We start from the raw sequence: 53,943 nt of genomic DNA, 5'->3' as shown, positions 1-53,943 counted from the left end.
TGTTCGCCGACTTCCAGGGTGATTTCGGTGTTTTGTTGGCTCATGGGATAGCTCTCAGGTTGAGGTTGAAGAAATTGGTTGTCCTGGTGCGCCGGTTATCGCTGGCACACCCTGACGATGTGTTGCTGCAGGCCGAGAACCATTTGCCGGCTTAGGGCGAGTTGGTCCCGGAGGGTGAAATAATCCGGTCGAGCGTCTGCTGCGAGTTCGGCGGCTCCTGCATCAGCCAGGCTGCCGGCGCCGGAATCGGCGGGCACTGCTGGGCAGGTGGCTTCAACGCGCAGCCGCTGACGGCCATCGTCAACACGCGGCGCAGGCCTTGGTTTTCAGTGCGTACATGATTCAGTTCCGTGGTGTTTTGCTGGTCGATCGCGTCCCGTTCGGCGAGCATTTCGCCGCTGATGCGGGCTGCTTCACGCAGGCCTTTCACTTCCGATTGCGCGCTGTCGCGCTCGCGCCGGGCATCGTTGCGCTGATCAGTCACCCGATCGAACGCCACCCACGCGAGCAGGCCGGCCAGCAGTACAAACAGCACCAGGCGCGACGGGGAAAAGGTCATTTCAGGCACAGCTCTATCTCGGCCAGCCGGCGGTTGTGTAGGCCTTTAACGAACTGCTTGCGGCCTTGGGCATCGGTGACGAAAGCCCACACCGGCGTCTTGCCGTCCGGTCCCCAGGCCAAGGCCTTGCAGCCTTCGGCAACGCGGCCGGCGTTGATCAGCCCCACCGCCCGACTGGCGCAGGTGCTGGGCACACCGACGTTGTGCCCGTGGCTGGTCAGGGCGTCGAAAGTGTTCTGGCCCACGTTCGGGTTGGTGAGGCAGTCGGCGAGCTGCAGCTGACTTTTACCGATCACCAGTTGCTCCACTTCGGCGCAACGAGCGTCCGACCAATAATCACCGACCACCACCGGAAACGGGCTGGTGTGCCGGGTGATGCCCTTGCACACGGTCGGCAGCCCACGGGCCAGCTTGTCCGCGTAGACAGTGTTCTGCCCCTGGCCTTCCCAAGTGCCCAGGAACGTCAGCAGCGAAGCGCTGGCCAGCGCGATCGCACCGGCTTGAATCCGGCCACGCAGGTTCATGGCACCAGTACCCGCAACAGCGTCGGGCCGAACATTTGCAGGATGGCCCACAGGGTGCTGGCGATCGCCAACGCCCAGGTAATTTTGCGGCCGATTTCTGACACGACCGACGTCAGTTTCTGCTGACCCTCGTTGAGTTCCGAAAGCTGGCCAGACATGTGTTCAAACTGCTGTTCCAGCTTGGTGATGCGGGTGGGCACCGACTCATGGCGCCTTTCCATCTGGCCCAGGCGATGTTGCGTCACCGCCATGTCACGCTCCAGCAAACTGAGACGTTCAGGGTCAATCACCGGGGCTAAGATCGTTGGCCGCAGACTGCTGGTCATCGGCGTTTTCCTTGCTCAGAAAGGGATTCGCAGGGTGTGCAGCGGACAATGCCGCCCAGCGCTCGACGTCGCTCAGGGATCGGTTCTTCGCAGTCCTGGCAGTGGATGCGGCTCGGCCCCGAGGGGCGCGTGCGCGCAAGCTGGGCTTTAATCGCGTGTTCACGCTCCAGCAGTTCCAGCGCCTGGGCCTGTTCGAACCAATCCCCCATCAGCGCAGCCCCTCGATCTCGGCAGCGTCGAGGTACGGCACACCATTGATGTGGATAAAGTCCGGACTGGTGACGTCGAACGGCACCTTGTGTTTGCTCTTCTCGCCGCCCTTCGGATCGATCCCCAGCAGGCTGGAAATCTTCACCTTGCAGCCGAAGGCCTCCACACGCAGTTCCTCTTCTTCGCCGGCCTTGGCGAAGAACACCGCGTCAAAAGGTTTCAGGGCGCGGAAGCTGCCAGCCGATCGCGCCGCGTCGATCAGTAGGTTGAAGTTGGTGGCGTCCAGCTCGAACTCGCCGGCCGCCGCCACATCGCCATCCACGAAGCCATCCGGCACGCCCCGGGTTTGGGCCACCGCCGAGTTGTCGGTGATGTCCAGGGTGCAGTTCTCGACGTGCAGCGACAGGTCGCCCAGGCTCACGTCGAAGTTCTTGCCGCCAATTTTTGCCATGGGGCGTTACTCCGTTTTGTCGGTGGAAAGATCGAGGGCGATGTTCGCCGTGAGGTCTTTCGGGCAGTTGAGGGGTTTGAGCTTGATGTAGGCCGCGACCTTGGTTTTGCTCAGCCAGCTCAGCACCAGGTCACCGTCTTTCGGCGGCTCGATGTCACCGGGGAATACCTCGCCGTTGAACGTGGTGGACTTGGCCATCGCACGCAGGGGCGCCATCAGTTGGTTGGTGTTGACCGCCATGCTGTTGGGGGTGCTGTTCAAGCGGCGATCGGCCACGCGGCGGATCAGTAGCGGACGAATCAGGCGCGCTGCCTTGTCGGTGATGCGCAGGTATTCAACGACCTGGAAATCACTCGCCGGGGTGTCGAGCATGTTGCCGTCGCCCCAGTACACACCCTGGTAATCCGGGTAGGTCTGCGACACGGAAAAGCGCGCCCGGTCCAACTCACTGCGCACCGCCGACGGCAGTGGGATTTTGTCGGCATCGACCGGCACCGGGCCAAGACCCAGCACGGCACCGGTGGCCACGCGCATTGGGCTGTCGGCAATGCTCACCGCTGCGTTGGCCAAGCGACCGGCCAACACGCCCAGGTCATTGCCGTGCAACTGCGGCACGACCAGGACACGTGGCGCCGCCAGATTGGCCACCAGCTCCTTCTGCTCAGTGACGTATTGCGCCCAGGTCTGTTGCGCGGTGATGCCCACAGCGGCCGCCACCACAAACACGCGGCGACCGTAGGTGTTGTTCAGTGCAATCGCGGCGTCATGCATGGTCGACAGCTCGCTGGCGGTGGTCACCGGCTTGGTGATCACCACGGCTTCCACCGAGAAACCTTGTTGTTGGGCTTTCTCCAGCGCCTCAGACCAGTTGGCCTCGGCGCCGATCGGCGCAGCCACGCACGCCCAGCGCTGGCCGCCGTTGAGGCGGGCAGCGGTGATTTGGGTTTTCAGGTCGCTGGCCAGCACGCCCAGGGCGGCGTCCAGATCGCTGTCGGTGTTCAGCGGGATGAACTGGCCGACGTTCTTGCCGGCCGGGCCGATGAAAAGGAAGTAGCGTTCAATCTCTGTTACGGCACCCTGGCCCAGATTGAGATTGTCGACGGTGACTTGACCGAGTGCCATGCAGTGCCTCGTTAGCGGGGTGAATGTAGGATTTGTTGCAACACCTGGTTAACCAGCAGGCTGGTGTCGCGGTCAGTGTTGACGCCGATGAACTGGCGTTTCGGGAGCGTGATTTCCCAGCTCTGCGCGCCAGTGGATTCGCTTCGCTCGTCGTCCAGGATGCGGATCAGCAGCCCCGCCTTGGCGTAGTTCACATGCTCTTGAATCCACGCCACTGACGGCCGGGTCAGCGTCTTTTTGCCCGCCTGGCGCACACGAAAGCCCAACCGGCGCAAGCGCTTGACTTGCTTGTCGGTGGCGGCCAGACCGGGTGGGGTCTTGTTCCAGCGGCGCATCTGCGCAGCGGTACGGCGCTCGCTGACGCCATGGTGTTGCTGCGCGGCGACCCAGCGGGTCAGCGCGTTTTTCCAGCCCAGCTCGGCCTCATCGGCGCTGACGCGGGTCACCACCATCAGCTTGGCCAGACCGGCTTCCATCTTCTTTTTGCCCTTGGCCGAACCCTTGCGGGCCTCGAACGGCGAGCCGTCCAGGTTCTGCTGATCGCGCACGCGCTTGCGGCTCATCGTCCGTACACGCTTGGTCACGTTGTTCAGCAAACGTCGGCGCAGTTGGGGCGGCAGGCTGAGCAGTGCCAGTTGCTCGCGCACGCCCAGGTAACCGCGTGCATCGAGTTCGAAGGTGCTACGGCCGGCCATCGGTGGCCACCTCGCCGCGTTCGGCGACCCACAGGTCAAACGGCACAAACGCCCAGGTCTTGCCAAAGGCCTGGATCTCACCGGCCGGGTCTTCGGCCAGGTACTGCGGCTCGACGAATTCCAACGTGATTTCCACGTCGAACAGGTCATTGTCCAGCGGCTCGACGGCGAACTGCGCCGCCGGCAGTTCGTGCCGATCGCGCTCCGGATCGTGGGTTTCCAGCCAGCTGCCGATCAGGGCCATCATCCGTGCCGGATGGTCGGCGAAGCGCTCCAGGACGATCGCGGCGCGATAGCGCATGTCGCCCAGGTGCATGCCGTCCACGTCGGGTTTCCACACCAGGTCGAGCGTCACTTGCTCGGTCCAGCTGTCGAGCTGCTCAGGCTCGACCAAACGGCGTTCGAGCAGGTAGGCGGTCAGGGCTTGGAGCTTGGTCATAAGAGCGCCACCGTGATACGGCCGCGACCTTGCAGTGAACGAACGGATTGCTGGCTGAATTCCAGAAACGTTTCGCCACGCTCGGGCAGTTCTTTGCCCGTGTTCTCTGCGCTTTCACGCCGCGTCACGGTGGCGAACTGGGTCAGCAGACTGGCCTTGGCGCGGCAGTACACGGCGCGCTTGTAGGTCGCAACCTTGAATGTCCGTTCCGGCAGCAGGCGCGAATCCGCGGACTCAACCGAACCGATGCCGGCGGCTTGCCAGCGGGCTTTGCACTTGGCCAGGTCGTCGTTGACCTCGACCATCGCGGTGGTCAAATCGGTGACCAGCATTTCGCCCAGGTACTCCGCCGGCAGGCGATAACCCTTCTGGAACTCGGCCACGGAGAGGTTCGGCCAGAAGCCGTCGTTCTCAATCGCCTGGTCCACAAAGGTGGTGGGTTTCCCGGAAAAGCTCATTGCTGGCCACTCAAATAGGGCGGGGAAACTGTTTCTCGTGGGGCGGGCCATAAATGGCCGACTCACGTCCACAGTTCCCCGCTGGGGGGGTAGTCGGGTTATTCGGTGCCGTTACCGGCGGGTTGTTTGTCCAGGGCTCGACGGGCACCGGCCAGGCGAGTGCCTACGCCGATTTCCGGATACAGCTCAGTCGCCCGTTCAAAGTGGGTGATGGCCTGCGCCCAGTCCTTCGCTTCCATCGCGATGATTCCGAGCAACTTGTGATAGCGAGCCGGGATTTTTTCGAACAACGCCCAGCGGCCATCGACCCACGTCAGCAGGTCGGACAGGTAAGGCTCTGGGCTTCGGCCGGCCTTGTGCTCGGCCTCGGCCCATTCGATCAACTCATCTGCGACGAAGGTCGGCACGTCACGTCGGAAACGCTCCGGCATGGCTTGCCCTTGCTCCATGGCGAAGTTGGCCAGTTCCAGCCCCTGTTCGAACTGGGCGGTGTCGAACAGCCAGACCAGGACCTGCATCAGGACCGGGTTGGCGTGGTTCAATCCGCTGTCGCGGTAGCGCTGCACGTAGTCCAGGTACTTGGGCAGCAGTTCGTCGCGCTTGAGCTGCTGACGCGCCTCGCGACTGTTGATCGCGCTGATGCGCTCCAGGTCGATCGCCAAGGCGTCTTCCATCAGCTTCAGGTGCTTTTGCGCATTCGCAGGGCTCGCCAATGCGGTCGACGAGCTGTAGGGCACCGCCACCGCTTCGCTGTCAGGGCCTTGGGCGAGAACGCGTCGCTTGTGGGCTAGGGCGATGCTCATCACACCAGCTCCAGGTTGCCGGCCTCGATCGCCGCGAACTTCTCCAGCTGCTCGATCACGTAGCCCTCGTTGCGGCCGTTGTAATCTTCGACGCGGGAGCGTTTCGGGTTTTCGAGCAAGTGACGGCGCCAGCTGGTGTCCTGGAAGTAAATCGACAGGTTGTCCCAACTGGTGACGACCACGCCGGTGGACGGAAAGTGAGGCACGATGAAGGACGGCAGACCGCCGTAGGTGGCGATCACCTGGGCGCCCTCGATGCGCTCTTTCTCGGTCGGGGTATCGCCCTGTTTGGCGTACAACTTGCCCTTGTCGTTGGCCAGCAGATCGCTGCCGACGATCGCAATCAGGTCGTTCGCGTCACGGAATACCGGATCGATCATCTGTTTGACGTCATGCACCAGAGCATCCAGGTTGGCGTAATCACCACCGGCACCCAAAGTGATCTTGCCGGCGGTCTTGCCTTCCGTCAGCACCTGAGCCGGAATCTGCTCACGGGCCAGTTGCAGCCAACCTTTGTTCACGTCCTCGAGCAGCGGGAATGCCTTGATGTCGGTTTGCGCCGCCGCATGGGTGCCGTGCCAGCCAACCATGATTCGGTCCAGGGCAATCTGCCGTTGCACGGCTGCCGAGTAGCGATCGGCAAAGTCGGGAAACTTCGACCAGCTGTCGACCGTGGCGAATGGCAGGCCCACGTCGGATTCGGTGTGGAACAGCTCATAGCCGAGGGCGGACAGATCCACCATGTCCTTGGCTTCACGATCGGTGGTTTTGGTGTTGGTGCGGCTGGCCACTGGGCCGCTGACGCCGATCATGACTTTCTGACCTTTCAGGTCGCTGACCGGCACGATGTTGATGCGAGTCAGAAAGTCCGAACGCTCGGTGATTTTGTCGTTCAGTTCCTGGGCAATCGTCGGTTCAACCGCGAACTGGCGCGTGGCGGTGTCAACGCCGTAGGCTTCGGCGATGTCCTGTTGCAGCGCGAAGTATTGCTGTTCGGCGCGGGGGCTAAGGGCTTGGCTCATATCACAGCACCCGCTTTTTGGTGGTGGTGACGGCGCCGGTGGTGTTTGGCACCCGGCGGGTAGCCGCGGTGTTCACCAGCGTGGAGAACTGCTTTTCCAGTCGAGCCATGCTCGCGGCCAAGGCCTGATTGGTGGCACCGCCCTTGCGGCGGAACTCGCGTTGTTCTTCAGCAGTAGCGACGATGTCTTCGACGGCGCTTTGCACGTTGTCGATTGGTTCTTGCTCGGGTTCTGGAGCTTCTTCAGCGGCAGGCTCGATTACGGCTTGAATGCCGGCGGCGACCAGCAGCAACTGCTCCAGCAGCGCTTTCAACGCCGTGGCTGTGGCTTCATCCATTGGGGGTTTGCTCTCGGTTGGGGTTTGCGAAGTGGATTGCTCGGTGGTGTCCTCAAGGCCGAAGCGCTTGAACAAACCAGAGAACATCGACAGCAGCTTTTGCAGCTCGCCTTGGGGTTCCGGTTCGTCCAGGGAGCCCAGCGGCACGGACGCGGCGTAATAGGCGGTACGGGAGGTTTTGCGGGAGAAATACAACTCTTGGGTGCCGACGCTCGCCGGCTGGTCGGTGACGGCCAGCCCGGTCATGTAGGCTTTGCCCTTGCCGCGAAAGTTGGGGGTGATTTCGATGCTGGTGAACAGCTTCTGGCCCTGGTCGTTCAGCCATAGCAACTGATCGTTGGGCTTGAGCTGGGCTTCCAGGGCAATCTGACCTGGCTCCAAATCTTCACCTTCTTCCACCACGCGGATCGCGTACACGGTGCCGTGGGAACCCTGCCAGCGTTCGTGTTCGCACCAGATCACTGCCGTGTAAAAAGACGGCTTGTAGGTCTCGGCGATATCGCGCAGTTCTTGGGGGGAAATCTCGCGGTTATCAGCGGTGGTGCCGCTGGTGGCGACACGTTTCCAGAAGGAAACAAGGGAACGGGGCATGGGCGGTAACTGCGCTCAATCGGTGGTTTGAGCCGCCACGATAGGGAGCCGACAGCGCCCAAACAAACGCTTTGCTTTTGCGTTCCTCCTATTTTCACGATCTAGGAGGATGGCGGAATTTAACCTCGCGTTTTGCGCGTTTTCGCCGCATAGACTGCGACCCATGCTCTATTCAATCGAAGTCAAAGAAGCCGCTAAACGCCTTTATCTGCGCCGCTGCAAGCCGCGAGAAATTCAGGCTCAACTCAAGCTGCCCAACATCCGTATCGTCTATTACTGGATCGCCAAGGGCGGCTGGGACGAGATGCTATCGGACGAGGAACCGCTGACGGCGGTCGGCCGGCGAATCACCCTGATCCTGGAGAAACAGACCACCCTGACCAAGGGCGAACTGGACGAACTCGACCGACTGACCACTGTCCGCGATCGGCTGTTGAAGCAATCGAACAAACCGCCGCCGGCGTCGACCGGTGATGCGCTGACAGAGCCCCAGGACACCCATCAGGGGCAACGCCGGGAGCGCGGCGACAAAGGCAGCAAGAAGCGCGAAAAGAAGGTGAAGAACGACGTTTCCGGCCTGACCGAAGTCGACTTCCTGGATAAGTTCATCAGCAAGATGTACGGCTATCAGAAGGAGCTGTTTGAGGCCAAACAGAACCCGCTGACGCGCCGGATCCGCAACATCCTGAAAAGCCGTCAGGTCGGCCTGACCTACTACTTCGCCGGCGAAGCGTTCATGGACGCGGTGCTGACTGGCGACAACCAGATGTTCCTGTCGGCCAGTCGATCGCAATCGGAGATTTTCCGCAGCTACATCATCCAGTTCGCCCAGCAGTGGTTCGGCCTGGAGCTGACGGGTAACCCGATCGTGTTGAGCAACGGCGCCGAGTTGCGCTTTCTCAGCACCAACAGCAGCACGGCCCAGGGACACCATGGCCATGTCTACATCGACGAGTATTTCTGGATCCGCGACTTCGAAAAACTCAGCACCGTGGCCAGTGCCATGGGCACTCACAAGAAATGGCGTAAGACGTATTTCTCGACGCCGAGCGCGGTCACCCACCAGGCGTACCCGTTCTGGACCGGTGAAACCTTTCGCAACAGTAAGCGTAAGGCCGCCAAAAATCCCTGGCCGAGCGAAAAGGAAATTGCGGCCGGTGCCCTGTGTCCGGATGGCCAATGGCGCAAGGTCATTACCATCGAAGACGCGATAGCCGGCGGCTGCGATCTGTTCGACCTGGAGCAGCTGCAACTTGAGTACGACTCGGACAAGTTCCAGCAGTTGTTCTACTGCAAGTTCATCGACAGCACACAGGGCGTGTTTTCCCTTGCGGACCTGGAGCGCTGCTACTCCGACTTGGCGCTGTGGACGGATTACGACCCCGACGACGATCGGCCTTATGGGAACAGCCCCGTTTGGATCGGCTACGACCCCAGCCGAACCCGGGACGATGCCACCTGTGTGGTGTTGGCCCCGCCGCTGGAGATAGGCGCCAAGTTCCGGATCCTGGAGAAGCACAGCTGGCGTGGGCATTCATTCACGTACCAGGCGGCCCAGATCAAAAAGCTCACCGAGCGCTTCAACGTGCAACACATCGGCATCGATACCACCGGCATCGGTTACGGCGTGTTTGACCTGGTGCGCGACTTCTACCCGCGCGCGACGTCGATCCACTACAGCCTTGAAACCAAAAACAGCCTGGTACTCAAAGCCCAGGACACGATCCAGGGCAGCCGCATCGAATGGGATGCCGGCTGGAACGACATAGCCCAGGCGTTCCTGACGATCAAGCGCGGCGCCACCAGCAGCGGACAGATCACCTACAGCGCGTCCCGCACCGACGCCACCGGCCATGCCGATGTGGCCTGGGCGATCATGCACGCGCTGGCCCACGAACCTCTCAACACCAACAAACAGCGGCGCAGCCGCTACACACTCAGCGGATCAGGCAGCCATGGCCCAGCAAAAAAACCAGCAGCAAGTCACTCAACCACACGGGCCCACACGAGCGTTTTCGTTCGGCGCACCCGAGCAGGTGCTGACCGAGAACATCGGCCAATACCTGGGCACCTTTGCCAGCCACGACGGCCGCATCTACACGCCGCCGGTGTCTCGCCAAGGCCTGGCCAAGCTGCTGCGCGCCAACGCACACCACGGCGCCATTCCCGGGTTCAAACGCAACTTGCTGCTGCGTGAGTTCATCCCCTCGGCGGGATGCAGTATCCGCAGCATGAGCCGCGCCGGTCTGGATTTCATGGTGTTCGGCGAGGCTTACTTCCAGCGCAACCGCAACGTATTCGGCGAAGTCCTGGAAATGGAACACCTGCCCGCGCTTAACATGCGAGTGAAGGTCGACGGCGGTTTCGTGATGCTGCTGCCGGACGGCAAAGAAGTGGAGTTCGACCAGGACGAAATCGAGCATGTTCTGAACTACGACGTGGAACAGAACATCTACGGCGTGCCCGATTACCTCGGCGGCCTCCAGGCGCTGCTGCTCAACGAAGCCGCGACCTTGTTCCGTCGGCGCTACTACAGCAACGGCGCGCACGCCGGCTACATCTTCTACACCAACGACCCCAACCTGACCGAAGAGGACGAGGACGAGTTGCGCGCCCAGATCAGTGCGAGCAAGGGTGTGGGTAACTTCAGGTCGATGTTCGTGAACATCCCGGGCGGAACCGAGAAAGCGATTCAGATCATTCCCGTGGGAGATTTCCAAGCCAAGGACGAGCTGGAAAAGGTGAAAAACATCACCCGTAACGATGTCATTGCCGCTTGGCGCATGAACCCCGCGCTGGCCGGGATCATCCCGGAAAACAGCGCAGGGTTTGGTGACATCGAAAAGATTGATCGGGTCTACACCAGCAATGAGATACGGCCCATTTGCCAGCTGTTCAATCAGCTCAACGATACGTTGCGGTCTGACCGGTGGATTGGATGGCGGGATTTGGAGGCCGATATATGAAAAAGCCCGGCTAGAGGGCCGGGCTTAGCTCATTCTTTTTCGCTTGAGTCGTCATCATTAACCGGTAGCGGCTTTGTTTTTTTCTGTCGTTGTCGGATCACGAAGACACTCGCGATTGCGACCATCGTTGACCCTACCAACCCCGCGGCTATGTTTACGTGCCCCAGAAAAACCATCACGGCTCCAAGCGCCAACACGCCAAATGCTAAGGCAGCGCCATAATGTTGGCCCCGAGTTTCCCGGCTTTTTATATGCTGGATCGTCGCCTGACGTAGTTGGGCCTCACTACGCTGTATCTCATGGCGGTGCGCTTGCTCACGCTCGGCCATTTGGAAAATTCGTTCTGCACCTCCCGGAACAGCTTTCTCATACTCGACTAGCTGACGAGGTGGAGGTAGCGGGCCTGAATGTCTCTCCTCATGAACTGCAATCGCAGTAACCAGAATTTTCTGTATTGCAGCCTTACCTTGAGGTGTCTGAAGCAGGTGCTGAATCGCGTCTGAAGGCCCCTCATCCTCTTCTAGAGTCTCAAGAGCTTGGCTAACCTCAGCTCTCAATTCGTACGACTCATGATCCCCACCTTCAGTCCCATTTTTTTCATCAGCCATGCTTAAGTGCTTCCTGATCCTTTTTACGCTTCATCCTCTGACCTATCTCTCGAATAACCTCGTCACAGGCTTCTGAAACGACATGCCCTACCTTTTTCCAGTCACTCGCTAAAGCATGGCTATCAGCGGACATGCAGATCCCATTTTTTGGCCATGAAGCGGTATACCCACGATACTTGGGCCGAATATGCGAGATCTCCTCATCGCTGAGCTTCAGCCACTCAGCGTATTCCTTACGAGCCTGATGTGTCGTCGGACGCACGTGCGCCACCTCATCAACAATAATGAGGTAATGGTCAATCTCATTCATGAGATCCGTGTCTGGAAAAATTTCCAGTACAGAGCCCAGCGAGTCAAGATCGAGGGGAATCAGAGAAGGTGATTTGCGTTTCTTCATTTCCGTGAGCGCCTTGAATGAGCGATCGCTAGCCTTTTAACGTGTTGGGAAGCCTCTTATACAGGATCTGAGCCTGACGCGTGAAGAGGATAGGTGTTTCTCAATATAGTCATTATTCCTATGCCATAGACACCATTTTGGCGAAAAGAATCACACAAGCTCTCTCCCCCGTCGCGCATCTCGCGGATGAAATATTTATGGATGCTGGAAATCCCAGCCCCACCAGCTCACTAAGGGAGCTAAGTGGGCGTTGTGATTGCTAATGCCCTCTCCCGCCCTACCGAAAATACGGGCCTGATAGACGGTGTCTATAAGGAAAAAAGGCAACCACTCGTGGCAAAATAGTTCCTTACAAGGAACCATCGGAACGAAAAGCTATGCGGGTGTATTGCAAAGAGTGTGGCAGTAAAGGACGGATCGCTTCGCGAGATGAGCTTTCGAAAGAATTTACCAAGCTTTACTGCCAATGTGGTGACGCAGCGTGCGGCCATACGTGGGTGGCTAATCTTACTTTCTCTCACACCTTGAGCCCTTCTGCCCAATCATGTGATCGCTTGGTGTTCGACCGACTTCGCCACCTCACTCGCGCTCAGCAACGTGAGCTGTTCGATCAATTGGGTACTCAGCTCGCCTTATAGTTTTTCAACTTAATCTCAAATTCGTTGAAGTGATTTATTACCTCGGCGCTAATTTCCAGAAAACCATTTCTAGCGCGCTCAGATAGCTGAAGCTCTGAGGCTGACGCACCGATCAAAAATATGAACTTGTTGCCGAGGCTATGCGCTTCGTCAATCAATTCTGTTTTTTTTGGTTCGGCCTCAATCATTTTTAAAACTTCCTGTTTGGCGGGTCTTGATGGGACGAAGTTTAGATAGTGGTTTTTTGAATCGTCAAGCGCTTTTTTTAGATCTTGTAAAACTCTCAAGAATCGTCATTTTATTTTTATGGGGGGGGTTCTGACACGCGTAGAAGTATGGTTGCGGCCAGCATTTGCAGGCCGGAGGCTATGCCCTTGCGATTACGATAGAAAAATAACGAAATGACGAATTAACGAAATAATGAATTCTTTAAGTATGTACGTAAGTACATAAGTGAAAATGGCCAAAGGTACGTAGGACGTTTAGGCGCCTAAAACGCAAAAGCGTTAATGCGCAAATGCGCAAATGCGTTAAGGGTGCTCGGTATAGTGATACTGTACGGTGCTGCCGCTAGGGAAGTGAATAGCCGTTGTTTCGATATAATGATTGCATTTCCTATGTATTGACGTGTGGGAGGCAGGTGTTTTGATAGCATTTTTACGAATGTTTATTTATCGGGAATGTCTTATTGATAGTTCGATATAACTATATTGCTCCATCAGGATCGTAATCCTGATGCGCTGATCATGTACGAAAAAGGGCGCCAATGAGGCGCCCTTGATGTTTCGGATGTAGGAATTTTAGCGGCTAAAATGCTTCAAGCTTCAGCCCACCAGTCCTTCAATTTTGATCACTCCGTACCGTCGGCGGCCGTCCGTGCTTTCGAACGCCGCGACGACTTGCCCTTCAGGTAACGGAATTTGTACCAAGCCATTGCCGGTATCGTGTTGCAGCAGCCGAGTCGCTTCCACTAGATGAAAGTCGCTCGGCAGCTCCAGTTGCTGGCGGGCTTGTTGCTCCTGGTGGTCTGAAACGGCGATGAACTGTCTATCAATAATCATGCTGTTTTTCCTTTGATGCATGGGCCTTTCGCGAGCAGGTCCGCGACTACAGCTACATCCTGTTCGGTTAGGTCGCCCATGGTTCGTGCGAAACCCGCAACATCTTCAAGGTGAACCCGGGCGTCAGGTGTTTTGTGGACCAGATAGCCGATCAGTGCCGCGCCCACGACAGCGTTGGCGAGTTGCCGGCGGGACGGGGTAAAGGCACGATGAGCGAGTTGCCGGGGCTCTGTGGTAGCCTTTGCCTCGCCGCTACTTGGGTGCTGTGCTTGCATGGTGTTGCTCCTTTTGTGGTGGTTGGTGTCGGGGAGGTGCGAACTCCTCGACACCGTCTCTCTCAGGCTTGCCGCAATCGGCTTGCCGTGAATACCGGGCGCTGTTCACAGCGCACCTCAAACAATCCCAGGTCATGCCCGTCTACATCGCGCATATGCACGACGGTGACGAACGTCGGGGTGTCTTCCGAGTGATCCCGCCAGTGTGCGGCTGCCGCCAACTCGGCCAGGTCTTCGGGTGTGCGTTGATCGATGTAGCTAGACGGTAGCGGCAGCTCGCCGGGCAGGCTGTTGGCGACGTAGCGAATAATCATGCTGCGCTCTCCTTAAGCCTGGCGAACCAGGTGCACCACAAAGTCCTCTGGAATCCTGGAATGAATGCCTTGAGCCTTCAGTTCCAGCGCGGCCCTGATCTGGAACTGCGTGCAGTCGTCCGCCAGGAACTGCTTGGCACCCGTCATTGCCCTTTCAGCAATCTGGTTGACGAAGAACGGCGTGGTGCAGTGTTCGCCGACGAGAATTGGCGCTTCGATCCCCCGCGCTTTCAGCTCCGCCTGAATGGCGCGTAGCCGCGTGGTTTTGCCGGTGGCTCGGTCGCCAGTGATGACTTGTACTTGCATGGTGTCGCTCCTTGGTTGCTGTTGAATCAGGCTCCGCGCCCGAAAAAATGTCGCGTGTGCCCGGGCGTACCCCGGAACATCCGGAACAATTAAAAGTTGATGGCCGCAAGCCCACGGTTTATGGGGCTTCCAGCGTGATTGGTGTTTGAACGCTTAAGCCGGAACATTGCGGAACAGCTTTTTCGCGAATTTCGCTGTAGGCCTTGATCTACAAGGGGTTGCGAGGTGTTCCGGCAAATGCTGATGGCGGAACACTTCTGGAACAGCAAATGGAAAGTTGTTCCGGCGTGTTCCAGCGTGTTCCGGTCTGAACTGATGAGGTGATGCTTGCTATCTATCTGTTTTTTATAGATATTTTTCTTATAGATATTCATGTTCCAGATGTTCCACCCGGTCAGTGGCGACACACGCATTCCCCCAAAAACATGGGGCTGCCCCCATACACGTGTTTTCATCCCCTGGACGTTCATCACGATTTGCTCCCCTTGCGGAACAGCCAGCAGTTGAGCGATCGCTTCTCAATGACCGAGCGGACTTTGCGTGTCTCTATGAAGGTGTGTGAGGAACTGAGCGGCAGTGCACGGTGCAGCTGGGTCGCGTGAATGACTTCTTGGCCAGCGAGGCGGCAGGCGTTGTGGAAGTGTTCGATATTGATGGCGATCAGGTCTTTGTCAGCGCTGTGGTTGAGCGTTTCCTGAATGACTTCGCGATCGCCAGCTGCATCGCTGATCGAAACCACGCGCTCGTTGAGGTAGTGATAGATCTGCCAGAAGCGCCCGGCCGTTGGGTTCTCGGTGCTGACACGTTGCTGCCGATCGATCGCGCGGCGTTCGATATGCTTGATTAGCTGTTCCAGGGCGTCGTCGCTCCAGTCCGGGAACAACGCCTGGGTAGCTTTCGCAGCAGCCATCATTTGGGCGTGGCACAACACTATTCGCTGATGCTGAAGCACAGGGTTCGCTTGCAGGCGTTGCTCGTATTCCGCAAAGGCGTCGAAGTAGCGCTGGAGCCAGGCTGATTCCTGTCCGATGCAATGCCCCAAGTAGCCCGCCACCTGCTCGACGGGCATACCATTCAGGCGCGTGGCCAGAACCTTCAATGCAGGGGTGTGGTGCGCCCGGTTCGCGTGAAAATGGCTGATGCGGGTCAGGATCGCCTCGGAGCCTTCAACGCTAGCGTTCTGAGCAATGCACAGCGCTGCGAGGAAAATCAGGCTGTCAGTGTCGTTGCTCGAGGACTTCACGCCCACCGTTCGAAGCGTGGCGTTGTGGTCAAACAGCGCTTTCCACTTTTCCCAATTGTATTGACTGACTACCGTGCGGCCCTGAGCGTCGACGGCCTGGCTGTCAGACTCGATAAGCACCACCGGAAGATTGCTGACCTGAGACAGTGCACGGGTCAGGCCGATCGCACTTGCGCCGTCGCTGTTGGGCTTGATGCCTTCATAGTTTGAGCGACCGAGTAAACGCCACAGGAAGCGCAGCAAACTGGATTTGCCTGCGCCGGCGTCGCCGGTCAGTTCCAGGAATGGCCACGACTCCTGTTTGGTGCGGATTTGCTGCACGAACAGCGTGGCAGTCCACCACGACAACGCAGCGAGTCCGTTCAGGTGATGCACCGCAAAGAAGTCAGAAAACCAGCTTGGGTCGAAGCCAGAACCGCGGACGATTGTCAGGCTATTGAGCGAGGTTTTCAGGCCGACTTTCCCGACCTCAAGATAACCGTGGTTGTTGGCCAGGTACTCGCGGCCCTTGTGGTAACCGAACTTCTGAAAGCAGTACGTCTTGCTTGATGCGTCGTAGCCGACAAAGGGCAGCGATCGAACCGTTAGTGCGTTGTCGAGCCACTTGCTGCGCAACATGGCCAGCACCTTTTCCCCACCTTCGAAGTTGCCGCCAGGTGTGCGTTCCAGTAGCGATTTGGCGAAGCTACGCGGGTCACCAATGGAATTCGGCGCCAAAGGCTCTTTGCAGTTCTGTGCCGCATTGGGGAAGTTGAATTGGAAGAAGAACTGCTGATCCCCACTGAGGGCATCGCGCTGGATGTATTCGAAGTGCGGAACGCAGTTGGCCACCTGCTTGATGTCGCAGTGCTTTTCGAATTTTGGCCAGTGGCCATTTACCGTGTCGCCGTCCAGATCCTTGTTCAGTTCGTCGGTGCTTACCTTCGCCGAATAAAGCCGGTTCTGAAAATCCAAAAGGAAGAAGCTGTGTGGGCGTTTCAGGTATAGCAAAAACGCCTTTTTCATAGCGCTGACTGCCACGAACAAACGGCCCTGGTAGCAGGCCTCCCGCATGAAGTCGTCATTCAGTTGACCATCGCGATATACGTCGTCCCAATCGCGATCGGCACCGGCGAGAGCAACCCAGGCGATTTCGTCTTTGGCGTGCAGTTGGCTGCGGTATTTGGGAATGACGGAGTGACCGGCCGCGTCGTCGTCCAGGGCGATGATCCAGCGAACCTTCTTGCCTTTGTTGGCCTCGACGATGTCCCAAGGGAAGTTGTTCGCCGAGATAGACGCCACGGCCTTGTAGCCGGTGAGGAATAGGGCGATAGCGTGAAAAATGCCCTCTACGACATACACGCTGTCGCCTTGCTCGATGGTCATGCCAGGCGGCACCCAGGCACCGCCCTTGTAGGACATCTTCCATTTGATACCGGCTTTATCACCACCGTTGGCCGTGACCATGGTTGCGTCAATGATGCGTTCCCAGTAGCCGTCACAGAGCGGGAATCGCACGGTGTCCGCCCATTGACCGTCTGCCACTTTGCGACGGGCCTGCTCGTACCAGCCCTTCATCTTGCTGATGTCGAACCCGCGATTGCGCTGTAGGTAAGCGTCGGCCGTGGCGTTGGGATTCAACTCAGTACGTGGGAATCGCTCGCTGAGGTTTTCGAACAGGTGGCTGTAACGTTCCCGAGTCTTTTCCTCAAATTGGCATTGGTTCAGGCGATTGCACTTGAGCTGATACGGCTGCTTGCGTGCTATGTACAGCGTGCGTTCGCCACACCCCGGGCATACACCCTTTTGAAAGTAGGTGGTGCCAATGTCTTTGAAGTCCAAGTCGTGGTCATGCTCCAGGGCTTCGACCACTTCCAGGCGGTAGATATCTTCGAATTGCATTCCCCGGCCCCTTACTGATCGCCGGTTTTGCTTTTGCTTTTTCCACCCCGAACACGCTCGGCTTGTTCTGTAGCTTCCATGGCCAGGTAAACCATGTTGATGAAGACAGTACCTTTCTTTTGGCCGGGCTCCTTCTCCCTGACCAGAATCATTCCTTGGTCTATTTTGTGACGCACAGAGCGTTCCGAGAGCCCAGCGCGACGCGCAAACTCATCTGGGGTCACGTATGGCGTGTCGATTACAACCTGCATTTGGTATTCTCCATGGGTATATATTCTGAAAAAGTTCCACACATGGAACTATATTGGTTCCACATATGGAACTTGTCAAGGGAGAGGTCGTGGAAATTCCAGCGAAACTGAAGGCGATACGGGCGAAGGAAGCGCTCACTCAAAATGAGTTTTGCGAGGTGATGGGAATAAGCATCAGCAGCTACAAAAAATACGAAGCTGGCATCGCTGAAATGGGCGCCCCGCCCATCTTCAAGATCGTTAATCACCCGCGATTCAAGAAGTACACCCTGTGGTTAATGACCGGCGACGTAGCACCAGAATGCGGCCAAATCAGCCCTCTCTAACCCCCAATCAGGATTGTTTCTTGAGCCTTTTTTCCATCCGGCGCGTGTACGGCTTATGTCATTAAAGAAGCTTGAGTCTGGCGAATGGCTCGTGGACTGTCGGCCAGATGGACGTGCAGGTGCGCGGATTCGAAAGAAGTTTCGAACCAAGAACGAAGCCATGGTTTTCGAGCGCCGCTTGATGGGAGACGGTGCGAAAGGAGAGTTTGAAAAGAAACCGAAACAAGACGAACGCCGTCTTTCTGACCTGGTTTCACTGTGGTTCAAACTGCATGGATGCCACCTCAAGAGAGGTGAGAAATGTCGGGCATTCCTTGATCGAATGGTTAAAAACCTAGGCGATCCTCGTGCTATCGATTTCTCTGCGAGCAGCTTCACTCAATACCGATCAGACCGGCTGGCCGGCAAATGGGGCCGAGCAAAGGTGGATGAAACCGGTAAGCGAAACGGTGCTACAGCGCCAATCACAGCGAACACGGCAAACCACGAGCTGAGTTACCTACGTGCAGTGTTCAATGAGCTGGAGCGCTTGGGCGAGTGGTCAGGTGAAAACCCGTTGTCCAAGGTCCGCGCTTTGAAGTTCGATCAAAGTGAGATGGCGTACCTGTCCAGCGATCAAATATCGCTCCTGCTCACACGACTGGACAAAGAACAATCAGACGTCGGTGTCATCGCACGCGTTTGCCTTTCAACAGGCGCAAGGTGGGCAGAAGCAGCGAATCTGGAACCTGGGCAAGTGAGAGATGGCCGCATCCATTTCACTCGAACAAAGTCAGCCAAAAACCGCACCGTTCCAATCTCGCCGGCACTGGAGACACTGCTGACGAAGTCGATGCCCTTCAAATCGTCATACAGGGAGACCTGGTACACATTTTCCGACGTCGTGAATGAATTGGAGCTTGGTTTACCAAAGGGCCAGGTGACACATGTTCTGCGTCACACCTTCGCCAGCCACTACATGATGAACGGAGGAGACATCCTCACTTTGCAGCGAGTGCTTGGACATTCCACGTTGGAAATGACCATCCGTTATGCACACTTCAGCCCCGGCCACCTTGCGGAGGTGGTCAATTTGAATCCTCTGGCTGGCAACCGCGGACACTTTGTGGACACTGCGCGAGAAAACCACGCTCCAGCTCAACACAACCAATTCGATACAGCCCTTTAAAATAAAGGGCTTCACCCTCTTAAAAACAAAAGGAACACAAGATGAGCGACCTGATTTCTTACCATCTCGAAGACGGTATCGCGACCCTGACCTTGAGCAATGGCAAGGTCAATGCCATCTCACCGAATGTGATTGTTGCGTTTAACGCTGCGCTGGATCGGGCAGTGGCGGATCGGGCGGTGGTGATCATTACCAGTCAGCCGGGCATTTTTTCGGGTGGTTATGACTTGAAGGTGATGACGGCCGGCCCTAAAGAGGCGATTGCACTGGTGGCTGCCGGTTCGACGCTGGCTCGTCGGCTGCTGTCGCACCCGTTCCCGGTGGTCGTGGCGTGCCCTGGGCATGCGGTGGCCAAGGGTGCGTTTATTTTGTTGTCGGCCGACTACCGCATTGGTGTCGATGGCCCGTTCAGCATTGGTCTGAATGAAGTGCAGATCGGCATGACCATGCACCATGCCGGTATCGAGCTGGCGCGTGATCGTCTGCGCAAGTCGGCGTTTCATCGCGCGGTGATCAATGCCGAGATGTTCAATCCACAGAGTGCTGTGGATGCCGGTTTCCTTGATCTGGTGGTGTCGGCCGAAGAGCTGCAAGGCGCAGCGCTGGCGGCGGCTCGTCAGTTGAAGAAGCTCAACATGACCGCCCATAAAAACACCAAGCTCAAAGTGCGCAAGGCGTTGCTGGAGACGCTGGACAACGCGATCATCCTGGATCAGGAGCATATGGGTTAAGCCCGAACGCGCTGTACCGAAAAGCCCGACCGTCGTGTCGGGCTTTTTCTTGCGTGTCTGGTTCAAAACCTTACAACCGCTCTAAACCGCATCTGACCCATAAGTCGGAAACAAGCGCTCAAACATCGGCTATCTCCCACTTCTATAGCGGCAATTGCCGAAAACAGTGCACATCCGTACACTGCGCCACCTTTTGTCCCGGTGGGCCCTTTAAATGCTGTTTGTGTTTCGTATGTTATTGATGGGCTTGCACTTTATTCTGGCCGGCATGCTTGGTGTGATTCTCGGTCTGTGCCGACCGTTCAATCCGGACAACAGCCGTTTATGCGCACGTCTGTATGCGTGGCCGGCGATGTGCATTCTGCGTTTGCGGGTGAAGACCGACGTCGGGCCGTTAATGGATAAGCCTGACAGCTGCGTGATCATTGCCAACCACCAGTCCAACTACGATCTGTTTGTGTTCGGCAACGTGGTGCCCCGCCGCACCGTGTGCATTGGCAAGAAGAGCCTGAAGTGGGTGCCTTTGTTCGGGCAGTTGTTCTGGTTGGCCGGCAATGTGTTGATTGACCGCGGCAATGCACACAAGGCACGCCAGTCGATGCTGACCACGACTCGCACCTTGCAGCATGAAGACACCTCGATCTGGGTTTTCCCCGAAGGCACGCGCAACCTCGGCGAAGAACTGCTGCCGTTCAAAAAAGGTGCGTTCCAGATGGCGATTGCCGCGGGCGTGCCGATTGTTCCGGTGTGTGTCAGCAGTTACGTCAAACACATGCGATTGAACCGCTGGCGCAGCGGGAAAATTCTGATCCGTTCGCTGCCGGCGATTCCTACGTCTGGATTGAGTCTGGATGACATGCCGATGCTGATCGCCCAGTGCCGTGAGCAGATGCGCGAGTGCATCGACTCGATGGATCGGCAACTGCAGGCCGCCTGAAAGAAGCCCGCCCTGTGCGGGTTTTCTTTTGCCTGCGAACTCTACAGATTTTGCTGACTCTCAAGCAGCAGACAAGGTTAAGCTGAATCCTGCTTGCCACTGCATTTTTGCTTAATACAAAGCGCTAATAAGAAGTGAACCAAAATCATGGGTAGAGTCGTTGCTGCTGCGGTTTACAGTGCCGGTAAGAAGGTCACCAATATCACGCTCGACGAAGGCGCTGCCTGGGCTGCCAAGCCCGGCCACTTTGTCTGGATTGGTCTGGAAGAGCCGAACGCCGAAGAGCTGTTCAACCTGCAACGTCAGTTCAACCTGCATGAACTGGCGATCGAAGATGCCCTGGAAAAACACAGCCGACCGAAGCTGGAGACGTTCGGCGACGCGCTGTTTATCGTCACGTATTCGCCAATCCGCAATGAAGGCAAACTGCAGTTCATCGAGACTCATATCTTCGCCGGCAAGGGTTACATCATTACCGCACGCAATGGACATTCGGCGTCCTACGCGTACGTCCGACAGCGCTGTGAGGCGCGGCCGCTGTTGTTGGAGCATGGGGAGGATTTCGTACTCTATGCCATTCTCGACTTCGTGATTGAAAACTACCAGCCGATGGGCGAAGCGATTCATGCCGAGATCGATGAGCTGGAGAGCAATGTCCTCTGCGGTTCACTGAAGGAGCGCGATATCCAGAAACTCCACGGCCTTCGCCGCGATGTATTGCGCTTGCGCCGGTTTGCGGCACCCATGGTGGAGATCGGTGAGGAACTGCAAAAGCTGAGCTTTCCGTTCATCGACAAGAACATGCGCCCGTATTTCCGCGACGTGCAGATTCATGTCACGCGGCAGATGGAAGACCTGACGACCCTGGCGGACATTGCCAGCCAGACCATCGAGGTCGGGGTGTTGCTGGAGGCGTCACGCCAGAGCGTGGTGCAGCGCAAGTTCGCGGCGTGGGCGGCGATTCTGGCGTTCCCGACGGCGATAGCGGGGATTTACGGGATGAACTTCGAGGACATGCCAGAGTTGAGTTGGCATTACGGGTATTTCGGGGTGTTGGGGTTTATTACTATTGGGTGTGTCGGTTTGTGGGCGAGTTTCAAGCGGTCGGGATGGTTGTAGTCAGGACTGAGGCGTCTGAACGAATTCGCGGGCAAGCCTCGCTCCTACAAGAACACCGAACCTCCTGTAGGAGCGAGGCTTGCCCGCGAAGCCTTTAAGGCTTAACCGACTCACCCTCACCCTCAGGCTTGTGCGCCACAAACCGCATCATCCACTCTGCGACGGTCGTGCCGTGATGCTCGTGTTCAAGACTGGCCATACCTTTCGAATAAATCTGCTCGCCCAGCGCTTCCTGACGAATATCCAGCAACGCCCGTGAGTAATCGTGAATGAACTCCGGATGCCCCTGGAAGCACAGCACCTGATCGTTGATGTGGTACGCAGCGAACGGGCAAAAATCACTCGAAGCAATCACCGTAGCGTTTTCCGGGAGCGCGGTGACCTGATCCTGATGGCTGATCAGCAGCGTCAGCTCTTCCCTCAGTGGGCTCATCCACGGCGCCTTGGCGGCAAGTTTGTAGCTATGGGTGCCGACGCCCCAACCCTGGGTCGCCCGCTCGCTCTTGCCACCCAACAGCAGCGCCAGCAGTTGATGGCCGAAGCACACGCCCAGCAGCTTGTCGCCGCGCTGGTAGCGGTCCAGCAGGTAGGTCTTGAGGGTTTGAATCCACGGGTCGGTACCGAAGGAGTCGGCCTTGCTACCGGTGACCAGATATGCATCAAAGATCTGATCATCGCTGGGATAATCGCCCTGCATCACGTTGTACACGGTGAACTCGGCAGCGATGGGTTGCTGCGAAAACAGACGCTGGAACATCTGCCCGTAACCCTGATATTGATCGACCAGTTCCGGACGCAGGATGTCGGTTTCCAGAATGCAGATGCGTAACGACATAAAAAATACCTGACACATGAAGGGAATAATGCACACCCCAGAGCCTGCCTTGAAACACCGTGGCAAGGCAAGCCCCGGAGCGCGTCATCGGTCCCTTAGAACGTCCCTTAAAACAACGCGTCTTTGGCGGCTTTCTCCAGTAGCAGCGCAGGCGGTGTGAAGCGCTCGCCGTACTGCTCGGCCAGGTACTGGGCGCGGGCGACGAAGTCTTTCACGCCATACTGATTGATGAACTGCAGCGCACCGCCGGTCCAGGCCGCGAAGCCGATGCCGAAGATCGAGCCAACGTTGGCATCCGCCGTCGAGGTCAGCACGCCCTCTTCCATGCAGCGCACGGTTTCGATGGCTTGGACGAACAGCAGTCGATCGCGTATGTCCTTCGGTGAAATCTGCCCATCGGCTTTCTCGAAGCGGGTTTTCAGCTCTGGCCACAAATGCTTCTGCCCTGTGGCCGGGTAATCGTAGAAACCACCTCCAGCGGCCTTGCCCGGACGCTTGTATTCCTTGAGCAACAAGTCAATCACGGCGAACGCCGGGTGCTCAATCAGCGGTTTCCCTTCTGCTCGCAGGTCTTTGGCGGTTTGTTCGCGGATATGGCTCATGAGGCTGAGGGAAACTTCGTCGGAGATCGCCAGAGGTCCGACAGGCATGCCGGCCTTGCGCGCTTCGGTCTCGATCATTGGCGCGCTCACACCTTCGCCGAGCATGGCGATGCCCTCGTTGGTGAAGGTGCCAAATACTCGTGAGGTAAAGAAGCCGCGACTGTCGTTGACCACGATCGGTGTCTTCTTGATTTGCAGGACGAAATCGAAACCGCGAGCCAGGGTTTCGTCGCTGGTATGGACGCCCTTGATGATTTCCACCAACGGCATTTTCTCCACGGGACTGAAGAAATGCAGGCCGATGAATTTCGTCTGGTCCGGCACGGCGGTGGCCAGGCCGCTGATCGGCAAGGTCGAGGTGTTGGAGGCGATGACCGCATCCGGGCCGACGACTGCTCGCGCCGCCGATGAGACCTTGGCTTTCAGTTCGCGATCTTCAAACACCGCTTCAATAATCAGATCGCAACCGGCCAGATCCGCATCGTTTTCGGTGGCATGGATTCGCGCCAAAATATCCTCGCGCTGCTCCCGGGTTAACTGACCACGCGCAACCTTCTTGTCCAGCAACGCCGCCGAGTGGGCCTTGCCCTTCTCTGCCGCGGCGAGGTTGATGTCTTTGAGCACCACGTCGATGCCGACCGATGCGCTGACAAACGCGATGCCCGCGCCCATCATCCCGGCGCCGAGCACGCCGACTTTCTTCGTCGCGTAAGGCGCTATGCCTTGGGGCCTAGAGCCGCCGGCATTGATCTCATTGAGCTGAAACCAGAACGTACCAATGAGGTTTTTCGACACCTGGCCGGTGGTCAGCTCGGTGAAGTAGCGGGTTTCGATCAGGTGCGCCGTGTCGAAATCCACTTGGGCGCCTTCCACCGCAGCACAGAGGATTTTCTCCGGCGCGGGCAGGCAGCCCTGGGTTTTGCTGCGCAGGATCGATGGCGTGATGGCCAGCATCGGCGCGAGCTTGGGATCCGACGGCGTGCCGCCAGGAATCTGATAACCCTTCACGTCCCAGCGCTGCACAGCGACCGGGTGATCGACAATCCACGCCCGCGCCTTGGCCATCAGTTCATCGCGATCGGCGGCCAACTCGTCGATCAACCGCGCCTGCAACGCCTGTTGCGGGCGGATTTTCTTGCCTTCAAGCAGATACGGCAGCGCTTTTTCGATGCCCAGCATGCGGACCATGCGCACTACCCCGCCGCCGCCCGGTAACAGGCCAAGAGTGACTTCCGGCAGACCCAGCAGCACCGATGGGTTGTCCAGCGCGACGCGGTGATGACAGGCCAGACAGATTTCCCAACCGCCACCGAGCGCTGCGCCATTGATCGCAGCGACCACCGGTTTGCCGAGGGTTTCCAGGGTGCGCAGTTGGCCCTTGAGTGTCAGCACCATGTCGTAAAAGGCTTTGGCTTCGGGTTTGCCGACCTTGATCAGTTCATTGAGGTCGCCGCCGGCGAAGAAGGTCTTCTTGGCCGAGGTGATGATCACACCAATGGCGTCCTTGTCGGCGACCAGTCGGGCGACGCAGGTGGCCATGGCGTCGCGGTAGACCGCGTTCATGGTGTTGGCACTCTGGCCCGGCATGTCGATGGTCAGGACGACGATCTGGTCCTGGCCCTTTTCGTAACGGATGGCTTGGGTCATGGAAATGTTCCTTGAAGTCAGGGCTCAGAGGCGTTCGATGATGGTGGCAATGCCCATGCCGCCGCCGACACACAAGGTCGCCAGGCCATAGCGCAGGCGCCGGGTTTCCAATTCATCGAGCAGCGTGCCGAGAATCGCGCAGCCGGTGGCGCCGAGCGGGTGGCCCATGGCGATGGAGCCGCCGTTGACGTTGACCTTGTCGGGGTCGATGGCCATGTCCTTGATGAACTTGAGCACCACCGAAGCGAACGCTTCGTTGACTTCGAACAGGTCAATGTCTTCGACCCGCAGCCCGGCCTTGGCCAGCGCCTTGCGCGTGGCCGGTGCCGGACCGGTGAGCATGATGGTCGGGTCAGTGCTGGTGACCGCCGTGGCGACGATTCGCGCCCGGGGCTGCAAACCCAGCGCCCGGCCCTTCGCTTCGGAGCCGATCAGCATCAGCGCTGCGCCATCGACGATCCCGGAGCTGTTGCCCGGCGTATGAACGTGGTTAATCCGCTCCACTTGGCTGTAAACCCCCAATGCCGTGGCATCGAAGCCCATTTGCCCGATCATTTCGAAGCTCGGCTTGAGCTTGCCCAGGCCTTCCATCGTTGAGTCGGCACGAATGAATTCATCGTGATCGAGCAGAATGATGCCGTTCTGGTCTTGCACCGGCACCAGCGACTTGTTGAACGAACCGTCCGCCCGCGCCCGCGCCGCCTTCTGTTGGGAGTGCAACGCGAAGGCATCGACGTCCTGACGGCTGAAACCTTCAATCGTGGCGATCAGGTCCGCACCCACGCCCTGAGGGGTGAAGTGGTTGTGCAAATTGGTTTCCGGGTCCAGCGCCCAAGCGCCGCCGTCGCTGCCCATGGCCACGCGGGACATCGATTCGACGCCACCGACTACCACCAGGTCTTCGAAGCCGGAACGCACTTTCATCGCGCCGAGGTTCACCGCTTCCAGACCCGACGCGCAGAAGCGATTGAGCTGCATACCGGCCACGCTGACGTCCCAATCGGCCACCTGCGTGGCGGTCTTGGCGATGTCGGAACCCTGATCGCCGATGGGCGTCACGCAGCCGAGCACCACATCATCGACCTGACTGGTGTCCAGGGATGTGCGCTGCTGCAGCGCCGTCAGCAGCCCGGCGACCAGATTCACTGGCTTGACGCTGTGCAAGGCGCCATTGGCCTTGCCTTTACCACGGGGCGTGCGTAACGCGTCGAATATCAAAGCCTGGGTCATGACGTCCTCGAACCTGGTGGTAAATGAAGATCAAAAGATCAAAAGATCGCAGTCTTCGGCGGCTCCTACAGGAGACCGTGTGACCCTGATCTTTATGCCCTCACCTTATGCCCTGCAGCCGTGGATTCAATGACCACAGTGCTCATTGGCGTTGACGGTCACGCTCAGACGAACGGTAGTCTGCTATCGGATAAACCGATTCAAGTCACCAAGCTGTCTAGCAAACGGGCGCCCAAGAAGATGGCCATAAGCCTCATACCTTTTTAAAAGCGATGAGTGCTCAGCACATACGAAATGGATCTAAGCCAATCGTGACGCGGGCCCTAAGGTAAACCTGTACGAAGTTGTCGTCGGGTTTTGCCGAGGCACTCGTCATACAAGGAAGTGCAGCGCTCTGCCGTCATGGAGATAGGCAGGCAGGCATCAGGAAATAACAAAAAAGGCGGTCAAGCCATGTTCAAGCATTCGAAAGTTCGTCAAGCCGGGCTCATTCTATTCGCCACTACACTGTTGTTGATTTTGCCGAACCTGACCAAGGTGATTGGCTGATCGAGCATCAGGGTTTTCATTTCGCCTGATAAAAATGTGATTGGCTCGCTACCCGGGTCAGCGTGGCTGTGCCAACCTTTGCGGCACTTCCACGACATGGACGGCGATCACTTGAAAGCGCTCACTCTATTTGGGGCCTTGCTGCTCAGCATGCCTCTGTCTGCCGCACAGCTGAATCTGGAGCTGGGCGAGAGTTCTCGCACCTGGCAGACCGAGCAATTGCTCAAGCATCCTCAGGTTCAGACCATCACGATCACCAACGACGTTTCCTACAAACGGGACATGAGCTATCGCGCCGTGCCGTTGGCGGCGTTGTTGACGGGCATCAAGCCTGAGGATCATCTGCAAGCCGTTGCCCTGGACGGTTTTGCCGCCGAGCTGGCCGCCGCGCCGTTACTCAGTACCCAAGGCGCGCGGGCCTGGCTGGCGATTGAAGACCCGGCCAAGCCGTGGCCACCGTTGTCAGAGGGCAAGCACAGTGCGGGACCGTTTTATCTGGTCTGGACCGATCCACAAACGGGCAATATCAGCCCCGAGCAATGGCCGTTCGAAGTAGCGAGTATCAAGCGCATGGCCCCGGTGGCCGAGCGCTTCCCTGCCCTGCTGCCCGATCCTGCGCTGAAGGCGGACGATCCAGTGAACAAGGGCTTTGCGCTGTTTCAGAAGAACTGCCTGGCGTGTCATCGATTGAATGGCGCGGGGGATGCGCAGTTCGGGCCGGACCTGAATATTCCGTTCAACCCGACCGAGTACTTCGGCGCGGATTTCCTCAAGCGCTACATTCGTGATCCGCAGAGCTTGCGTCAGTGGCCACAGGCGAAGATGCCGGCGTTCGCGACGACGGTGTTGCCAGAGGGGGATCTGGAATTGTTGGTGGGGTATTTGAAGCACATGGCGGGGCGCAAGGTGCAACCTTGATTGCTTGAGCTTGTGTTGCCAGGGCTGGCCTCTTCGCGAGCAAGCCCGCTCCCACATTGGATCTCCTTTGTGTCACAAATTCTGTGTACGCCAAAGTTCTAATGTGGGAGCGGGCTTGCTCGCGAAGCGGTATCCCCACCCCTACTGCTGTTGCACCGAAATCACCGGCGCTGGCGTCGGCGAGACGAACACCTTCGCATGCATCTGCTCGCACCCGCCACCACGACGCATGCCGCGTACCGGGCAGGCGTCGAGATAATCCAGGCCCACCGCCAGTTTCAGGTGACGCTCCGGACGGGCCAGTTCGTTGGTCACGTCGAAGCTGTACCAGGCGTCATCCAGCCAGGCTTCCGCCCAGGCGTGACTGGCCAGGTGTTCGCTGTTCTCGCTGTACAGATACCCCGACACATAACGCGAAGGAATGCCCAGGCTGCGAGCGCAGGCGAGAAACGCGTGGGTGTGGTCCTGGCAGACCCCGGAGCGCCCGGCGAATGCCTGGGCGGCGCTGGTGTCTACTTCGGTGGAACCCGGCGTGTAGGTCATGTGCTGGTTCAGGCCATGCATCAAATCGATCAGCGCCGTACGATCCCGGCGTTGTTTGCAGGCCTTCTCGGCGAATGCACGCAGCGCTTCGTCGGCCTCGGTCAGGCGCGTGAAGCGCAGGAACGGCAGCGCCGACTGGCTTTCATGTTCGGCTTCGCGCAGTTCGTCGATGTCCACCTGCCCTCGGGCGCCGATGATGATCGCCTCGTGGGGTTCGTCCAGGGTCAGCACATGCAGAATGTTGCCGAACGGATCGAGTTGCGCACGCACCGGGCGTGGCAGGTCGAGTTGCCAGCTGAGCACGTGTTGGCGCTCGCTGTCGTGAGGGGTCAGTCGCAGGTACTGGATGCTCGCCCGCACCTGATCTTCGTAGTGATAGGTGGTCTCGTGGCTAATGGAAAGTCTCATGCAGCCTCCAGGTAGGAACTGTGTATGGCGTTGCCCAACTGGCGCACCAGCGGGATGAACTCGGTCAGCCAGGCATGCAGGCCTTCGTCGAGGATTTCGTTGATACCGGTGTAGCGCAGGCGTGCGTCCATTTCTGCCGCCAAACGCTGGGCAGGACGGCCGTTGGCCCCAGGCAATTGGGCGAGAATCTGGTCGATTTCTTCGGTGCAGGCCCGCAAAGATCGCGGCACGTCGGCGCGCAGCAGCAACAATTCGGCCACATGCCGGGCGCCGGGGGCGTCGCGATAGATCTCGGTATAGGCCTCGAACGACGACAAGGCCCGCAGCAAGGCGCTCCACTGGTAATAGGCGTGAGCCGTGCCGTCGCTGACCGCTTCGGCCTGATCGCCGGCCATTTCGTAACGGGCGTCGAGCAGGCGCAAGGTGTTGTCAGCCCTTTCGATAAAGGTGCCCAGACGAATGAAGCGGAACGCGTCGTTACGCATGATGGTGCCGTAGGACGCGCCGCGGAACAGGTGGGAACGTTCCTTGATCCACTCACAGAAACGGCTCATGCCGTAGCGACTCAAGCCCTGTTCGGCGATCCCGCGAATCTCCAGCCAGGTGGCGTTGATGTTTTCCCACATGTCAGCGGTGATTCGCCCACGCACCGCATGGGCGCTGGCTCGCGCGGCACCGAGGCAGCTGTAGATGCTCGCCGGGTTGGCCGCATCCAGGGCGAAAAAGTGCAGCAGCCGTTCGGCGTGCAAATCGCCGTGACGCTCCAGGTAATCGTCCAGAGTGCCGGTGATCAGCAACGGCATGGCGAGTTCGTGCAAGCCATCGCCACGACCGTCCTGAGGCATCAGTGACAGCGAATAACTGATGTCGAGCATCCGTGCGAGGTTTTCGGCCCGCTCCAGGTAACGCGACATCCAATACAGATCCGAGGCAGTTCTACTTAACATGACAGGCTTCCTTCAATCCTCGACCACCCAGGTGTCCTTGGTTCCGCCGCCCTGGGAGGAATTCACCACCAGGGAGCCTTCGCGCAAGGCGACACGGGTCAAACCGCCGGGCACAACCCGGGTTTCGCGGCCAGACAATACAAACGGACGCAGGTCGATATGGCGTGGAGCGATGCCGTTTTCGACAAAGGTCGGACAGGTCGATAAAGACAACGTCGGTTGGGCGATGTACGCGTGGGGTTTGGCTTTGATCCGCTCACGGAAAGATTCGATTTCCGCCGCCGTCGCCGCCGGCCCCACCAGCATTCCGTAACCACCGGAGCCCTGGGTTTCCTTGACCACCAGTTCTGGAAGATTGGCCAGCACGTGGGACAGCTCAGAGGGATTACGACACTGCCATGTCGGCACGTTCTTCAGGATCGGCTCTTCATCGAGGTAGAAACGAATCATGTCCGTGACGAAGGGGTACACCGACTTGTCATCCGCGACCCCGGTGCCGATGGCATTCGCCAGCACCACGTTGCCGGAACGGTAGGACGACAGCAGACCTGGAACGCCGAGCATCGAATCCGGGTTGAACGCCAACGGATCGAGGAAGGCATCGTCGAGGCGCCGGTAGATCACGTCGACCGCTTTCGGCCCGTCCGTGGTACGCATGAACACCTTGTCATCACGCACGAACAGGTCCGCGCCTTCCACCAGTTCAACGCCCATTTCCCGGGCCAGAAATGCATGCTCGAAAAACGCGCTGTTGAAGCGCCCCGGCGTCAGCACTACCACGCTTGGGTTGTCGATCGGGCTGGAACTTTTCAGGGTGTCGAGCAACAGGTTCGGATAGTGGTCGATCGGCGCGATGCGCTGGGCTGCGAACAATTCGGGGAACAATCGCATCATCATCTTGCGATCTTCGAGCATGTAGCTCACGCCGCTGGGGGTACGAAGATTGTCTTCGAGCACGTAGTACGTGCCGTCGCCATCACGTACCAGGTCGACGCCGGAAATGTGCGAATAGATATCGCGGTGCAGATCCAGCCCCTGCATCGCCAACTGGTATTGCTCGTTGGCCAGCACTTGCTCGGCCGGGATGATGCCGGCCTTGATGATGCGCTGCTCGTGATAGAGGTCGGCAAGGAACATGTTCAATGCCTTGACCCGCTGAATGCAGCCGCGCTCGACGACCCGCCATTCACTGGCGGGGATACTGCGGGGAATGGTGTCGAAGGGAATCAGGCGCTCTGTCCCTTGCTCATCACCATAGAGCGTGAATGTAATCCCGGCACGATGAAATAACAGATCGGCCTCGCGTCGCCGTTGTGCCAAAAGCTCGTCAGGCGTTTCGGCCAGCCAACGGGCAAACTCCCGATAATGCGGGCGGACCTGGCCGCCGGCATCGTACATCTCATCAAAATAGGTGCGGATCATGCCGTACTCCTTGTCACCCGGACATCCAGGCCTTCGCAAGGCCCGTGCCATCGGCATAAACGCTTTAATATCAATCAGTTGGATAATGGCGCTGCACGCACCGCACCAATCCTGTGCGGTAAATGCCCCAACCTGATTGCCCCCGCTTCATGGCGAAGCAATGCTGTCGCCTATCAGCAGCATAGCCAGAGTTGATTTCACTGCCCGGGGGGCGATGCGGATAATCCGCGCATTCGCTGGAAAACCTGACCGAAACTTCCCTTTAGCCGCCTGCTCAGGCGGTTTTTTTTGTTTTTTTGAAACGTTATGAATCAAAAACCCAGATCAAAAGATCGCAGCCTCGTTTCACCTGTAGGAGCTGTCGAGTGAAACGAGGCTGCGATCTCTTGATCTTCCCCCCACAAACGAAAACGGCCAACCCAAAGGTCAGCCGTTGCTGAGTGTTGTCACTGTTCATAAAGTTATGCGAGTAGCCCTCGTACCTCCTGCTTGACGCCCCATCCTTCGATGATACCGCCCAGAGGCTCGACCACCGCCTCAAAGTCCTGCTCAAAGTCGCCGATACCGTCGTAGGTGGCGTACATCACTTTGCTCAGTTCCAGATGCCACGCGCCGTCATCGCGCACGCTGATCTGGGCATTCAAGGATTCACCACAAAAATGACCTGCCGCCCTGCGTGCCCGCTCCTCGTCCGGGAAAATGGCGTAGAACTCGATGGGATGGAATCGTGAAAAGTCGAAACCGCCTTCTTTCATGCGGCGCAACACGCTGCTGCTGATGTCTTCTTGATAGGCTGTGCTCATGAAACGTCCCCCTCAGACTGATGGATAGACTTTCCGTATTCCCTGCACTTTCAACCGATTGGTGAGAGCGATACGGCAACAGAGGTTGCCGACGGGAAACAAGCATGTAGCTGACAAGACCAGACCTTAGCGAGTCATTCGCTGATCTCGCTTGCAGAGTAGCCCCAAGATAGAGCTGCTGCCAAGGTCTGGGTGTGAATGTGACAAGAGGTGTATCAGATCGGGGTAATACTGATGATTTCAATGCTGTTCTGGGATTTCAGGCTTTTGACGGTCGGATCATCGGTACGACCCTCCAGATCATTGAGATCCAGTTCGGCAGCGATCGGCAGGCGTCGGGCGCGAATGAGTTTGGCGGCTTGCTCGCTATTCGGGCATTCCTCGCACTCGAAGAGTTCGTCCACTGTTTCACCGTGATCATCCACGAAAGTGATTTTCCACTTTTGCATCGGTGCCTCCTCGATAAAACCCATGGATGGGCTTACTTCTATCTGGACTTTAGCCCTGATTGATCGTTCAACGGATTACCGCGTGTCGGCATGAATAAACACAGAACCTGAGGGAGCGGGCTTGCTCGCGAAAGCGGTTTGTCTGTTACATCGATGCTGAATGTGTCGACGTCTTCGCGATGTAAGCCCGCTCCCACAAGGGAAATGCGTTGTGCTTGAGGATGCAGTCAGATCCGCACGTTACCTCGTGGCCCGGCGATGGCCCAGATGATCAGGCCCAGGACCGGCAGCAGCAGGATCAATAGCACCCAGATGATTTTCATCCCGGTCTCGGCGCCACTTTTAAGCACGTTGATGATGGCCCAGATATCCAGGGCGAGAATAATCAGGCCAACCAGGCTGTTGAACGTGGAACCCATGGTGACGCTCCCTAAGAGTGGTATGCCCTCTTAGGATAGTCGGGCCTTGCGAGGGTTCCGTTTTATTACCGTTCTGGACAGCTTCAGACGTGGATTGCCACTTTCAGGGCTTCCAGCGATGGCGCTGCGGCGATGCCGACTTCGGCGCACAGTTCGAGAACCCGTGGCACGTCGTTTCCATAGACCAGCACCACTTGCAGCTCATCGTCGAGCGGCTGGCTGATGTTCATCAGCGTGTAACCGCCGTTTTCCTTGTTCATGCTGCTCATCTGCACCTGAATGCGATTGAGCGCCGTCAGGGCTTCGGTCTTGGCCAGTTGCTTGGGTTTGATGTTGAAATCGACACCGGGGCCGAACGAAGCGACGATTTGCGCAAACAGGTCCATGTAGGTGTCGGCCTGGAACAGCACGGTTTCTGGCAAGCTGCCGACGACCACCCACTCACCCAACGGGATCGGGAAGGTGTCGTCGTAGTTGATGTCCGGATTGGCCGCCAGAAAAGCTTCTGGATCGGCGTAGGCCTGAGCCGCTTCGTCAGCGACTTTCAGGATTTCGTCATCGCTCATGCACCCGGAGCTGATTTTGCTGATGAGTTCGACGAGTGCGGCTTTCATGAGGTGGATCCTGTAGCGAGGGAGATTTGAGGGCGCGAAGGATAGCGCATTACATGTAGGAGCGAGGCTTGCCCGCGAAGAAGATGATGCGGTTTAACTGGGAATCCGGGTTATCGTTCTTCGCGGGCAAGCCTCGCTCCTACGGATTTGAGGTCAGGACAGAAGTTTCTGCAGCTGAGCCGTGGTATCCACCGCTCCCATGGTTTTGGCCGCGTCCAGCGCGGATACGCCGTTGGCATCCTTGGCTTTCGGATCGGCGCCTTTACTGATCAGGTAGTCGACGATTTCGACGCGGTTGAACATTGCCGCCATCATCAACGCAGTGCGACCGTCGAAGGACGAACCTTCCACTTGCGCGCCACCTTCCACCAACGCCTTGACCACCGCCAGATCACCCTTGAATGCCGCGCCGGCAATCGGGCTCTGGCCGTTGTCATTGCGGATTTCAGGATCGGCCTTGTGCTCAAGCAAGACTTTTACCGTCTCGACATGGCCATGGTACGCGGCGAGCATCAGCAAGGTGTCGCCCTTGTGGTTGCGCAGGTTCGGCGGTAAACCCTTGGTCAGCAGCGCAGCCATCATGGCCGCATCGCCCTCGCGCGCTTTGTTGAACACCTGTTCGGCAAATTCAGCAGCCTCTTCGGGCGTCATCTGACGGCTTTTGTCTGACATTGGGGACTCCACATTCGGTCAATCGGAAAAGCCGATAGTTTCCCGAGCGGTCTGGAACCTGTCACTTCTTTTTTCTCATGAATGGCCATAGCTACATTTAATAAGAGCCGCATTCAATAAGAGCCACATTCAATAACGGTGCTTGCCGTCCTGGATATCCGCCAGCACCTGCTCGGTGACTTGCACGTAAGTCTGGGTACCCGGCAACCAGGCGTAGATGGGGTCATCGCCGGTTTTGTTCGGGTCGAAGGCTTCGTCCTTGAGCCGGGTTTTCTGGTATTTGAAGGTCCCGGTGGTTTCCATTTTCACTTTCACCCGTAGGAAAAGTGGCACCGCATAGGCAGGCATTTGCTGCCTGGCGAAAGCCAGCAACTCGCTGAAATCCAGGGTCGCCAGGGATTCAGCCGGCGTGATTGCCGCCATCCCGGCACGCCCGTTGGTGTTGTGGATTTCCACGCCATAAGCCACGGCTTCGGCGATCTGCGGATGTTGCAACAGGATGTTTTCGACCTCGGTGGTCGAGACGTTTTCGCCCTTCCAGCGGTAGGTGTCGCCCAAACGGTCGACAAACTGCGCATGGCCAAAACCGATGTTGCGCAGCAGGTCACCGGTATTGAAGTAACGGTCGCCCTTCTTGAACACGTCGTGGAGCACGACTTTTGCGGTCTTCTGCGGATCGGTGTAGCCGTCCAGCGGTGCCTTGTCGTCGATCCTCGCCAGCAGCAAACCCTGCTCGCCCTTGGCCACTTTGCGCATGAAACCCTTGGTATCTCGCGTGGGGGCACCGCTGTCGTGGTCGTACGCCACCAGTTCCCAGGCCATCAGGGAAAAACCGATGGTGTTGTCGAAGTTGAGGATGTTGGTGAAGCCGATATTGCCGTCGCTGGCGGCGTACAGCTCGCAGATATGGTCAACGGCAAAACGCGTCTTGAACTCGCTCCACGCGCCGGGGCGCAGACCATTGCCGATCATCTTCGTCACGCTGTGGCGACTGTCGTCGACGCTGCGCGGTTGATCCACCAGGTAGCGGCACAATTCGCCGACGTAACCGAGGGTGGTCGCCCGGTATTTGCGCACGTCACTCCAGAACTGGCTGGCGCTGAACTTGCGGCGGATGGCAAACCCCGACGCCCCGCTGATTGCCGAGCCCCAGCACACGCAGAGCCCGGTGGCGTGGTACAGCGGCAAGGTGCAATAGACGACGTCCTGCGGCTGCATATCCAGGGCAATCAGCCCGAAGCTGGCGGAGCTGCGCATCCAGCGGCCGTGTTTGAACACCCCGGCCTTTGGCAACCCTGTGGTGCCCGAGGTGTAAATGTAGAAACAAGGATCGTCGAGAAAAACCTGCTGGCTGCTGACGGGGTTATCGCTGCACACTTGGGCGCTAGCCGTCATCAGGTTGATGAAGCCATCGGGCGAATTGCCCGGATCACGATAAGTGTCTTGATCAGCGACAAACCAGGTGCGCGCCGCGTCGATGGACACCCGCTCGCGAACCGCATTGAAGACCGCAACCAGCTCTTCTCCGACCACGATCGCCACCGGCGCCACCAGGTTCAGGCTGTGGGCCAGGGTATCGCGGGTCTGAGAGGTATTGAGCAAAGCGCTGATCGCACCGACCTTGGCCACCGCCAATATCGTCACCAGCAGTTCCGGACGGTTTTCGATAAAAATCGCCACCACATCGCCCTTGCCGATGCCTTGGGCAATCAGGTGATGGGCGATGCGATTGGCCCACTGATTGACCTGTACATAAGTGAGCGCCACCTCGCCCTGCAGCAAGGCCGGGCCCTCGGGGTTGCGCAACGTCGCCTGCTCGAAGCTCCAGCCGAGGCCACACGGTTGGGTCGGGTCCTTGACGTTGGCGGCTTTCATACCCTTCACCACGCGGGGAATGGCTTTGGCAATGGAAGGCAGCTTGCGGAGCATCATGCCCCAGGTAATCGTGTCGTTCAGCGTGCGGCTCATGATGCTCCCGTTCGATCTTCTTATTGTCGGGTGGCGTTGATTGAGGCCGAAAATACGTCAGCGGTTCTTGAGCTGTACACGCGGTTTTTGAAATGTTTTGTATCCGGAACCCTGGCGTAGCGATTGGTTCCATCGAATTCGCGACCGACCACGCAAAATGCAGGATGCACGATGGGCATTCATGCAGATTGCACGAAAGCATAGAAATACAATTTTTATAACTTATTGATTTATAAGTATTTTTAAAAAATCAGGTGCTGGCACAATCACTGCAACTACCTCTCCATGTAGCCCTTCAAAGCACTCACGGAGCTGATAGACATGAGCCTGATCCAGGAAAAATTTTCGTCGCTATTCTCCAACTTCGAAGTGACCACCCAGCCACGGCCTGACGGCGGCATTCTGCTGACCCTGCGCAGTACGGACGGCAAAGTCTTCAAACGTTCGATTTCCTACCAGCAATTGCATGCCGGCGATCAGCTGTCGTGGGTGATCAGCGCGATACGTCGTGACGTCGCCGAACAGGCCAGCGAACTGCCGCAGATCTCCCTGCTGCAAAGCCAGCAACGGTTCGCCTTGCCGACTTATCACTCGGTTTAAACGTTACATCGCTACAAACAAACAGGCCGTGAGCGCTTCTGCGTCACGGCCTGAGTTGTTTCTGGCTTTGCACAACCCTTGTAGGAGCAGAGCTTGCTCGCGAAGGCGGAGTATCAGGCGACATTAACGTTGACTGACACTCCGCCTTCGCGAGCAAGCTCTGCTCCTACAGGTTATGTGGTTTACAGGGCAGAAGGCCGGAGCAACGATTGGCCTCTACTCAGTCCTCGAGACGTGGGAAACGGCTGGCGATGTCATCGCCGGTGAAATCAGCCACCCTGCCTTCGGAGTTGTTGAACAGGCGGATGGTCACGAAATGCGGGTGCTCGCCCATGTCGAACCAATGCGGCGTACCGGCAGGCACCAGGATCAGGTCATTTTTCTCGCAGAGCACGGCGTAGACGTAATCGCCGATGTGCAGGGAGAACAAACCACGGCCAGCGACGAAAAATCGTACTTCGTCTTCAGCGTAATGGTGTTCATCGAGGCACCTGGCGCGCAGTTCGGCTTTTTGCGGGTGATCGCTGTTCAAACTGACGACGTCGACAGTGAGGTAACCGCGCTCGGTCATCAATTTATCGATTTGCTCCTGATACGCGGCGATCACTTCTTCCTGGCTGGCGCCGGGCTGGATTTTCGCCGTGGCTTTCCAACGGTCGAAGCGCACGCCCTGCTCGGCCAGGGTCGAGGCGATGTCCTCGAGGTGGGTCAGGACTTTGTTTGGTATTTCAGGGCTGGAGACGTGATAAACGGACAGGCTGCTCATTCTGGGCAACTCCTTAACGGTTCATGCTTCATGGTTCGAGAGCGAGCGCGTCTTCAACTCGCACTCGAACAAAAATTCAAAGGCCTCGATCGGTCGCAGTGCGTCGCTCATGCGCCCGCCCCACGTCGATGATTTCCCGGGCGAGATAATCGCAGGCCAGGCTCATGGCCTGTCCTCTTGCATACGTGTGGCAATGATAACGGCAGCGGCGAAGGCTGCGAGACTGGCAATACTAAAGGTCAATGTGGCACCGAGGGCATTCCAGCTGTAACCGGAATACAACGCGCCCAATGCGCCGCCGGTGCCGGCCAGCGCGGCATACAACGCCTGGCCCTGGCCTTGCTGACGCGCGCCGAAGCTACGTTGCACGAACTGGATAGCAGCCGCGTGAAAGCTGCCGAAGGTGGCGGCGTGCAGCACTTGGGCGAACAGCAACACCCAGAGGAATTCAGCAAACGAACCGAGCAACAACCAACGCAAAGCCGCCAGCAGGAAACTCGCCAGTAGCACCCGGCGCACCGAGAAGCGCGCAAGAATCTTGCTCATGGCCAGAAACATCAAGACTTCGGCAACCACACCGACCGCCCAGAGCATGCCGATCAGCCCACGACTGTAACCAAGTTGCTCAAGGTGCAGGGTCACAAAGGTGTAATACGGCCCGTGACTCATCTGCATCAGCGCCACGCAAGCGTAGAACGCCAACACCCCGGGGTTACGCAATTGCTGGAGGAATCCCTCCCCCGCCAACCGTTCACTCTGAACCGGTTGCGCGTTGGGTACCCACAAACTGCTGACGACGATCCCGGCCATGATCAGCACCAGCGCCACCGGATAGATGTCCAGGCTAAGCCACTCGAACAACCGGCCGAGGGCGACCACGGTGATGATGAAACCGATGGAACCCCACAAGCGAATCTGACTGTAGCGAGATGTCTGCCCCTGCAAATGCGCCAGGGTGATGACTTCGAACTGCGGCAACACCGCATGCCAGAAGAACGCGTGCAAGGCCATGACCATCGCCAGCCATGCGTAGCTTTTGCTGACGAAAATCAGCGAGAAGGTCAGCAGCGTACAGACCGCGCCGAACCGCACGATGGCCAGCCGTCGCCCGGTGTAGTCACCGAGCCAGCCCCAGATGTTCGGCGCCACGCAGCGCATCAGCATCGGGATCGCCACCAGTTCGCCAATGCGCGCACTGGAAAAGCCCAGGTGATCGAAGTACAGCGCCAGGAATGGCGCTGTCGAACCGAGCAAGGCGAAATAGAACAGATAGAAACTGGAGAGCCGCCAATACGGAAGCGCCGTCACGTCGTCAGGCCCCGGCGGCTATGAGGCTCTGCACAAAAACTGCCTGCGCGACGAGTTTTCGTACAGACCCTGCCTCAGCCATTAAAGCTGACCCAGCACCGGAGTGCTCACGCGCACATCGACGTTCTGCCCGCGGTGACGCAGCAGATGATCCATCAGCACGATGGCCATCATCGCTTCGGCGATTGGCGTGGCGCGGATGCCGACGCACGGGTCGTGACGGCCCTTGGTGACGACCTCAACCGGGTTGCCATGGATGTCGATCGAACGGCCCGGTGTGGTGATGCTCGATGTCGGCTTAAGCGCCAGGTGCGCCACGATCGGCTGACCGGACGAGATGCCACCGAGAATGCCGCCGGCGTTGTTGCTGAGGAAACCTTCCGGGGTCATTTCATCACGGTGTTCGGTGCCGCGCTGGGCGATGCTGGCAAAACCGGCGCCGATCTCAACGCCTTTGACCGCGTTGATGCTCATCAGCGCGTGGGCCAGTTCGGCGTCGAGGCGGTCGAAGATCGGCTCACCGAGGCCCGGCATCACGCCTTCGGCAACCACGGTGATTTTCGCGCCGACCGAATCCTGGTCGCGACGCAACTGGTCCATATAGGCTTCCAGCTCCGGCACTTTGTCCGGGTCGGGGCTGAAGAAGGCATTTTCTTCCACCGAATCCCAGGTCTTGAACGGGATTTCAATCGGGCCGAGCTGGCTCATGTAGCCACGAATGACGATGCCTTGGGTGGCCAGGTATTTTTTCGCAATTGCCCCTGCCGCCACGCGCATAGCGGTTTCACGGGCCGAACTGCGACCGCCGCCGCGATAATCGCGCTCACCGTATTTATGGTGGTAGGTGTAGTCGGCGTGGGCCGGGCGGAACAGATCCTTGATCGCCGAATAGTCCTTGGACTTCTGGTCGGTGTTGCGGATCAACAGGCCGATGGCGCAACCGGTGGTGCGGCCTTCGAACACGCCAGAGAGGATTTCGACTTCGTCGGCTTCCTGGCGCTGGGTGGTGTGGCGGCTGGTGCCGGGCTTGCGGCGATCCAGGTCGCGCTGCAGATCCTCAAGGGAAATCTCCAGGCCCGGCGGGCAGCCATCGACAATGGCGACCAACGCCGGGCCATGGCTTTCGCCCGCGGTGGTGACAGTGAACAGCTTGCCGTAGGTATTGCCGGACATGCGGGACGCTCCGTGAAATCGAAACTGAAATACGTAATGCGCGCCAGTATACGCAGGCTACCCGACTAGTTCATCCTCGAACCTTATGGGTGCTTGCGAGTCCAACCGGCACCTTGTTGATGATGGCGTGATGATGCTGCGAGTTCTAGCCTTGAGCCTTACCTTGTTTACCGGCTTTGCACAGGCCACTGTCCTACAACGTCCCATCACATTGGACACGGGCAGCGGTGAGCTTTTCGGCTCGCTGTTGCTGCCCAAGTCCGACACGCCAGTGCCGGTTGTCCTGATCATTTCCGGCTCCGGTCCTACGGATCGTGACGGAAACAACCCCGACGGCGGACGCAATGACAGCCTCAAACGGCTGGCCTGGGTGCTGGCCAAACACAACATCGCCAGCGTGCGCTACGACAAACGCGGCGTGGCGGCGAGCCTGGCTGCGACTCCAGACGAACGTAATCTGTCGGTGGAGGCCTATGTGGCCGACGCCGAAGCCTGGGGCCACAAGCTCAAAACCGATCCTCGTTTTGGCAAACTGATTTTGCTCGGCCACAGCGAAGGTGCGTTGATCGCTAGCCTGGCGGCGCCGAATGTCGATGCCGCAGCGGTAATTTCCATGTCCGGCAGCGCCCGGCCGATCGATCAGGTACTGCGCCAGCAATTGAGCAATCGCCTGCCGCCACCGTTGATGCTGCGCAGCAATGAACTGCTCGACAGCCTCAAGGCCGGCCACACCGACGACAACGTACCACCGCAATTGCAGGTGATTTTCCGCCCCAGCGTGCAGCCGTATCTGATCTCACTATTCCGCCAAGACCCGGCGGCGGCCTTCGGCAAATTGAAAATGCCGGCGCTGATCATCCAGGGCAGCAACGACATTCAGGTCGGCGTGGGTGACGCCAGAGCACTCAAGGCCGCAAAACCGGACGCCGAACTGGCTCTGATCGAAGGGATGAACCACGTGATGCGCATCGTGCCCAACGATGTGAAGCGGCAATTGGCCTCCTATAAAGATCCGCAATTACCACTGGCGGCCGAACTCGGCGCGCGAGTCCTCGAGTTTATTGACGGACTTCGCGCCAGTTAACCGAGGTCAGGGGACGTTCTCAACTAGTTTTCACGCCGCGCCGGGCCCGCTTTAAGGCGACAACGCGGCGTGAAAACTAGTTGAGAACTCCCCCTAGCCCTCCAGTCCTGAAAAAAACGGCCGATAAGCCTTTGTCGCCAGCGCACTGGCTGGCGGCAAGCAGGGCTTGGACAGGATCTCGCCGTTATGACTGATACCCAGACTTCACCCGACACCACCGCTGAAAAAGACGCACCGCCAGCGGTCGAGCTGCCGTGGGCGGACGTCCACGTCGAGCACCACAAAATGCTCCGTCTGGCGCCGCTGCAAACCGACCGCAACACCGGTGGGCGGCCGTTGCGCTTTGTCGAATTCGGTTACGCCGAACGCAATAGCAAGGAACACAGCCTGCTGCGCATGACCATCAAGCTGCCGGGCCAGCGGGTGCGCAAAGAACAGAATCATCTGGATGTCTGGGTTGATCACGCGGCCAAACGCGTGCATTTCGGCCCGGAAAGTGGCTTGCAGATCGAGCCGATGAACCGTGGCATCGGGCGTTATATGGCCGCTCAGGGCATTACGTGGGCGAAGAAAAGATGGCCCGCCTACACCGTCGACGGCACTGACTTGAACAACAAGGATGCGCTGAACGAAGACACTCGCCTGCGCCGCGATCACTTTCTGCGGGTGCACGGTTTTGACGTGGTCTACGCCGACGCCCAGCATTTGAAGGGCAGCGTTAAAGAGGTGTCGGTCGGTGATTTGCTCGGCGACTGGAACAGCGAAAAGTTGCAGCAGGTAGAAATCCTCGAAGCCGCGCAGATGCTCCAGCAAGCCGAGCAGAACCTGGCGGAACAGGAAGTCAAACTGAAGAAGCACGAAGAAAAAGTCAGCAAGTACAAACGCGAAGACGCCGGGCTGCGTTTTACCATTACCTGTCTGGTGGCGTTTGCGGTGTTTCAGGCGGGGTTGTTGATCTGGATTGCTACGCACCGCTGAGGGTTTTAGACCGCGGCGCGGCGATTCGCGGGCAAGCCTCGCTCCTACAGATTTGGTGTGGCCCATCATTTGGACCTGTAGGAGCGAGGCTTGCCCGCGAAGGCTTTCTCAGGTCAGACGCGAGAAGCGAACAGCGCCTGATGATCGCGGCACTGCTCCGCCGTCAGCATGAACACCCCATGCCCACCGCGCTCGAACTCCAGCCAGGCGAAGTCGACTTCCGGGTACAGCGCCTCGACGTGAACCTGGCTGTTACCCACCTCGACAATCAACAAACCTTTCTCGGTCAGATGATCCGCCGCTTCGGCGAGCATGCGGCGCACCAGGTTCAAACCGTCGTCGCCACAGGCCAGGCCCAGCTCCGGTTCGTGCTGATATTCGTCCGGCATGTCGGCGAAATCTTCCGCATCGACGTAGGGCGGGTTCGACACAATCAGGTCGAAACGTTGACCCGGCAAGCCATCGAAACCATCGCCCTGAACAGTGAACACGCGCTCATCGACACCGTGACGCTCGATGTTCTGGTTCGCCACTTCCAGCGCTTCGAACGACAGATCGGCCAGTACCACTTCGGCGTTCTGGAACTCGTAGGCACAGGCGATGCCGATGCAACCGGAACCGGTGCACAGGTCGAGAATGCGCGCAGGTTCGGCGCCGAGCCACGGCTCGAAACGCTTTTCGATCAGTTCGCCAATTGGCGAACGCGGGATCAGTACGCGTTCGTCGACAATGAATGACATACCGCAGAACCAGGCTTCACCCAGCAGGTAAGCGGTCGGAATGCGCTCTTCGATGCGACGTTTGAGCAGGCGCTGCAAGTTGACCAGTTCGTCCTCTTCCAAATTGCAGTCGAGGTAGCTATCAGCGATTTCCCACGGCAAGTGCAGCGCACCTAACACCAGTTGACGGGCTTCGTCCCAGGCGTTGTCGGTCCCATGGCCGAAAAACAGATCCTCCCCATGGAAGCGGCTGACGGCCCAACGGATATGGTCACGCAGGGTACGAAGTCGGGAAGTGATCACGGGGCAAACTCCAGAAAAAACGACTGACGATTCTAACAGCCAAAAGACGCCACGACGACGCAGGAAAAACACCGGACCAGATGTAGGACTCTTCTATTTTTTCAGCAAGCTATTGAACAGAACGAGTATCTTGACAAGGCTGCGACCCAACAACGGCGGTGCCTACGATGGTAGCGATTCACAGAAGCGCTCAGCCAGAGGACAATGTCGCAAAAGCCCCACCCGAAGGAGCCCCAGAATGTCCGTTCCAAAAACGATGTTTCAACTCAGCGGCCGTGGTTATGCAGCGGCCAATCTGGGTCATGCGACCCTTGTCATCATCGATGCCCAGAAAGAATACCTCAGCGGCCCCTTGGCACTGAGCGGCATGGATGCTGCCGTCGCGAACATCAAGCAACTGGTGGCCGCTGCCCGTGCAGCCGGTCGGCCGATCGTGCACGTGCGCCACCTTGGCACTGTCGGTGGGCTGTTCGACCCGCAAGGCGAGCGCGGTGAATTCATTCCGGGCCTTGAGCCGCAGAGCGGCGAAACCATCATCGGCAAACTGCTGCCGAGTGCCTTTCACGGCACCGAACTGTATGACCGCCTGCAGGATCTCGGCTCGCTGGACCTGATCGTGTGCGGCTTCATGAGCCATTCCAGCGTCAGCACTACCGTGCGCGCCGCGAAGAACCTGGGCTTTCGTTGCACATTGGTTGAAGACGCCTGCGCGACTCGCGACCTGCCCTACAAGGGTGGCGTCCTGAGCGCCGAGCACGTTCAGCACACCGAAATGGCGATCATGGCGGACAACTTCGCCACCCTCGCCCTGACCCGCGAACTGATCTGATCGACCGTCGATGAGCGGTCCATGCCGCCGCTCATCCGCAAAAGCCTCTCATTTGCTGTAATTGCCCTAGCCTCAGGAACATCCCGGTCAACTCCCGGTCGAAGGGCCGATACCCATTGAGGAAGGTCGGAATGAAGTTATCCGATGGTTTTGATGCACGCCGCTTGCGGCCCAAAGGCCAGAGCAACTGGCGTTTTCGCTTCGGCGCAGCCATTGCCGCTCTGCTGGCGATGTGCGGCGTGCTGCTGGTGATGGCAGGTGCCGCCAGCCTGCTCGGCCAAGCGCCCGCCCTGGGCGAGTTGAATACCAACCGGGTCGGTTCAGCAGTGATTTTGGCGATTGGCCTGTTCGTGCTGTACATCGGGGTGTGGCTGTGGCGCCGCTGCCGCCGCCGTTCGCGTCAATCGCAAGAGCTGAACATGTCCCCGCATTTGATGAAAAAACACGACTAAGCCCAACGCCGGACGTTTTGTCGCGCCCCATTCGTCCCGACTTGGGTAAACTGGCCGCCCTTCGCGGAGGCTGACATGCAAGACGACGATTTTTCCCTGTTCAAAAGCGCGATCCAAGGCGTCAAGCCGATCAAGCACGATCGCGCCGAAACCGGCAAACCCAAGGCCGACCGCGCGCAAATCGCCAAGCTGCGCCAGGCCGCCACTGTGCGCACCGATGCCACCACCGTTGACGGGCTGTCCGATCAGTTCGTCATTGATGTCGGCCCCGAAGATGAGCTGATGTGGGCCCGCGACGGTGTCCAGGAAAGCCAGATGCGCAAGCTCAAGATCGGACAGATTCCGTTCGAAGGCAGTCTCGACCTGCATGGCATGAACGTGGAAAAGGCCCGTGAGACCCTATGGGCCTTTCTGGCCGAAGCGACCAAATTCGAAATCCGCTGCGTACGCGTCACCCACGGCAAAGCGGTGCGCCTGGACGGCAAGCGGCCGATGATCAAAAGCCACGTCAACACCTGGCTACGTCAGCATTCACAGGTGCTTGGCTTCACTTCGTGCCAACCGAAACACGGCGGCGCCGGAGCGGTTTATGTGATGCTCAAACGCACCATGATGGAAGGTCGCGACGAGTGATACCGTCGCTTCACGCTTGCAGCGCCGTGTCCGTCACCGTACCCTTGCCCTTTGCGTAAAATCCCACAGGTAGTTTCATGTCCCTGGAACAGAATTACACCGAGATTCTCGGCCAATTGGGCGAGGACGCCTCCCGCGAGGGCCTGCTCGACACGCCAAAACGTGCCGCCAAAGCCATGCAGTACCTTTGCCGCGGTTATGAACAGACACTGGAAGAGGTCACCAACGGTGCCTTGTTCAGCTCCGACAACAGCGAGATGGTGCTGGTCAAGGACATCGAGCTCTACTCGTTGTGCGAGCACCACATGCTGCCGTTCATCGGCAAGGCCCATGTTGCCTACATCCCGAGCGGCAAGGTCCTGGGGCTGTCGAAAGTCGCGCGGATCGTCGATATGTACGCTCGCCGCCTGCAGATCCAGGAAAACCTCAGTCGCCAGATCGCCGATGCGGTCCAGCAGGTCACCGGCGCCCTGGGCGTGGCGGTGGTGATTGAGGCCAAGCACATGTGCATGATGATGCGCGGTGTGGAGAAACAGAACTCGACGATGATCACCTCGGTGATGCTCGGCGAGTTCCGCGAAAACGCGGCCACCCGCAGCGAGTTTCTCAGCCTGATCAAGTAACTCGCAGTACGAAGAAAACCGGCACTGATCGCCGGTTTTTTTTCGCCTGCGAAAATCAGGTAAGCTGCGCGCCTTTCTTCATTCGCCCCGTGAGGCTTACAACGTGTTCGTCAAAGCGCTTCGTGTCGGCCTCGGCCAACTGATCATCTTCATCGATTTCATTACTCGGCCAGGCAAGAAGCAGCGCCCCGCCGCCGCTCAGGCTCAGGTCGAAGCGGCCGCCAAGGACCTGACCCTGTATCAGTTCCACGCCTGCCCGTTCTGCGTGAAAACCCGCCGCACCCTGCGTCGCCTGAACGTTCCGGTGGCGTTGCGCGATGCCAAGAACAGTGAACAGGATCGCCAGACCCTGCTTGAACAAGGTGGCAAGATCAAGGTGCCGTGCCTGCGCATCGAAGAGAATGGCCAGACCACTTGGATGTATGAGTCCAAGGTGATCATTGATTATCTGGATAAGCGGTTTGCTGCAGCCTGATGATGTGGTGCTGCTGATGGCCTCTTCGCGGGCAAGCCTCGCTCCTACAGGTTGGCGGTGTGTGCGAATGGTCACCTCGCCCCCGTAGGAGCGAGGCTTGCCCGCGAAGGCGTCAGCACAAGCACTACAAATCCTGGGCAAAAATAAACCGGCCGATTGGCCGGTTCGTTGTTTATACCCTCCCCTCAGGCCGCTTCTGCCGCCTGGCCCTCGCGCACCACAGTCGCCAATCGCTTGAGCCCTTCGTCCAGTCGCACCGGGTCGATGTGGCTGAAGTTCAGCCGCAGATGACCGGGATTCTTGTCCGGCTCAGGAAAAAACGGTTCGCCCGGCATAAACGCCACATCCGCCGCTAGCGCAGCCTTGAGCAGCGTGCGCGTATCCAACGGCTGCTTGAGCGTCAGCCAGAAAAACAACCCGCCCTGCGGCACGTTCCACTGCGCCAGATCGGAAAAGTGCGTTTCCAATGCCAACTGAAATGCATCCCGACGAACCCGATAGAAATCACGCAACTCACCCAGATGCTGTTGGTATTTCTCAGTGCCGATCCATTGCAGCGCTTGCCACTGCCCGATGCGGTTGGTGTGCAGATCGGCCGATTGCTTGAGCCGCAGCAAGTGAGGAAACAGGTCTGGGCTGGCGATCAGGTAACCGACCCGCAGGCCCGGCAACAGGGTTTTCGACACGGTGCCGGTGTAGATCCAGCTGGCTTTGTTCAAGCGGCTGATGATCGGCGTGGCGCTGCCGCCGTCGAAGGTCAGTTCGCGGTAGGGTTCGTCTTCGATCAGGGTTACGCCGAACTCGTCGAGCAACGCTGCCACTGCATCGCGCTTAACCTCGCTGTAGCGCACTGCCGACGGGTTCTGAAACGTCGGAATCAGGTAGATGAACGCTGGCTTGTGTTTTTCCAGACGGTTACGCAGTTGTGCCAGGTTCGGGCCATCGGCTTCCAATGGGACGGTGATGCAGTCGGCGCCAAACAGCTGAAAAATCTGCAACGCCGCCAGGTAGGTCGGTGCTTCGAGCAGAATCTCGGTGCCTTTGTCGATGTAGAGCTTGGCCGCCAGATCGAGGGTTTGCTGGGAGCCGCTGACCACCAATACCTGACTCGCCTCACACGGCACACCCAACGCTCGGGCTTCGGCCGCCAGCGCCTCACGCAGCGCCGGTTCGCCTTCACTCATGCCGTATTGCCCCATGGACAGCGACATGTCGGCCCACTCGACTTTCGGCAACATGGCTTCGGCCGGCAAGCCGCCGGCGAACGACATCACTTCCGGACGCTGGGCGGCGGCGAGGATTTCACGGATCAAAGAACTTTTAAGGCGCGAGACACGTTCGGAAAAAGCCATGGGGTCACCGGTAGCGAGGCCTGAGGAAAATGAGTCAAACTGGTTGACCGAAATTACGACAGACCGAACGGATACGTCAACATGCTTGACCTTAAAAACCCCAGCACTCAGCAACAAGCCATGGAAGCGTTTTTCTTCGGTTACCAGGCGTTCACCGCCAAAGCCGACGAAATGCTCGAGCGTCGCGGCTTGAGCCGGGTGCATCAACGCATCGTGTTTTTCATCGCCCGCTACCCTGCCCTCAGCGTCAAGGAGTTGCTGGCGTTGCTCGGCGTGAGCAAGCAGGCGCTGAACATTCCGCTGCGACAATTGGTGGAAATGCATTTGGTGAACAGCGTCGCGTCCGAGACCGACAAGCGTAAGCGGCTGCTGGAACTGACTGCGGAAGGCGCGCGGTTCGAGCAGTCGTTGCGGCGCGAGCAGGTGAAATTGCTCGAGCGGGTATTTGCCGAGGCCGGGGAGACGGCGGTTAATGGGTGGTTGGCGGTGAATCTAAGGTTAGGGGAGAACCAGCAGAAGATTTGATTACCTCAGGTCAGCCTTCGCGGGCAAGCCTCGCTCCTACAGGTTTGATCCTTCCCACGCTCTGCGTGGGAATGCATCCCGTGACGCTCTGCGTCACATCAACGGCGGACGCAGAGCGTCCATGGCGGCATTCCCACGCAGAGCGTGGGAACGATCGTCTATAGCCGATATATCCCGATCAACAAACTTTTCGTCTACAAAATCAAAAACATTATTTGCTTTATTTGTATACAAAAGCATAATTCGCTTCGTGCGAGTTCCTGACCATCAGGTCAACAAATTCGCAAGTACCTCAAAGGGTCGCTGCCGCCCTCATGGGTCCGGCCCTGGAAATAACAATAAAACTCTTGAGGAGTACTCGCTGTGGAAAGCCGCAAATCCGAAGCCCCGACGCTGGAACTCTCGCCGCCATTACACAATGGCTGGCTGGAGCGCATCTTCAAACTCAGCTTGCACGGCACCACGGTGAAGACCGAGCTGATCGCCGGTCTGACAACCTTCATCACCATGGCTTACATCATCTTCGTCAACCCGAACATCATGGCCGATGCCGGCATCGACCACGGTGCGGCGTTCGTCGCCACCTGCATCGCCGCCGCGCTGGGTTGCCTGCTGATGGGCCTGTACGCCAACTGGCCGGTCGGCCTGGCACCGGGCATGGGCCTGAACGCGTTCTTCACTTACACCGTGGTCGGCACCATGGGCTACAACTGGGAAACCGCCCTCGGTGCGGTGTTCGTCTCCGGTGTGTTGTTCATGTTCCTGACCTTTTCCCGGATTCGCGAATGGTTGCTCAACAGCATTCCAGTGAGTTTGCGCTTTGCCATGGGCGCCGGCGTGGGCCTGTTTCTGGGGCTGATCGGTTTGAAAACCGCTGGCATCGTTGTCGATAGCCCGGCCACTCTGATCAAGCTTGGTTCCCTGCGCGAACCTGGCCCGTTGCTGGCGGCCATCTGCTTTCTGATGATTGCCGTGCTCAGCTACCACAAAGTGTTCGGCGCGATCCTCATCAGCATCATCACCGTGACCCTGGCCGGTTGGGGCCTGGGCCTGGTGCACTACGAGGGCATCATGTCTGCCCCGCCGAGCCTGGCACCGACCTGGATGGCCATGAATGTCGCCGGCGTATTCAACGTCAGCATGATCAGCGTGGTACTCGCTTTCCTCTTCGTACACATGTTCGACACCGCCGGCACCCTGATGGGCGTCGCCCAGCGCGCCAACCTGGTGAACGCTGACGGCCGGATCGAAAACCTTTCCCGCGCCATGAAAGCCGACAGTGCTTCCAGCGTATTTGGTGCGGTGGTCGGTGTTCCGCCAGTCACCAGCTATGTGGAAAGTGCCGCTGGCGTAGCAGCGGGTGGTCGGACTGGTCTTACCGCTGTGACCGTAGGTGTGCTATTTATTGCCGCAATGTTTTTTGCACCGCTGGCTGGCATGATCCCCGCTTATGCAACCGCCGGTGCGCTGATTTATGTGGCGATGCTGATGATGGGCGGCATGGCGCATATCGAATGGGACGAAGCCACCGACAGCATTCCGGCGATCGTTACCGCGATCATGATGCCGCTGACCTTCTCGGTCGCCGACGGTATCGCGCTGGGCTTTATCACTTACGTGGTGCTGAAGGCTTTCACCGGTAAACACAAGGAAATTTCCGTCAGTTTGTGGGTGCTCTGCGCGATCTTCATCGCCAAGTTCATTTTCTTGTAAGCCGTCTACGTTTCAAAAACAGTGCTTCAAAACAGCCTCACCCCATCGGGTGAGGCTTTTGCATATAGGGAGGAAAGTGATGAGTCTGGAAACCTGGCTGCTGTTCAGCGGCGCTGCGCTGGTGGTGATCCTGATCCCGGGACCACTGTCGTTGCTGATGATCAGCAACAGTCTGAATTACGGTTTGCGCCGCTCTTACCCGGCGTTTCTGGGAGGCGTGATTGCGTCGATCTGTCTGCTCAGTGCTTCGGCGCTTGGCTTGGGTGCATTGTTGCTGGCGTCGGAACAGCTGTTCAGCGCCCTGAAAATCGTCGGTGCGTTGTACCTGTTCTATCTCGCCTGGCAGAGCTGGCAGCAATCGCGTCAGCCCTCCCAAGGCGCCGAAGTGCCCCAGGCTGCGCCGGTGCCGCGCTTTCGTGCACTGTTCGGGCGCGCGTTCATGCTCGGCGCGAGCAATCCGAAAGACATTTTGTTCTTCGCCGCTTTCCTGCCGCAGTTTTTGGGTGCCGAGCAACCGTTCCTGCCGCAGTTGCTGGTGATGATTGCCACCTGGACCGTGCTGGATTTGCTGTGCAAGTTGGCTTATGGGCTGGGGGCTCACGGCGCGGCGCGGTATTTGCGCAGCGGCAATGGGCAGAGCTGGTTTAACCGGGTGAGTGCGGGGTTGTTCAGTGGTGCGGGTGCCGCTTCATTGTTAAGTCGCTAAAAGCTTCGCGGGCAAGCCTCGCTCCTACAGATTATTTTGTTGTTCTTACATAACGTGAACGACGCAAATCCTGTAGGAGCGAGGCTTGCCCGCGAAGGGTCCCTCCCCTGCACCACATTCTCAGAGCAAAAAAAAGCCCGCAGTGTGAGCGGGCGAAAGACCAAAGAAGCTATATGCGCAGTCGCTTCTCGGAGGAGGCAGCTGCTTGGGGGATCAACTGCCTCGGTATGTGGAATAGCTGTACGGCGAAATCAACAACGGCACGTGGTAGTGATCCTGTTCCGCAGAGATGCCGAAACGCAGCACCACCACATCCAGAAACGCAGGCTCGGGCAGCTGAACCCCACGGGTGCGGTAGTAATCACCCGCATGAAACTGAAGCTGATAAACCCCGGACCGATAGTTATCACCTTGCAGCAGCGGCGAATCGACACGGCCATCGCTGTTGGTAATCGCAGTGGCGACCAATTCCAGCTGCGAACCTTCAACGCGGTACAACTCGACCTTGATCGAGCTGCCCGGGCAACCGTGTGCAGCGTCCAAAACGTGTGTAGTCAAACGTCCCATTGATTCTGCGCGCCTGCCTGCGTGGAGCAGTCAGACCTCGCGCCTCCCGAAGTCAGTTGAAAAGGAGACCGCACCGTTTCGGAGCACGAAAAGCTGCGGCGAGCGACTGATTAAGACATTTTTCATAAAAATTGTACACAATAAAAACGACATTTTTACCGCTACCACCGCCATTCAGGGTTTGTCAGCGAATCTTGCGCCGAACCATAAGATCAGAGGACCTCCTATCCATTAGCTGACCAGTCAGGCAGGTTTCTTGCAGTACCCATCAAAGTGGATAGCCAATGAAAAATGCAAAAAAACAGGCTTACAAAGTGAATATAAAGTTGTATACAATCAACCCATCGCTGTGACGCCAGCCTGCCCTCTCATCGCCAGGCCGCCACACACACCCTGACTTTGAACAAGTCGACACGAACAAGAAGGAAGACTGCAGTGAGCGCTGACTATCCACGCGACCTGATCGGTTACGGCAGTAACCCTCCTCACCCACACTGGCCGGGCAATGCCCGCATCGCGCTGTCCTTCGTGCTCAACTACGAGGAAGGTGGCGAGCGCAATATCCTGCACGGCGATAAAGAGTCCGAAGCGTTCCTCTCGGAAATGGTCTCGGCGCAGCCGTTGCAAGGCGAGCGCAACATGAGCATGGAATCCCTTTACGAGTATGGCAGCCGTGCCGGCGTCTGGCGGATTCTGAAATTGTTCAAGGAATTCGACATCCCGCTGACCATCTTCGCCGTGGCCATGGCCGCCCAGCGTCACCCGGACGTGATCCGCGCCATGGTCGATGCTGGCCATGAAATCTGCAGTCACGGCTACCGCTGGATCGACTACCAGTACATGGACGAAGCGCAGGAACGCGAGCACATGCTCGAAGCGATCCGCATCCTCACCGAAATCACCGGCGAGCGCCCACTGGGCTGGTACACCGGCCGCACCGGCCCGAACACCCGTCGACTGGTGATGGAAGAAGGCGGTTTTCTTTACGACTGCGACACCTACGACGACGACCTGCCCTACTGGGAACCGAACAACCCGACCGGCAAGGCGCATCTGGTGATCCCCTACACCCTGGACACCAACGACATGCGCTTCACTCAGGTCCAGGGCTTCAACAAGGGCGACGACTTTTTCGAATACCTCAAAGACGCGTTCGATGTGCTGTATGCCGAAGGCGCCGAAGCACCGAAGATGTTGTCGATCGGCCTGCACTGCCGCCTGATCGGCCGTCCGGCGCGTCTGGCTTCGCTCAAACGCTTTATCGAATACGCTAAAAGTCATGAACAGGTGTGGTTCAGCCGCCGCGTCGACATCGCTCGCCACTGGCACGCAACCCACCCGTATCAAGGGGCTGCGAAATGAGCCGCTTCCAAACCCTGAAACCATCGACCCTGAGTCGCGACGCCTTTGTCGCCGCCTTCGCCGACATTTACGAACACTCGCCATGGGTGGCCGAGAAGGCCTTCGACCTGGGCCAGGACGCTTCGATCGACGAGATCGAAACCCTGCACCAGCGCATGAGCGACATCTTGTTGAGCGCTGATCACACAAGCCAACTGGCCCTGATCAACGCTCACCCGGACCTGGCCGGCAAAGCCGCCGTCCAGGGCCAACTTACCGCTGCCAGCACTGAAGAACAGTCTGGCGCGGGGATTCACCAATGCTCGAGCGATGAGTTCCAGCGCTTCACCGAGCTGAACGACGCCTACAAGGCCAAGTTCAAGTTTCCCTTCATCATGGCGGTAAAAGGCAGCAACCGGCATCAGATCCTCGCAGCGTTCGAAACGCGCATTCACAACTCGGTCGACACCGAATTCAAATGCGCGCTAGCTGAGATCAACAAGATCGCGTTGTTCCGATTACTGACCCTTTAGCGAGCAGCCCTTGTGAAAAAAGCACCCAGGGCTCCTGCAAGCATCCCAAGCCAACTAATTAAAGGCAGACAAGAAGAATGAAAGCTTACGCCGTACCTTTCGAGAAGTTCGTCAACCTGGCCGACGCCCGTCTGGGCACCAAAATCATCTCGGTCACCGATGACTGGTTCGCCGACGCCAACCGTCTGTTCCAACCGACCACGGCCGTGTGGAAGGAGGGCGTGTTCGATGACAACGGCAAGTGGATGGACGGCTGGGAGTCGCGCCGCAAGCGCTTCGAAGGCTACGACAGCGCGGTGATCCGCCTGGGCGTACCGGGCTCGATCAAGGGCGTGGACATCGACACTTCATTCTTCACCGGCAACTTCCCGCCGTCGGCCTCCCTGGAAGCCTGCTTCCTGGCCTCCGGCGAGCCGGACGAAAATACCCAGTGGACTGAAGTGCTGTCGGCCGTCGAGCTGCAAGGCAACAGCCACCACTACCACGAAATCAACAATGAACAGGCGTTCAGCCACCTGCGCTTCAACATCTACCCGGATGGCGGCGTGGCCCGTCTGCGCGTGTACGGCATTCCGTTCCGCGACTGGTCCGCTGTGGGCGACAACGAACAAGTCGACCTGGCTGCAGCCCTGAACGGCGGCCGGGCGCTGGCCTGCTCCGATGAACACTTCGGCCGCATGAGCAACATCCTCAACCCGGGTCGTGGCATCAACATGGGCGACGGCTGGGAAACCGCCCGTCGTCGCACGCCGGGTAATGACTGGGTGATCGTCGCGCTGGGCCATGCGGGTGAAGTCGAGAAAGTCATCGTCGACACCCTGCACTTCAAGGGCAACTACCCGGACACTTGCTCGATCCAGGGTGCATTCGTGAAAGGCGGCACCGACAGTCAGATCGAAACCCAATCGCTGTTCTGGCGCGAACTGTTGCCAAGCCAGAAGCTGGAAATGCACGCAGAACACACCTTCGCCGAGCAGATCAAGGCGCTGGGCCCGATCACCCACATCCGTCTGAACGTGTTCCCGGATGGTGGTGTGAGCCGCCTGCGGGTATTGGGCAAGGTCGCTAAATAAGCGGTGAGGCCATTCGCGAGCAAGCCCGCTCCCACATTTGAAATGCATTCCCCTGTGGGAGCGGGCTTGCTCGCGAAGACGCCAGAACAGACAACACAGAACTTAACGAAAAGAAGACCAGCATGCGCACATTGACGATTGAACCGCTGACCAAAGAAGCCTTCGCCCCTTTCGGTGACGTGATCGAAACCGACGGCAGCGATCACTTCATGATCAACAACGGTTCGACCATGCGCTTTCACAAACTGGCGACGGTGGAAACCGCTACGCCAGAGGACAAGGCGATCATCAGCATTTTCCGCGCCGATGCGCAGGACATGCCGCTGACCGTCTGCATGCTGGAGCGTCATCCGCTGGGCAGCCAGGCTTTCATTCCGCTGCTCGGCAACCCCTTTCTGATCGTGGT

The 53,943-nt window shown here is 58.3% G+C and carries 65 protein-coding genes and 2 pseudogenes (1 of these 67 cut by a window edge); 24 read left to right on the top strand and 43 right to left on the bottom strand.

Going from position 1 to position 53,943, the window contains the following annotated elements; translation table 11 throughout:
• The 14 genes and pseudogenes from ACIPLA_RS07920 to ACIPLA_RS07855 form a co-directional block, all read right to left on the bottom strand.
• On the bottom strand, positions 1–44 hold the 5' end (the start) of the coding sequence (locus tag ACIPLA_RS07920; RefSeq protein WP_401172838.1) for a putative phage tail assembly chaperone. It extends 247 nt beyond the left edge of the window; the window shows 44 of its 291 coding nt (coding positions 1–44); the start codon lies at positions 42–44; its stop codon lies beyond the left edge, outside the window.
• A 51-nt stretch (positions 45–95) separates the two neighbouring features.
• Positions 96–257 carry a lysis system i-spanin subunit Rz gene (locus ACIPLA_RS07915; RefSeq protein WP_401172836.1) on the bottom strand — a complete coding sequence of 54 codons (162 nt, stop codon included), beginning with the start codon at positions 255–257 and terminating at the stop codon, positions 96–98.
• Positions 218–391 (bottom strand): annotated as a pseudogene (locus tag ACIPLA_RS07910) (lysis protein); the annotation flags it as partial. The gene ACIPLA_RS07915 and the pseudogene ACIPLA_RS07910, both read right to left, overlap by 40 nt.
• Before the next feature lie 164 nt (positions 392–555).
• The gene (locus ACIPLA_RS07905; protein WP_401172834.1) at positions 556–1,083 is read right to left on the bottom strand and encodes a lysozyme; all 528 of its coding nucleotides are present in this window, start codon (positions 1,081–1,083) and stop codon (positions 556–558) included.
• Complete coding sequence (locus ACIPLA_RS07900) at positions 1,080–1,409, bottom strand: hypothetical protein (RefSeq protein ID WP_401172832.1); 330 nt, start codon at positions 1,407–1,409, stop codon at positions 1,080–1,082. The genes ACIPLA_RS07905 and ACIPLA_RS07900 overlap by 4 nt, the downstream gene beginning before the upstream one ends.
• Complete coding sequence (locus ACIPLA_RS07895; protein ID WP_401172830.1) at positions 1,406–1,618, bottom strand: TraR/DksA C4-type zinc finger protein; 213 nt, start codon at positions 1,616–1,618, stop codon at positions 1,406–1,408. Before ACIPLA_RS07895 ends, ACIPLA_RS07900 begins: the two co-directional genes overlap by 4 nt.
• Positions 1,618–2,070, bottom strand: coding sequence for a phage protein (locus ACIPLA_RS07890; RefSeq protein ID WP_401172828.1), 453 nt, complete (start codon positions 2,068–2,070; stop codon positions 1,618–1,620). The genes ACIPLA_RS07895 and ACIPLA_RS07890 overlap by 1 nt, the downstream gene beginning before the upstream one ends.
• Positions 2,071–2,076: 6 nt before the next feature.
• A complete protein-coding gene (locus ACIPLA_RS07885; RefSeq protein WP_401172826.1) occupies positions 2,077–3,192 on the bottom strand; it encodes a DUF2586 domain-containing protein in 1,116 nt (371 codons plus the stop codon).
• Positions 3,193–3,203: 11 nt separating this feature from the next.
• Positions 3,204–3,887, bottom strand: coding sequence for a phage virion morphogenesis protein (locus ACIPLA_RS07880; protein ID WP_401172823.1), 684 nt, complete (start codon positions 3,885–3,887; stop codon positions 3,204–3,206).
• Positions 3,874–4,326 carry a phage tail protein gene (locus tag ACIPLA_RS07875; RefSeq protein ID WP_401172821.1) on the bottom strand — a complete coding sequence of 151 codons (453 nt, stop codon included), beginning with the start codon at positions 4,324–4,326 and terminating at the stop codon, positions 3,874–3,876. Before ACIPLA_RS07875 ends, ACIPLA_RS07880 begins: the two co-directional genes overlap by 14 nt.
• Positions 4,323–4,784, bottom strand: a complete 462-nt coding sequence (locus tag ACIPLA_RS07870; protein WP_401172819.1) for a head completion/stabilization protein — start codon at positions 4,782–4,784, stop codon at positions 4,323–4,325. The genes ACIPLA_RS07875 and ACIPLA_RS07870 overlap by 4 nt, the downstream gene beginning before the upstream one ends.
• 98 nt (positions 4,785–4,882) lie before the next feature.
• Positions 4,883–5,587, bottom strand: coding sequence for a phage terminase small subunit (gpM, locus tag ACIPLA_RS07865; RefSeq protein ID WP_401172817.1), 705 nt, complete (start codon positions 5,585–5,587; stop codon positions 4,883–4,885).
• The gene (locus ACIPLA_RS07860; RefSeq protein WP_401172815.1) at positions 5,587–6,609 is read right to left on the bottom strand and encodes a phage major capsid protein, P2 family; all 1,023 of its coding nucleotides are present in this window, start codon (positions 6,607–6,609) and stop codon (positions 5,587–5,589) included. Before ACIPLA_RS07860 ends, gpM begins: the two co-directional genes overlap by 1 nt.
• 1 nt (position 6,610) lies before the next feature.
• Complete coding sequence (locus ACIPLA_RS07855) at positions 6,611–7,537, bottom strand: GPO family capsid scaffolding protein (RefSeq protein ID WP_401172813.1); 927 nt, start codon at positions 7,535–7,537, stop codon at positions 6,611–6,613.
• Positions 7,538–7,700: 163 nt separating this feature from the next.
• Here ACIPLA_RS07855 and ACIPLA_RS07850 point away from each other — a divergent pair, with 163 nt between their 5' ends.
• A complete protein-coding gene (locus ACIPLA_RS07850; RefSeq protein WP_401172811.1) occupies positions 7,701–9,734 on the top strand; it encodes a terminase large subunit domain-containing protein in 2,034 nt (677 codons plus the stop codon).
• Complete coding sequence (locus tag ACIPLA_RS07845; protein ID WP_401172880.1) at positions 9,646–10,503, top strand: phage portal protein; 858 nt, start codon at positions 9,646–9,648, stop codon at positions 10,501–10,503. The genes ACIPLA_RS07850 and ACIPLA_RS07845 overlap by 89 nt, the downstream gene beginning before the upstream one ends.
• A gap of 29 nt (positions 10,504–10,532) precedes the next feature.
• On the opposite strand, the gene ACIPLA_RS07840 is transcribed toward ACIPLA_RS07845, so the two are convergent.
• The gene (locus ACIPLA_RS07840; RefSeq protein WP_401172809.1) at positions 10,533–11,111 is read right to left on the bottom strand and encodes a DUF2335 domain-containing protein; all 579 of its coding nucleotides are present in this window, start codon (positions 11,109–11,111) and stop codon (positions 10,533–10,535) included.
• Positions 11,104–11,508: a hypothetical protein gene (locus tag ACIPLA_RS07835; RefSeq protein ID WP_401172807.1), complete on the bottom strand. Its 405-nt coding sequence runs from the start codon at positions 11,506–11,508 to the stop codon at positions 11,104–11,106. The genes ACIPLA_RS07840 and ACIPLA_RS07835 overlap by 8 nt, the downstream gene beginning before the upstream one ends.
• 377 nt (positions 11,509–11,885) lie before the next feature.
• On the opposite strand from ACIPLA_RS07835, the gene ACIPLA_RS07830 reads away from it, so the two are divergent.
• Entirely contained in the window at positions 11,886–12,146 is a 261-nt protein-coding gene (locus tag ACIPLA_RS07830; protein ID WP_401172805.1) for an ogr/Delta-like zinc finger family protein, read from the top strand.
• On the opposite strand, the gene ACIPLA_RS07825 is transcribed toward ACIPLA_RS07830, so the two are convergent.
• The 8 genes from ACIPLA_RS07825 to ACIPLA_RS07790 form a co-directional block, all read right to left on the bottom strand.
• Entirely contained in the window at positions 12,131–12,334 is a 204-nt protein-coding gene (locus tag ACIPLA_RS07825) for a hypothetical protein (RefSeq protein ID WP_401172803.1), read from the bottom strand. The genes ACIPLA_RS07830 and ACIPLA_RS07825 overlap by 16 nt on opposite strands.
• 636 nt (positions 12,335–12,970) lie before the next feature.
• The gene (locus ACIPLA_RS07820) at positions 12,971–13,207 is read right to left on the bottom strand and encodes a hypothetical protein (protein ID WP_401172801.1); all 237 of its coding nucleotides are present in this window, start codon (positions 13,205–13,207) and stop codon (positions 12,971–12,973) included.
• Positions 13,204–13,482 carry a hypothetical protein gene (locus ACIPLA_RS07815; protein ID WP_401172799.1) on the bottom strand — a complete coding sequence of 93 codons (279 nt, stop codon included), beginning with the start codon at positions 13,480–13,482 and terminating at the stop codon, positions 13,204–13,206. The genes ACIPLA_RS07820 and ACIPLA_RS07815 overlap by 4 nt, the downstream gene beginning before the upstream one ends.
• 62 nt (positions 13,483–13,544) lie before the next feature.
• A complete protein-coding gene (locus tag ACIPLA_RS07810) occupies positions 13,545–13,796 on the bottom strand; it encodes a hypothetical protein (protein ID WP_401172797.1) in 252 nt (83 codons plus the stop codon).
• A gap of 12 nt (positions 13,797–13,808) precedes the next feature.
• Positions 13,809–14,102, bottom strand: coding sequence for a hypothetical protein (locus ACIPLA_RS07805; protein ID WP_401172795.1), 294 nt, complete (start codon positions 14,100–14,102; stop codon positions 13,809–13,811).
• 89 nt (positions 14,103–14,191) lie between these two features.
• Complete coding sequence (locus ACIPLA_RS07800) at positions 14,192–14,575, bottom strand: hypothetical protein (RefSeq protein ID WP_401172793.1); 384 nt, start codon at positions 14,573–14,575, stop codon at positions 14,192–14,194.
• The gene (locus tag ACIPLA_RS07795) at positions 14,572–17,226 is read right to left on the bottom strand and encodes a toprim domain-containing protein (RefSeq protein WP_401172791.1); all 2,655 of its coding nucleotides are present in this window, start codon (positions 17,224–17,226) and stop codon (positions 14,572–14,574) included. The genes ACIPLA_RS07800 and ACIPLA_RS07795 overlap by 4 nt, the downstream gene beginning before the upstream one ends.
• Positions 17,227–17,237: 11 nt before the next feature.
• Positions 17,238–17,477 carry a hypothetical protein gene (locus tag ACIPLA_RS07790; protein WP_401172789.1) on the bottom strand — a complete coding sequence of 80 codons (240 nt, stop codon included), beginning with the start codon at positions 17,475–17,477 and terminating at the stop codon, positions 17,238–17,240.
• A gap of 65 nt (positions 17,478–17,542) precedes the next feature.
• Between ACIPLA_RS07790 and ACIPLA_RS07785 the strand changes: the two genes are divergently transcribed.
• The 5 genes from ACIPLA_RS07785 to ACIPLA_RS07765 all read left to right on the top strand — a co-directional run bounded on the left by ACIPLA_RS07785 (position 17,543) and on the right by ACIPLA_RS07765 (position 21,758).
• A complete protein-coding gene (locus ACIPLA_RS07785) occupies positions 17,543–17,803 on the top strand; it encodes a helix-turn-helix domain-containing protein (protein ID WP_401172787.1) in 261 nt (86 codons plus the stop codon).
• A 160-nt stretch (positions 17,804–17,963) separates the two neighbouring features.
• Entirely contained in the window at positions 17,964–18,971 is a 1,008-nt protein-coding gene (locus ACIPLA_RS07780) for a tyrosine-type recombinase/integrase (protein ID WP_401172785.1), read from the top strand.
• 41 nt (positions 18,972–19,012) lie between these two features.
• Positions 19,013–19,702 carry a crotonase/enoyl-CoA hydratase family protein gene (locus tag ACIPLA_RS07775; protein WP_401172783.1) on the top strand — a complete coding sequence of 230 codons (690 nt, stop codon included), beginning with the start codon at positions 19,013–19,015 and terminating at the stop codon, positions 19,700–19,702.
• 214 nt (positions 19,703–19,916) lie between these two features.
• Positions 19,917–20,639: a lysophospholipid acyltransferase family protein gene (locus ACIPLA_RS07770; protein WP_401172781.1), complete on the top strand. Its 723-nt coding sequence runs from the start codon at positions 19,917–19,919 to the stop codon at positions 20,637–20,639.
• Positions 20,640–20,786: 147 nt separating this feature from the next.
• A complete protein-coding gene (locus ACIPLA_RS07765) occupies positions 20,787–21,758 on the top strand; it encodes a magnesium and cobalt transport protein CorA (protein WP_218394316.1) in 972 nt (323 codons plus the stop codon).
• Between the two features lie 94 nt (positions 21,759–21,852).
• Here the strand turns inward: ACIPLA_RS07765 and ACIPLA_RS07760 are convergent, their stop codons facing one another.
• The 3 genes from ACIPLA_RS07760 to ACIPLA_RS07750 form a co-directional block, all read right to left on the bottom strand.
• Positions 21,853–22,593 carry an amidotransferase gene (locus tag ACIPLA_RS07760; protein WP_218394315.1) on the bottom strand — a complete coding sequence of 247 codons (741 nt, stop codon included), beginning with the start codon at positions 22,591–22,593 and terminating at the stop codon, positions 21,853–21,855.
• Between the two features lie 107 nt (positions 22,594–22,700).
• Complete coding sequence (locus tag ACIPLA_RS07755) at positions 22,701–24,842, bottom strand: 3-hydroxyacyl-CoA dehydrogenase NAD-binding domain-containing protein (RefSeq protein WP_401172778.1); 2,142 nt, start codon at positions 24,840–24,842, stop codon at positions 22,701–22,703.
• Positions 24,843–24,866: 24 nt separating this feature from the next.
• Positions 24,867–26,072: an acetyl-CoA C-acetyltransferase gene (locus ACIPLA_RS07750; protein ID WP_401172776.1), complete on the bottom strand. Its 1,206-nt coding sequence runs from the start codon at positions 26,070–26,072 to the stop codon at positions 24,867–24,869.
• Between the two features lie 645 nt (positions 26,073–26,717).
• Between ACIPLA_RS07750 and ACIPLA_RS07745 the strand changes: the two genes are divergently transcribed.
• Entirely contained in the window at positions 26,718–27,539 is an 822-nt protein-coding gene (locus ACIPLA_RS07745) for a cytochrome c (RefSeq protein WP_218394312.1), read from the top strand.
• A gap of 141 nt (positions 27,540–27,680) precedes the next feature.
• On the opposite strand, the gene ACIPLA_RS07740 is transcribed toward ACIPLA_RS07745, so the two are convergent.
• The 9 genes from ACIPLA_RS07740 to ACIPLA_RS07700 all read right to left on the bottom strand — a co-directional run bounded on the left by ACIPLA_RS07740 (position 27,681) and on the right by ACIPLA_RS07700 (position 35,784).
• Entirely contained in the window at positions 27,681–28,490 is an 810-nt protein-coding gene (locus ACIPLA_RS07740) for a transglutaminase family protein (protein ID WP_048394414.1), read from the bottom strand.
• Complete coding sequence (locus tag ACIPLA_RS07735) at positions 28,487–29,437, bottom strand: alpha-E domain-containing protein (protein ID WP_010456611.1); 951 nt, start codon at positions 29,435–29,437, stop codon at positions 28,487–28,489. Before ACIPLA_RS07735 ends, ACIPLA_RS07740 begins: the two co-directional genes overlap by 4 nt.
• A gap of 12 nt (positions 29,438–29,449) precedes the next feature.
• Positions 29,450–30,859: a circularly permuted type 2 ATP-grasp protein gene (locus ACIPLA_RS07730; protein ID WP_007902187.1), complete on the bottom strand. Its 1,410-nt coding sequence runs from the start codon at positions 30,857–30,859 to the stop codon at positions 29,450–29,452.
• 461 nt (positions 30,860–31,320) lie between these two features.
• A complete protein-coding gene (locus ACIPLA_RS07725; RefSeq protein WP_007902188.1) occupies positions 31,321–31,662 on the bottom strand; it encodes a ribonuclease E inhibitor RraB in 342 nt (113 codons plus the stop codon).
• 215 nt (positions 31,663–31,877) lie between these two features.
• On the bottom strand, positions 31,878–32,111 hold the full coding sequence (locus ACIPLA_RS07720) for a hypothetical protein (protein WP_008073014.1): 234 nt from the start codon (positions 32,109–32,111) through the stop codon (positions 31,878–31,880).
• Between the two features lie 227 nt (positions 32,112–32,338).
• Entirely contained in the window at positions 32,339–32,530 is a 192-nt protein-coding gene (locus tag ACIPLA_RS07715) for a PLDc N-terminal domain-containing protein (protein WP_007902193.1), read from the bottom strand.
• Positions 32,531–32,613: 83 nt separating this feature from the next.
• The gene (locus ACIPLA_RS07710; protein ID WP_401172771.1) at positions 32,614–33,144 is read right to left on the bottom strand and encodes a hypothetical protein; all 531 of its coding nucleotides are present in this window, start codon (positions 33,142–33,144) and stop codon (positions 32,614–32,616) included.
• Positions 33,145–33,297: 153 nt separating this feature from the next.
• Positions 33,298–33,816 (bottom strand): ankyrin repeat domain-containing protein, encoded by a 519-nt coding sequence (locus ACIPLA_RS07705; RefSeq protein ID WP_401172769.1) that lies wholly within the window; start codon positions 33,814–33,816, stop codon positions 33,298–33,300.
• Between the two features lie 129 nt (positions 33,817–33,945).
• Positions 33,946–35,784 carry a long-chain-acyl-CoA synthetase gene (locus tag ACIPLA_RS07700; protein WP_401172767.1) on the bottom strand — a complete coding sequence of 613 codons (1,839 nt, stop codon included), beginning with the start codon at positions 35,782–35,784 and terminating at the stop codon, positions 33,946–33,948.
• 321 nt (positions 35,785–36,105) lie between these two features.
• Here ACIPLA_RS07700 and ACIPLA_RS07695 point away from each other — a divergent pair, with 321 nt between their 5' ends.
• Positions 36,106–36,384 carry a DUF3509 domain-containing protein gene (locus ACIPLA_RS07695; RefSeq protein ID WP_401172765.1) on the top strand — a complete coding sequence of 93 codons (279 nt, stop codon included), beginning with the start codon at positions 36,106–36,108 and terminating at the stop codon, positions 36,382–36,384.
• A 220-nt stretch (positions 36,385–36,604) separates the two neighbouring features.
• Here ACIPLA_RS07695 and ACIPLA_RS07690 read toward each other — a convergent pair whose 3' ends face one another.
• The 4 genes and pseudogenes from ACIPLA_RS07690 to aroC all read right to left on the bottom strand — a co-directional run bounded on the left by ACIPLA_RS07690 (position 36,605) and on the right by aroC (position 39,631).
• Complete coding sequence (locus ACIPLA_RS07690; RefSeq protein ID WP_401172763.1) at positions 36,605–37,150, bottom strand: 1,2-dihydroxy-3-keto-5-methylthiopentene dioxygenase; 546 nt, start codon at positions 37,148–37,150, stop codon at positions 36,605–36,607.
• A 21-nt stretch (positions 37,151–37,171) separates the two neighbouring features.
• Positions 37,172–37,276: pseudogene (locus ACIPLA_RS07685) on the bottom strand (hypothetical protein); the annotation flags it as partial.
• Between the two features lie 36 nt (positions 37,277–37,312).
• Positions 37,313–38,458, bottom strand: a complete 1,146-nt coding sequence (locus ACIPLA_RS07680; protein ID WP_192346959.1) for an MFS transporter — start codon at positions 38,456–38,458, stop codon at positions 37,313–37,315.
• A gap of 81 nt (positions 38,459–38,539) precedes the next feature.
• Entirely contained in the window at positions 38,540–39,631 is a 1,092-nt protein-coding gene (aroC, locus tag ACIPLA_RS07675) for a chorismate synthase (protein ID WP_030131637.1), read from the bottom strand.
• Between the two features lie 85 nt (positions 39,632–39,716).
• On the opposite strand from aroC, the gene ACIPLA_RS07670 reads away from it, so the two are divergent.
• A complete protein-coding gene (locus ACIPLA_RS07670) occupies positions 39,717–40,715 on the top strand; it encodes an alpha/beta hydrolase (protein WP_192346963.1) in 999 nt (332 codons plus the stop codon).
• A gap of 186 nt (positions 40,716–40,901) precedes the next feature.
• Positions 40,902–41,693, top strand: a complete 792-nt coding sequence (locus tag ACIPLA_RS07665) for a hypothetical protein (RefSeq protein ID WP_192346965.1) — start codon at positions 40,902–40,904, stop codon at positions 41,691–41,693.
• A 113-nt stretch (positions 41,694–41,806) separates the two neighbouring features.
• On the opposite strand, the gene prmB is transcribed toward ACIPLA_RS07665, so the two are convergent.
• Positions 41,807–42,715: a 50S ribosomal protein L3 N(5)-glutamine methyltransferase gene (prmB, locus tag ACIPLA_RS07660; RefSeq protein WP_008005645.1), complete on the bottom strand. Its 909-nt coding sequence runs from the start codon at positions 42,713–42,715 to the stop codon at positions 41,807–41,809.
• A 238-nt stretch (positions 42,716–42,953) separates the two neighbouring features.
• Here prmB and ACIPLA_RS07655 point away from each other — a divergent pair, with 238 nt between their 5' ends.
• The 5 genes from ACIPLA_RS07655 (at position 42,954) to ACIPLA_RS07635 (ending at position 45,727) form a co-directional block, all read left to right on the top strand.
• Positions 42,954–43,544, top strand: a complete 591-nt coding sequence (locus ACIPLA_RS07655; RefSeq protein ID WP_401172758.1) for a cysteine hydrolase family protein — start codon at positions 42,954–42,956, stop codon at positions 43,542–43,544.
• A gap of 131 nt (positions 43,545–43,675) precedes the next feature.
• Positions 43,676–43,996, top strand: coding sequence for a hypothetical protein (locus ACIPLA_RS07650; RefSeq protein WP_007898816.1), 321 nt, complete (start codon positions 43,676–43,678; stop codon positions 43,994–43,996).
• Between the two features lie 75 nt (positions 43,997–44,071).
• A complete protein-coding gene (locus ACIPLA_RS07645) occupies positions 44,072–44,629 on the top strand; it encodes a Smr/MutS family protein (RefSeq protein WP_007898817.1) in 558 nt (185 codons plus the stop codon).
• 77 nt (positions 44,630–44,706) lie between these two features.
• Positions 44,707–45,252 carry a GTP cyclohydrolase I FolE gene (gene folE / locus ACIPLA_RS07640; protein ID WP_007898818.1) on the top strand — a complete coding sequence of 182 codons (546 nt, stop codon included), beginning with the start codon at positions 44,707–44,709 and terminating at the stop codon, positions 45,250–45,252.
• Between the two features lie 103 nt (positions 45,253–45,355).
• On the top strand, positions 45,356–45,727 hold the full coding sequence (locus tag ACIPLA_RS07635) for a glutathione S-transferase N-terminal domain-containing protein (protein WP_218394266.1): 372 nt from the start codon (positions 45,356–45,358) through the stop codon (positions 45,725–45,727).
• A gap of 185 nt (positions 45,728–45,912) precedes the next feature.
• Here the strand turns inward: ACIPLA_RS07635 and ACIPLA_RS07630 are convergent, their stop codons facing one another.
• Complete coding sequence (locus ACIPLA_RS07630; protein WP_401172755.1) at positions 45,913–47,079, bottom strand: PLP-dependent aminotransferase family protein; 1,167 nt, start codon at positions 47,077–47,079, stop codon at positions 45,913–45,915.
• Positions 47,080–47,160: 81 nt separating this feature from the next.
• Here ACIPLA_RS07630 and ACIPLA_RS07625 point away from each other — a divergent pair, with 81 nt between their 5' ends.
• The 3 genes from ACIPLA_RS07625 to ACIPLA_RS07615 all read left to right on the top strand — a co-directional run bounded on the left by ACIPLA_RS07625 (position 47,161) and on the right by ACIPLA_RS07615 (position 50,023).
• Positions 47,161–47,604: a MarR family winged helix-turn-helix transcriptional regulator gene (locus ACIPLA_RS07625; protein ID WP_218394264.1), complete on the top strand. Its 444-nt coding sequence runs from the start codon at positions 47,161–47,163 to the stop codon at positions 47,602–47,604.
• Between the two features lie 363 nt (positions 47,605–47,967).
• Entirely contained in the window at positions 47,968–49,317 is a 1,350-nt protein-coding gene (locus ACIPLA_RS07620; protein WP_192346971.1) for an NCS2 family permease, read from the top strand.
• Between the two features lie 79 nt (positions 49,318–49,396).
• Positions 49,397–50,023 (top strand): LysE family translocator, encoded by a 627-nt coding sequence (locus ACIPLA_RS07615; RefSeq protein WP_401172752.1) that lies wholly within the window; start codon positions 49,397–49,399, stop codon positions 50,021–50,023.
• Positions 50,024–50,236: 213 nt separating this feature from the next.
• Here ACIPLA_RS07615 and uraH read toward each other — a convergent pair whose 3' ends face one another.
• Positions 50,237–50,590, bottom strand: coding sequence for a hydroxyisourate hydrolase (uraH, locus tag ACIPLA_RS07610; protein ID WP_401172750.1), 354 nt, complete (start codon positions 50,588–50,590; stop codon positions 50,237–50,239).
• Positions 50,591–51,025: 435 nt separating this feature from the next.
• Between uraH and puuE the strand changes: the two genes are divergently transcribed.
• The 4 genes from puuE to ACIPLA_RS07590 form a co-directional block, all read left to right on the top strand.
• Positions 51,026–51,952 carry an allantoinase PuuE gene (gene puuE / locus ACIPLA_RS07605; RefSeq protein WP_218394261.1) on the top strand — a complete coding sequence of 309 codons (927 nt, stop codon included), beginning with the start codon at positions 51,026–51,028 and terminating at the stop codon, positions 51,950–51,952.
• Positions 51,949–52,464 (top strand): 2-oxo-4-hydroxy-4-carboxy-5-ureidoimidazoline decarboxylase, encoded by a 516-nt coding sequence (uraD, locus tag ACIPLA_RS07600; RefSeq protein WP_218394260.1) that lies wholly within the window; start codon positions 51,949–51,951, stop codon positions 52,462–52,464. Before puuE ends, uraD begins: the two co-directional genes overlap by 4 nt.
• 77 nt (positions 52,465–52,541) lie before the next feature.
• On the top strand, positions 52,542–53,537 hold the full coding sequence (gene alc / locus ACIPLA_RS07595; protein ID WP_401172747.1) for an allantoicase: 996 nt from the start codon (positions 52,542–52,544) through the stop codon (positions 53,535–53,537).
• A 122-nt stretch (positions 53,538–53,659) separates the two neighbouring features.
• Positions 53,660–53,943 (top strand): ureidoglycolate lyase (locus ACIPLA_RS07590; RefSeq protein WP_401172745.1); only part of this gene is annotated, 284 nt, incomplete at its 3' end.

The organism is Pseudomonas sp. NPDC086112 (genome assembly GCF_044746425.1).
Taxonomy (GTDB): domain Bacteria; phylum Pseudomonadota; class Gammaproteobacteria; order Pseudomonadales; family Pseudomonadaceae; genus Aquipseudomonas.
This window is presented reverse-complemented; position numbering and strand designations above follow the sequence as displayed.

Bases quoted from the DNA above. Each gene is read 5' to 3' on its own strand.
- ACIPLA_RS07905 (WP_401172834.1), bottom strand. From the start codon at position 1,083: ATGAACCTGCGTGGCCGGATTCAAGCCGGTGCGATCGCGCTGGCCAGC.
- ACIPLA_RS07900 (WP_401172832.1), bottom strand. From the start codon at position 1,409: ATGACCAGCAGTCTGCGGCCAACGATCTTAGCCCCGGTGATTGACCCT.
- ACIPLA_RS07895 (WP_401172830.1), bottom strand. From the start codon at position 1,618: ATGGGGGATTGGTTCGAACAGGCCCAGGCGCTGGAACTGCTGGAGCGT.
- ACIPLA_RS07890 (WP_401172828.1), bottom strand. From the start codon at position 2,070: ATGGCAAAAATTGGCGGCAAGAACTTCGACGTGAGCCTGGGCGACCTG.
- ACIPLA_RS07885 (WP_401172826.1), bottom strand. From the start codon at position 3,192: ATGGCACTCGGTCAAGTCACCGTCGACAATCTCAATCTGGGCCAGGGT.
- ACIPLA_RS07880 (WP_401172823.1), bottom strand. From the start codon at position 3,887: ATGGCCGGCCGTAGCACCTTCGAACTCGATGCACGCGGTTACCTGGGC.
- ACIPLA_RS07875 (WP_401172821.1), bottom strand. From the start codon at position 4,326: ATGACCAAGCTCCAAGCCCTGACCGCCTACCTGCTCGAACGCCGTTTG.
- ACIPLA_RS07870 (WP_401172819.1), bottom strand. From the start codon at position 4,784: ATGAGCTTTTCCGGGAAACCCACCACCTTTGTGGACCAGGCGATTGAG.
- gpM (WP_401172817.1), bottom strand. From the start codon at position 5,587: ATGAGCATCGCCCTAGCCCACAAGCGACGCGTTCTCGCCCAAGGCCCT.
- ACIPLA_RS07860 (WP_401172815.1), bottom strand. From the start codon at position 6,609: ATGAGCCAAGCCCTTAGCCCCCGCGCCGAACAGCAATACTTCGCGCTG.
- ACIPLA_RS07855 (WP_401172813.1), bottom strand. From the start codon at position 7,537: ATGCCCCGTTCCCTTGTTTCCTTCTGGAAACGTGTCGCCACCAGCGGC.
- ACIPLA_RS07850 (WP_401172811.1), top strand. From the start codon at position 7,701: ATGCTCTATTCAATCGAAGTCAAAGAAGCCGCTAAACGCCTTTATCTG.
- ACIPLA_RS07840 (WP_401172809.1), bottom strand. From the start codon at position 11,111: ATGGCTGATGAAAAAAATGGGACTGAAGGTGGGGATCATGAGTCGTAC.
- ACIPLA_RS07835 (WP_401172807.1), bottom strand. From the start codon at position 11,508: ATGAAGAAACGCAAATCACCTTCTCTGATTCCCCTCGATCTTGACTCG.
- ACIPLA_RS07830 (WP_401172805.1), top strand. From the start codon at position 11,886: ATGCGGGTGTATTGCAAAGAGTGTGGCAGTAAAGGACGGATCGCTTCG.
- ACIPLA_RS07825 (WP_401172803.1), bottom strand. From the start codon at position 12,334: ATGATTGAGGCCGAACCAAAAAAAACAGAATTGATTGACGAAGCGCAT.
- ACIPLA_RS07820 (WP_401172801.1), bottom strand. From the start codon at position 13,207: ATGATTATTGATAGACAGTTCATCGCCGTTTCAGACCACCAGGAGCAA.
- ACIPLA_RS07815 (WP_401172799.1), bottom strand. From the start codon at position 13,482: ATGCAAGCACAGCACCCAAGTAGCGGCGAGGCAAAGGCTACCACAGAG.
- ACIPLA_RS07810 (WP_401172797.1), bottom strand. From the start codon at position 13,796: ATGATTATTCGCTACGTCGCCAACAGCCTGCCCGGCGAGCTGCCGCTA.
- ACIPLA_RS07805 (WP_401172795.1), bottom strand. From the start codon at position 14,102: ATGCAAGTACAAGTCATCACTGGCGACCGAGCCACCGGCAAAACCACG.
- ACIPLA_RS07795 (WP_401172791.1), bottom strand. From the start codon at position 17,226: ATGCAATTCGAAGATATCTACCGCCTGGAAGTGGTCGAAGCCCTGGAG.
- ACIPLA_RS07790 (WP_401172789.1), bottom strand. From the start codon at position 17,477: ATGCAGGTTGTAATCGACACGCCATACGTGACCCCAGATGAGTTTGCG.
- ACIPLA_RS07785 (WP_401172787.1), top strand. From the start codon at position 17,543: ATGGAACTTGTCAAGGGAGAGGTCGTGGAAATTCCAGCGAAACTGAAG.
- ACIPLA_RS07780 (WP_401172785.1), top strand. From the start codon at position 17,964: ATGGTTTTCGAGCGCCGCTTGATGGGAGACGGTGCGAAAGGAGAGTTT.
- ACIPLA_RS07775 (WP_401172783.1), top strand. From the start codon at position 19,013: ATGAGCGACCTGATTTCTTACCATCTCGAAGACGGTATCGCGACCCTG.
- ACIPLA_RS07770 (WP_401172781.1), top strand. From the start codon at position 19,917: ATGCTGTTTGTGTTTCGTATGTTATTGATGGGCTTGCACTTTATTCTG.
- ACIPLA_RS07765 (WP_218394316.1), top strand. From the start codon at position 20,787: ATGGGTAGAGTCGTTGCTGCTGCGGTTTACAGTGCCGGTAAGAAGGTC.
- ACIPLA_RS07760 (WP_218394315.1), bottom strand. From the start codon at position 22,593: ATGTCGTTACGCATCTGCATTCTGGAAACCGACATCCTGCGTCCGGAA.
- ACIPLA_RS07755 (WP_401172778.1), bottom strand. From the start codon at position 24,842: ATGACCCAAGCCATCCGTTACGAAAAGGGCCAGGACCAGATCGTCGTC.
- ACIPLA_RS07750 (WP_401172776.1), bottom strand. From the start codon at position 26,072: ATGACCCAGGCTTTGATATTCGACGCGTTACGCACGCCCCGTGGTAAA.
- ACIPLA_RS07745 (WP_218394312.1), top strand. From the start codon at position 26,718: ATGGACGGCGATCACTTGAAAGCGCTCACTCTATTTGGGGCCTTGCTG.
- ACIPLA_RS07740 (WP_048394414.1), bottom strand. From the start codon at position 28,490: ATGAGACTTTCCATTAGCCACGAGACCACCTATCACTACGAAGATCAG.
- ACIPLA_RS07735 (WP_010456611.1), bottom strand. From the start codon at position 29,437: ATGTTAAGTAGAACTGCCTCGGATCTGTATTGGATGTCGCGTTACCTG.
- ACIPLA_RS07730 (WP_007902187.1), bottom strand. From the start codon at position 30,859: ATGATCCGCACCTATTTTGATGAGATGTACGATGCCGGCGGCCAGGTC.
- ACIPLA_RS07725 (WP_007902188.1), bottom strand. From the start codon at position 31,662: ATGAGCACAGCCTATCAAGAAGACATCAGCAGCAGCGTGTTGCGCCGC.
- ACIPLA_RS07720 (WP_008073014.1), bottom strand. From the start codon at position 32,111: ATGCAAAAGTGGAAAATCACTTTCGTGGATGATCACGGTGAAACAGTG.
- ACIPLA_RS07715 (WP_007902193.1), bottom strand. From the start codon at position 32,530: ATGGGTTCCACGTTCAACAGCCTGGTTGGCCTGATTATTCTCGCCCTG.
- ACIPLA_RS07710 (WP_401172771.1), bottom strand. From the start codon at position 33,144: ATGAAAGCCGCACTCGTCGAACTCATCAGCAAAATCAGCTCCGGGTGC.
- ACIPLA_RS07705 (WP_401172769.1), bottom strand. From the start codon at position 33,816: ATGTCAGACAAAAGCCGTCAGATGACGCCCGAAGAGGCTGCTGAATTT.
- ACIPLA_RS07700 (WP_401172767.1), bottom strand. From the start codon at position 35,784: ATGAGCCGCACGCTGAACGACACGATTACCTGGGGCATGATGCTCCGC.
- ACIPLA_RS07695 (WP_401172765.1), top strand. From the start codon at position 36,106: ATGAGCCTGATCCAGGAAAAATTTTCGTCGCTATTCTCCAACTTCGAA.
- ACIPLA_RS07690 (WP_401172763.1), bottom strand. From the start codon at position 37,150: ATGAGCAGCCTGTCCGTTTATCACGTCTCCAGCCCTGAAATACCAAAC.
- aroC (WP_030131637.1), bottom strand. From the start codon at position 39,631: ATGTCCGGCAATACCTACGGCAAGCTGTTCACTGTCACCACCGCGGGC.
- ACIPLA_RS07670 (WP_192346963.1), top strand. From the start codon at position 39,717: ATGGGTGCTTGCGAGTCCAACCGGCACCTTGTTGATGATGGCGTGATG.
- ACIPLA_RS07665 (WP_192346965.1), top strand. From the start codon at position 40,902: ATGACTGATACCCAGACTTCACCCGACACCACCGCTGAAAAAGACGCA.
- ACIPLA_RS07655 (WP_401172758.1), top strand. From the start codon at position 42,954: ATGTCCGTTCCAAAAACGATGTTTCAACTCAGCGGCCGTGGTTATGCA.
- ACIPLA_RS07650 (WP_007898816.1), top strand. From the start codon at position 43,676: ATGAAGTTATCCGATGGTTTTGATGCACGCCGCTTGCGGCCCAAAGGC.
- ACIPLA_RS07645 (WP_007898817.1), top strand. From the start codon at position 44,072: ATGCAAGACGACGATTTTTCCCTGTTCAAAAGCGCGATCCAAGGCGTC.
- folE (WP_007898818.1), top strand. From the start codon at position 44,707: ATGTCCCTGGAACAGAATTACACCGAGATTCTCGGCCAATTGGGCGAG.
- ACIPLA_RS07630 (WP_401172755.1), bottom strand. From the start codon at position 47,079: ATGGCTTTTTCCGAACGTGTCTCGCGCCTTAAAAGTTCTTTGATCCGT.
- ACIPLA_RS07625 (WP_218394264.1), top strand. From the start codon at position 47,161: ATGCTTGACCTTAAAAACCCCAGCACTCAGCAACAAGCCATGGAAGCG.
- ACIPLA_RS07615 (WP_401172752.1), top strand. From the start codon at position 49,397: ATGAGTCTGGAAACCTGGCTGCTGTTCAGCGGCGCTGCGCTGGTGGTG.
- uraH (WP_401172750.1), bottom strand. From the start codon at position 50,590: ATGGGACGTTTGACTACACACGTTTTGGACGCTGCACACGGTTGCCCG.
- uraD (WP_218394260.1), top strand. From the start codon at position 51,949: ATGAGCCGCTTCCAAACCCTGAAACCATCGACCCTGAGTCGCGACGCC.
- alc (WP_401172747.1), top strand. From the start codon at position 52,542: ATGAAAGCTTACGCCGTACCTTTCGAGAAGTTCGTCAACCTGGCCGAC.